52 protein-coding genes (2 of these 52 cut by a window edge) are annotated in these 57,318 nt (G+C 65.2%); 21 read left to right on the top strand and 31 right to left on the bottom strand.

Annotated elements, in window-relative coordinates; genetic code table 11:
* The 7 genes from nagA to U1H99_RS21980 all read left to right on the top strand — a co-directional run.
* Positions 1-757: the 3' portion of an N-acetylglucosamine-6-phosphate deacetylase gene (gene nagA / locus U1H99_RS22010; RefSeq protein ID WP_323144124.1), read on the top strand. The gene continues 344 nt to the left of window position 1, outside the view; the window shows 757 of its 1,101 coding nt (coding positions 345-1,101); its start codon lies off the left edge, out of view; it ends in the stop codon at positions 755-757.
* A 13-nt stretch (positions 758-770) separates the two neighbouring features.
* Complete coding sequence (locus tag U1H99_RS22005) at positions 771-1,781, top strand: SIS domain-containing protein (protein ID WP_323144123.1); 1,011 nt, start codon at positions 771-773, stop codon at positions 1,779-1,781.
* Complete coding sequence (locus U1H99_RS22000; RefSeq protein WP_323143854.1) at positions 1,782-3,260, top strand: glycoside hydrolase family 3 protein; 1,479 nt, start codon at positions 1,782-1,784, stop codon at positions 3,258-3,260.
* A gap of 158 nt (positions 3,261-3,418) precedes the next feature.
* Positions 3,419-4,738, top strand: coding sequence for a tetratricopeptide repeat protein (locus U1H99_RS21995; protein WP_323143853.1), 1,320 nt, complete (start codon positions 3,419-3,421; stop codon positions 4,736-4,738).
* A gap of 176 nt (positions 4,739-4,914) precedes the next feature.
* The gene (locus U1H99_RS21990; protein ID WP_323143852.1) at positions 4,915-5,982 is read left to right on the top strand and encodes a flavodoxin family protein; all 1,068 of its coding nucleotides are present in this window, start codon (positions 4,915-4,917) and stop codon (positions 5,980-5,982) included.
* Positions 5,983-6,016: 34 nt separating this feature from the next.
* Complete coding sequence (locus U1H99_RS21985) at positions 6,017-7,003, top strand: alpha/beta hydrolase (RefSeq protein ID WP_323143851.1); 987 nt, start codon at positions 6,017-6,019, stop codon at positions 7,001-7,003.
* 13 nt (positions 7,004-7,016) lie between these two features.
* Positions 7,017-7,280, top strand: a complete 264-nt coding sequence (locus U1H99_RS21980; protein ID WP_323143850.1) for a hypothetical protein — start codon at positions 7,017-7,019, stop codon at positions 7,278-7,280.
* A gap of 216 nt (positions 7,281-7,496) precedes the next feature.
* Here the strand turns inward: U1H99_RS21980 and U1H99_RS21975 are convergent, their stop codons facing one another.
* From U1H99_RS21975 to rpsP, 10 genes are all read right to left on the bottom strand, one after another.
* On the bottom strand, positions 7,497-8,279 hold the full coding sequence (locus U1H99_RS21975; protein WP_323143849.1) for an SDR family oxidoreductase: 783 nt from the start codon (positions 8,277-8,279) through the stop codon (positions 7,497-7,499).
* A 204-nt stretch (positions 8,280-8,483) separates the two neighbouring features.
* Entirely contained in the window at positions 8,484-11,210 is a 2,727-nt protein-coding gene (locus U1H99_RS21970; protein WP_323143848.1) for a M16 family metallopeptidase, read from the bottom strand.
* A gap of 108 nt (positions 11,211-11,318) precedes the next feature.
* Positions 11,319-11,768 (bottom strand): CBS domain-containing protein, encoded by a 450-nt coding sequence (locus U1H99_RS21965; RefSeq protein WP_323143847.1) that lies wholly within the window; start codon positions 11,766-11,768, stop codon positions 11,319-11,321.
* An 85-nt stretch (positions 11,769-11,853) separates the two neighbouring features.
* Positions 11,854-12,198 (bottom strand): DUF3579 domain-containing protein, encoded by a 345-nt coding sequence (locus tag U1H99_RS21960; protein WP_323143846.1) that lies wholly within the window; start codon positions 12,196-12,198, stop codon positions 11,854-11,856.
* A 120-nt stretch (positions 12,199-12,318) separates the two neighbouring features.
* The gene (locus U1H99_RS21955) at positions 12,319-13,278 is read right to left on the bottom strand and encodes a CobD/CbiB family protein (protein ID WP_323143845.1); all 960 of its coding nucleotides are present in this window, start codon (positions 13,276-13,278) and stop codon (positions 12,319-12,321) included.
* A gap of 190 nt (positions 13,279-13,468) precedes the next feature.
* Positions 13,469-14,134 carry a CoA pyrophosphatase gene (locus tag U1H99_RS21950; protein ID WP_323143844.1) on the bottom strand — a complete coding sequence of 222 codons (666 nt, stop codon included), beginning with the start codon at positions 14,132-14,134 and terminating at the stop codon, positions 13,469-13,471.
* A gap of 61 nt (positions 14,135-14,195) precedes the next feature.
* The gene (gene rplS / locus U1H99_RS21945) at positions 14,196-14,579 is read right to left on the bottom strand and encodes a 50S ribosomal protein L19 (RefSeq protein WP_141828499.1); all 384 of its coding nucleotides are present in this window, start codon (positions 14,577-14,579) and stop codon (positions 14,196-14,198) included.
* A gap of 124 nt (positions 14,580-14,703) precedes the next feature.
* On the bottom strand, positions 14,704-15,477 hold the full coding sequence (gene trmD / locus U1H99_RS21940; protein ID WP_323143843.1) for a tRNA (guanosine(37)-N1)-methyltransferase TrmD: 774 nt from the start codon (positions 15,475-15,477) through the stop codon (positions 14,704-14,706).
* 29 nt (positions 15,478-15,506) lie between these two features.
* Positions 15,507-16,082, bottom strand: a complete 576-nt coding sequence (rimM, locus tag U1H99_RS21935) for a ribosome maturation factor RimM (protein ID WP_323143842.1) — start codon at positions 16,080-16,082, stop codon at positions 15,507-15,509.
* Positions 16,083-16,108: 26 nt separating this feature from the next.
* Entirely contained in the window at positions 16,109-16,360 is a 252-nt protein-coding gene (gene rpsP, locus U1H99_RS21930; RefSeq protein WP_141830771.1) for a 30S ribosomal protein S16, read from the bottom strand.
* Positions 16,361-16,629: 269 nt separating this feature from the next.
* Here rpsP and U1H99_RS21925 point away from each other — a divergent pair, with 269 nt between their 5' ends.
* Complete coding sequence (locus tag U1H99_RS21925) at positions 16,630-17,049, top strand: NINE protein (RefSeq protein ID WP_323143841.1); 420 nt, start codon at positions 16,630-16,632, stop codon at positions 17,047-17,049.
* 14 nt (positions 17,050-17,063) lie between these two features.
* On the opposite strand, the gene U1H99_RS21920 is transcribed toward U1H99_RS21925, so the two are convergent.
* Complete coding sequence (locus U1H99_RS21920) at positions 17,064-17,780, bottom strand: hypothetical protein (RefSeq protein ID WP_323143840.1); 717 nt, start codon at positions 17,778-17,780, stop codon at positions 17,064-17,066.
* Positions 17,781-18,038: 258 nt separating this feature from the next.
* Positions 18,039-18,473: a hypothetical protein gene (locus U1H99_RS21915; protein WP_323143839.1), complete on the bottom strand. Its 435-nt coding sequence runs from the start codon at positions 18,471-18,473 to the stop codon at positions 18,039-18,041.
* Positions 18,474-18,919: 446 nt separating this feature from the next.
* Between U1H99_RS21915 and U1H99_RS21910 the strand changes: the two genes are divergently transcribed.
* The gene (locus tag U1H99_RS21910; protein ID WP_323143838.1) at positions 18,920-20,314 is read left to right on the top strand and encodes an SGNH/GDSL hydrolase family protein; all 1,395 of its coding nucleotides are present in this window, start codon (positions 18,920-18,922) and stop codon (positions 20,312-20,314) included.
* 82 nt (positions 20,315-20,396) lie between these two features.
* On the opposite strand, the gene U1H99_RS21905 is transcribed toward U1H99_RS21910, so the two are convergent.
* The 7 genes from U1H99_RS21905 to U1H99_RS21875 form a co-directional block, all read right to left on the bottom strand.
* Positions 20,397-22,187 carry an acyl-CoA dehydrogenase gene (locus U1H99_RS21905; RefSeq protein WP_323143837.1) on the bottom strand — a complete coding sequence of 597 codons (1,791 nt, stop codon included), beginning with the start codon at positions 22,185-22,187 and terminating at the stop codon, positions 20,397-20,399.
* Between the two features lie 191 nt (positions 22,188-22,378).
* Entirely contained in the window at positions 22,379-23,311 is a 933-nt protein-coding gene (locus U1H99_RS21900; protein WP_323143836.1) for an electron transfer flavoprotein subunit alpha/FixB family protein, read from the bottom strand.
* Positions 23,312-23,435: 124 nt separating this feature from the next.
* The gene (locus U1H99_RS21895) at positions 23,436-24,185 is read right to left on the bottom strand and encodes an electron transfer flavoprotein subunit beta/FixA family protein (protein WP_141828492.1); all 750 of its coding nucleotides are present in this window, start codon (positions 24,183-24,185) and stop codon (positions 23,436-23,438) included.
* A 214-nt stretch (positions 24,186-24,399) separates the two neighbouring features.
* Positions 24,400-24,657, bottom strand: a complete 258-nt coding sequence (locus tag U1H99_RS21890; protein ID WP_185748527.1) for a sulfurtransferase TusA family protein — start codon at positions 24,655-24,657, stop codon at positions 24,400-24,402.
* A 318-nt stretch (positions 24,658-24,975) separates the two neighbouring features.
* Complete coding sequence (gene alaS / locus U1H99_RS21885) at positions 24,976-27,591, bottom strand: alanine--tRNA ligase (protein WP_323143835.1); 2,616 nt, start codon at positions 27,589-27,591, stop codon at positions 24,976-24,978.
* A 190-nt stretch (positions 27,592-27,781) separates the two neighbouring features.
* A complete protein-coding gene (gene ugpQ / locus U1H99_RS21880) occupies positions 27,782-28,543 on the bottom strand; it encodes a glycerophosphodiester phosphodiesterase (RefSeq protein WP_323143834.1) in 762 nt (253 codons plus the stop codon).
* 24 nt (positions 28,544-28,567) lie between these two features.
* Entirely contained in the window at positions 28,568-28,918 is a 351-nt protein-coding gene (locus U1H99_RS21875) for a DUF1294 domain-containing protein (protein WP_323143833.1), read from the bottom strand.
* Between the two features lie 723 nt (positions 28,919-29,641).
* Between U1H99_RS21875 and U1H99_RS21870 the strand changes: the two genes are divergently transcribed.
* Positions 29,642-30,064 carry a DUF3597 domain-containing protein gene (locus tag U1H99_RS21870; RefSeq protein WP_323144122.1) on the top strand — a complete coding sequence of 141 codons (423 nt, stop codon included), beginning with the start codon at positions 29,642-29,644 and terminating at the stop codon, positions 30,062-30,064.
* Between the two features lie 275 nt (positions 30,065-30,339).
* Positions 30,340-33,522 carry a di-heme oxidoredictase family protein gene (locus U1H99_RS21865; protein WP_323143832.1) on the top strand — a complete coding sequence of 1,061 codons (3,183 nt, stop codon included), beginning with the start codon at positions 30,340-30,342 and terminating at the stop codon, positions 33,520-33,522.
* A 134-nt stretch (positions 33,523-33,656) separates the two neighbouring features.
* Here the strand turns inward: U1H99_RS21865 and U1H99_RS21860 are convergent, their stop codons facing one another.
* Both U1H99_RS21860 and trpS read right to left on the bottom strand, forming a co-directional pair.
* Positions 33,657-34,346: a hypothetical protein gene (locus U1H99_RS21860; RefSeq protein ID WP_323143831.1), complete on the bottom strand. Its 690-nt coding sequence runs from the start codon at positions 34,344-34,346 to the stop codon at positions 33,657-33,659.
* 138 nt (positions 34,347-34,484) lie between these two features.
* Positions 34,485-35,513, bottom strand: coding sequence for a tryptophan--tRNA ligase (gene trpS / locus U1H99_RS21855; RefSeq protein ID WP_323143830.1), 1,029 nt, complete (start codon positions 35,511-35,513; stop codon positions 34,485-34,487).
* 294 nt (positions 35,514-35,807) lie between these two features.
* Between trpS and U1H99_RS21850 the strand changes: the two genes are divergently transcribed.
* Positions 35,808-38,132 (top strand): SDR family oxidoreductase, encoded by a 2,325-nt coding sequence (locus U1H99_RS21850; protein WP_323143829.1) that lies wholly within the window; start codon positions 35,808-35,810, stop codon positions 38,130-38,132.
* A gap of 77 nt (positions 38,133-38,209) precedes the next feature.
* Here U1H99_RS21850 and U1H99_RS21845 read toward each other — a convergent pair whose 3' ends face one another.
* A complete protein-coding gene (locus U1H99_RS21845) occupies positions 38,210-38,812 on the bottom strand; it encodes an acyltransferase family protein (protein WP_323144121.1) in 603 nt (200 codons plus the stop codon).
* Complete coding sequence (locus U1H99_RS21840) at positions 38,812-39,096, bottom strand: acyltransferase family protein (RefSeq protein ID WP_323143828.1); 285 nt, start codon at positions 39,094-39,096, stop codon at positions 38,812-38,814. Before U1H99_RS21840 ends, U1H99_RS21845 begins: the two co-directional genes overlap by 1 nt.
* 323 nt (positions 39,097-39,419) lie before the next feature.
* On the opposite strand from U1H99_RS21840, the gene U1H99_RS21835 reads away from it, so the two are divergent.
* A complete protein-coding gene (locus tag U1H99_RS21835) occupies positions 39,420-40,655 on the top strand; it encodes a CaiB/BaiF CoA transferase family protein (RefSeq protein ID WP_323144120.1) in 1,236 nt (411 codons plus the stop codon).
* A gap of 22 nt (positions 40,656-40,677) precedes the next feature.
* The gene (locus U1H99_RS21830) at positions 40,678-41,757 is read left to right on the top strand and encodes a hypothetical protein (protein ID WP_323143827.1); all 1,080 of its coding nucleotides are present in this window, start codon (positions 40,678-40,680) and stop codon (positions 41,755-41,757) included.
* A 21-nt stretch (positions 41,758-41,778) separates the two neighbouring features.
* On the opposite strand, the gene U1H99_RS21825 is transcribed toward U1H99_RS21830, so the two are convergent.
* Positions 41,779-42,105, bottom strand: a complete 327-nt coding sequence (locus tag U1H99_RS21825) for a hypothetical protein (RefSeq protein WP_323143826.1) — start codon at positions 42,103-42,105, stop codon at positions 41,779-41,781.
* A gap of 244 nt (positions 42,106-42,349) precedes the next feature.
* On the opposite strand from U1H99_RS21825, the gene U1H99_RS21820 reads away from it, so the two are divergent.
* Positions 42,350-43,798, top strand: a complete 1,449-nt coding sequence (locus U1H99_RS21820) for a M28 family peptidase (RefSeq protein WP_323143825.1) — start codon at positions 42,350-42,352, stop codon at positions 43,796-43,798.
* 73 nt (positions 43,799-43,871) lie between these two features.
* Here U1H99_RS21820 and U1H99_RS21815 read toward each other — a convergent pair whose 3' ends face one another.
* The 6 genes from U1H99_RS21815 to U1H99_RS21790 all read right to left on the bottom strand — a co-directional run bounded on the left by U1H99_RS21815 (position 43,872) and on the right by U1H99_RS21790 (position 49,016).
* Entirely contained in the window at positions 43,872-45,086 is a 1,215-nt protein-coding gene (locus tag U1H99_RS21815; RefSeq protein WP_323143824.1) for an MFS transporter, read from the bottom strand.
* Positions 45,087-45,152: 66 nt separating this feature from the next.
* Positions 45,153-46,286, bottom strand: coding sequence for a patatin-like phospholipase family protein (locus U1H99_RS21810; RefSeq protein WP_323143823.1), 1,134 nt, complete (start codon positions 46,284-46,286; stop codon positions 45,153-45,155).
* Positions 46,287-46,496: 210 nt separating this feature from the next.
* Positions 46,497-47,381 carry a hypothetical protein gene (locus U1H99_RS21805; RefSeq protein WP_323143822.1) on the bottom strand — a complete coding sequence of 295 codons (885 nt, stop codon included), beginning with the start codon at positions 47,379-47,381 and terminating at the stop codon, positions 46,497-46,499.
* Between the two features lie 17 nt (positions 47,382-47,398).
* Positions 47,399-48,184: a hypothetical protein gene (locus U1H99_RS21800; RefSeq protein ID WP_323143821.1), complete on the bottom strand. Its 786-nt coding sequence runs from the start codon at positions 48,182-48,184 to the stop codon at positions 47,399-47,401.
* Complete coding sequence (locus U1H99_RS21795) at positions 48,181-48,708, bottom strand: hypothetical protein (protein WP_323143820.1); 528 nt, start codon at positions 48,706-48,708, stop codon at positions 48,181-48,183. The genes U1H99_RS21800 and U1H99_RS21795 overlap by 4 nt, the downstream gene beginning before the upstream one ends.
* 20 nt (positions 48,709-48,728) lie before the next feature.
* A complete protein-coding gene (locus tag U1H99_RS21790) occupies positions 48,729-49,016 on the bottom strand; it encodes a DnaJ domain-containing protein (RefSeq protein WP_323143819.1) in 288 nt (95 codons plus the stop codon).
* Positions 49,017-49,226: 210 nt separating this feature from the next.
* Here U1H99_RS21790 and U1H99_RS21785 point away from each other — a divergent pair, with 210 nt between their 5' ends.
* The 4 genes from U1H99_RS21785 (at position 49,227) to U1H99_RS21770 (ending at position 55,187) form a co-directional block, all read left to right on the top strand.
* The gene (locus U1H99_RS21785; RefSeq protein WP_323143818.1) at positions 49,227-50,975 is read left to right on the top strand and encodes a glutamine--tRNA ligase/YqeY domain fusion protein; all 1,749 of its coding nucleotides are present in this window, start codon (positions 49,227-49,229) and stop codon (positions 50,973-50,975) included.
* A 181-nt stretch (positions 50,976-51,156) separates the two neighbouring features.
* Positions 51,157-53,004 (top strand): sensor histidine kinase, encoded by a 1,848-nt coding sequence (locus tag U1H99_RS21780; protein ID WP_323143817.1) that lies wholly within the window; start codon positions 51,157-51,159, stop codon positions 53,002-53,004.
* Between the two features lie 323 nt (positions 53,005-53,327).
* Entirely contained in the window at positions 53,328-54,053 is a 726-nt protein-coding gene (locus U1H99_RS21775) for a glycine-rich domain-containing protein (RefSeq protein WP_323143816.1), read from the top strand.
* 369 nt (positions 54,054-54,422) lie between these two features.
* Positions 54,423-55,187 (top strand): glycine-rich domain-containing protein, encoded by a 765-nt coding sequence (locus U1H99_RS21770; RefSeq protein ID WP_323143815.1) that lies wholly within the window; start codon positions 54,423-54,425, stop codon positions 55,185-55,187.
* On the opposite strand, the gene U1H99_RS21765 is transcribed toward U1H99_RS21770, so the two are convergent.
* The gene (locus U1H99_RS21765) at positions 55,108-55,995 is read right to left on the bottom strand and encodes an NAD-dependent epimerase/dehydratase family protein (RefSeq protein ID WP_323143814.1); all 888 of its coding nucleotides are present in this window, start codon (positions 55,993-55,995) and stop codon (positions 55,108-55,110) included. The two genes, U1H99_RS21770 and U1H99_RS21765, sit on opposite strands and share 80 nt — an antisense overlap.
* A gap of 12 nt (positions 55,996-56,007) precedes the next feature.
* On the opposite strand from U1H99_RS21765, the gene U1H99_RS21760 reads away from it, so the two are divergent.
* Positions 56,008-57,036, top strand: coding sequence for a CDP-6-deoxy-delta-3,4-glucoseen reductase (locus tag U1H99_RS21760; RefSeq protein WP_323143813.1), 1,029 nt, complete (start codon positions 56,008-56,010; stop codon positions 57,034-57,036).
* A 133-nt stretch (positions 57,037-57,169) separates the two neighbouring features.
* A protein-coding gene (locus U1H99_RS21755; RefSeq protein ID WP_323143812.1) for a class I SAM-dependent methyltransferase crosses the window boundary here: on the top strand, positions 57,170-57,318 show its beginning. It continues 541 nt past the right edge of the window; 149 of the gene's 690 nt are visible here — the first part of the coding sequence; it begins with the start codon at positions 57,170-57,172; its stop codon lies beyond the right edge, outside the window.

Genomic DNA, 57,318 nt, shown 5'->3' with positions numbered 1-57,318 from the left:
CCTCGGCGTGCACCTGGAAGGGCCGTACATCAACTCGGGCAAGCTGGGCGCCCAGCCGCCGTTCGCGCGCGAAGCGTCGATGGCCGAAGTCGACCGCTTCAACGAGCAGGCCCCGATGCGCCTGATCACGGTGGCGCCCGAGATCGACGGCCACCTGGCGCTGGTGCGCCAGATCGCCGACGCCGGCATCCGCGTGCAGATCGGCCATACCACCGGCTCCTACGAGGACGGCGTGCGCGCGCTGGAACACGGCGCCGCCGGCTTCACCCACCTGTTCAACGCGATGCCTGGCCTGCACCACCGCGAACCCGGCATGACCGGCGCCGCGCTGGCGCATGCGCAATACGCCGAGATCATCCCCGACCTGCTGCACGTGCACCCGGGCGCGATCCAGGTGGCGCTGCGCTGCATCCCGAACCTGTACTGCGTGACCGATTCCACCGCCGCCGCCGGCATGCCGGACGGCGAATACATGCTGGGACGCCAGGTCGTGCACAAGTGCATGGGCGGCGTGCGCCTGGCCGACGGCACCCTGGCCGGCAGCACCCTCACCATGGACCAGGCGCTGCGCAACCTGGTCTCGATCGGACTCGACCTGGCCGATGCCTCGCGCCGCGTGTCCACCAACGCCGCCGACTACCTCGGTGAAACCCGGCGCGGACGCCTGGCACCGGGCTGCTTTGCCGACCTGGTGGTCCTCGACCGCAAACTCAACCTGAAAACCGTGTACATCGAAGGAGAAGCGTGTGAGTTCTGATCCAAGGTCGCTGATGCTCCAAGAGGCCCTTTCCGCCGCCGACTGCGTGGCCCGGCAACTGGCCGCCGACGGCGAACGCTACGCCGCGCTCGGCCGCCACCTGCGCGAAGCCCGCATCCACAATGCGGTGACCGTGGCGCGCGGCAGTTCCGACCACGCATCGAGCTATATCGCCTACCTGGTGATGGCGCGCCTTGGCAAGCTGGTGACCTCGCTGCCGATGTCGCTGCTGACGCTGTACAACGCCCCGCTGCAGGCGCAGGACCTGGTGGCGCTGTCGGTGTCGCAGTCGGGCCAGAGCCCGGACGTGGTCGAGCCGATGCGCTACTTCCGCGCCGGCGGCGCCACCACCATCGCGCTGGTCAACGAGATCGAGTCGCCGCTGGCCCAGGCCGCCGAATGGGCGCTGCCGCTGGGCGCCGGCAAGGAAACCAGCGTGGCCGCCACCAAGAGCTTCATCGCCAGCCTCACCGCGGGCGCGCGCCTGGTCGCCGAGTGGCAGCAGGATGCCGCACTCCAGTCCGCCCTGCAGGCGCTGCCGGACGCCCTGCGCCAGGCCGCGCAGGCCGACTGGTCGGCCGCGATCGAGGTGCTGGCGCCGGCCCGCAACATCATGGTGGTCGGGCGCGGGATCGGTTATCCGATCGCGCAAGAAGCGGCACTGAAATTCAAGGAAACCTCGGCGCTCCAGGCCGAAGCCTTTTCCGGCGCCGAGATCAAGCACGGCCCGATGGCACTGATCGACGACGGCTACCCGCTGCTGATCTTCGCCACCCGCGGCCCGGCCCAGGCGGGCCTGGTGGCGCTGGCCGACGAGATGCGCGGACGCGGCGCGCGCGTGCTGCTGGCCGCCCCGGCCGACGTGCCGGGCCGCGACCTCGACCTGCCCACGGCGCCCCACCCCGACCTCGACCCGATCGTCGCGATCCAGGCCTTCTATGTCATGGCGGCGCACCTCGCCAAGGCGCGCGGCCTCGATCCGGACCGGCCGCGCCACCTCAGCAAAGTCACCAGGACCAGCTAAATGGACGAACTCAGGCAACTCGCCGGCCGGCTGATCATGGTCCGCCTGTCCGGCACCGAACTGGACGACGACAGCGCCGCCTTCCTGCGCACCAACCGCATCCGCGCGGCCTGCCTGTTCCGCCAGAACATGACGGACGGCGCCCAGCTGACGCGCTTCACCGGCGCGCTGCGCGAGGCCTTCGGTGCCGGGGCGCTGATCGCGCTCGACCAGGAAGGCGGCGCCGTGGTGCGCGCGCTGTGGGTGCCGCCGCCGCCGGCCGCGATGGGAATCGGCGCCACCGGCGACCCGGCGCTCGCGCGCGACGTCGGCGCCGCCGTGGCGCGCGCCGTCAAGTCGATGGGATTCAACTGGAACTTCGCGCCGGTGCTGGACCTGAACAACAATCCGCTGAACCCGGTCATCGCCGAACGCTCCTTCGGCGCCGACCCGGAACGCGCCACCGAGCTCGCGCTGGCCTGGATGGCCGGCAGCGAGTCCGAGGGCGTGGCCTGCTGCGTCAAGCACTTCCCCGGCCACGGCGACACCCACGTCGATTCGCACCGCGACCTGCCGACGGTCGACAAGTCGCTGGAGGAACTCGAGCGCTTCGAGTTCGCCCCGTTCCGCCGCGCCGCGCCGCACGCGCCGGCGATGATGACCGCCCACATCGTCTACCCGGCGCTGGACCCGGTACTGCCGGCGACGATGTCGCGTCCCATCCTCACCGGCCTGCTGCGCGAGCGCATGCACTACCGCGGCGTGATCATCACCGACGGCATGGACATGCACGCGATCGCGCTGCGCTACGAAGCCGGCGACGCCGCCGTCAACGCGCTGCTGGCCGGCGCCGACATGGTGATGGCGCTCGGCAGCCGCGCGACGCAGGAAGCGACGCTGGACGCGATCGCGGCAGCCATCGCCGACGGCCGCCTGGCGCGCACCGAGGTCGAGGCCAAGCTGGCGCGCCTGGACCGGCTGGCCGGGCTGCACCCGGCCGGCGCGGTCCCCTACCCGACCGAGGACGCGGACCGCGCACTGATGGCCGAGGCCTGGCGCCGCGGCCTGTCCGCGCGCGGCAATCCGCAGCGCCCGGCGCCGGGCAGCCGGCTACGCCTGGTGGCGCGCCAGGACGTGGTCAGCGACGGCGTGTCCGAAGCCGGCGTGCCGGCCGAACGCATCGCCGCCTCGCTCGCGACCCTGTACGACGTCGACCTGGTCACCTTTGCCGACGCCGACGCCTTCGACTGGGACAGCCTGCCGCGCGACGGCCGCTTCACGGTGCTGGCCTCGACCTCGCGCCGGCGCTACGGCCCGCACCCGTGCGCGACCTGGAAGCCGGACCTGCACCTGGCGCTGTGGAATCCCTACCAGGCGCTCGACATCGACGCGCCGGCCCTGATGACCTATGGCTTCGCGGCGCCGGCGCTGGAGACGGTGAATGCCTGGCTGCGCGGCGAGATCGAGGCGACCGGCCGTTGCCCGGTGCCGGGTTTCTGAGCCGACGGGGTCCGGTAAATCATTGTAACGACGGCACCCGGCCCAGCCCGGGTGCCGCACAATTGCGCCCAAGCTGCCCCCGACCTGCACTTTGTGGGAGAATGCACGCTTTGTGCGAATTGGCAAATTCACCATTGTTCATTAAAGAAGGATTATTCATGTCCCAGTTCCGTTTTGCCCGTCTTGCCCTGATGCTGGCCGCCATCGGCCTGAATGCCGCCCCGGCCCTGATGCACAGCGCCTCCGCGCAAGACAAGAACGCGCCGGCCGCCGCCGCGCAGCCGCCGGCGGATTCGGTCCGTCCGGAATTGTTCAAGCTGCTCGATCCGGCCCAGATCAAGCCGCTGATGGACGCCAAGAATTACGCCGAAGTCAAGAACCGCATCACCCAGGCCGAAGCCGTGCAGAACCGCACGCCGTACGAGAACTACGTCCTGAACCGCATGAAGCTGTCGCTGGCCTCGGCCAGCAACGACGACCAGTCCGCCATGCAGGCCCTGGAAGCCATCATCGGCTCCGGCAAGCTGCAGGGCGCCGAACAGGCCAACTTCATCCAGGCGCTGGGCGGCTACTACTACAACGCCAAGAACTACCCGAAAGCGATCGAGTGGTACACCCGCTTCCAGAAGGAAAGCCCAACCCAGTCGGCCGCCGTCAACTCGGCCCTGCTGCGCTCCTACTACCTGAGCGGCGACTACGCAACCTCGGTCAAGTTGCAGCGCCCGGTGCTGGACGCCGCCATCAGTGCCGGCAAGGCGCCGTCGGCCGAAGACCTGCGCCTGTACGCCTCGGCCGCCAACAAGGTCAAGGATGACGCCGCCTACCTGTACGGCCTGGAACAGCTGGCCGCCTACTACCCGAGCGACGATTACTGGACCGACCTGATCAACCGCGGCGTGCTGCGCCGTCCGGGCTTCAACCAGGATGCCTACATCACCGACGCGCTGCGCCTCGAGTTCGCCGCCGTCAAGAAGATGGATGCGTCCGAGTACAGCGACCTGGCCGAACTGGCCCTGAAGGATGGCTTCCCGACCGAAGCCAAGAAGGTCGTGGATGCCGGCTTCGCCGCCGGCGCGCTGGGCACCGGCGCCAATGCCGCCCAACACCGCCAATTGCGCGACCGCGCCACCAAGGGTGCCGCCGACGATGCCAAGAACATCGCCACCGGCGAAGCGTCGGCCGCCAAGTCGAAGAACGGCGCCGGCCTGGTCAACCTGGGCTGGGCTTACGTCACCATGGACCAGTTCGACAAGGGCATCGGCTTCATCGAGCAGGGTATCGCCAAGGGCGGCCTGAAGTCGCCTGACGAAGCCAAGCTGCGCCTGGGCATGGCTTACGCACGCGCCGGCAAGAAAGACCAGGCGATCAAGACCTTCGAGACCGTCAAGGGCAACGGTGGCGCAGCCGACCTGGCCAAGTACTGGATCCTGCTGGTGAACCATCCGAACACCGGTACCGCGACCGCTTCGGCGCAGTAATCAGTCAAGCATCAGCAGTTAAATAAGCAATAAGCAATAAGCAATAAGCGTAAAAAGCGGTACGGGCCTGGCCCGTACCGCTTTTTTGTTTAATTGCTCAGTTTTCCGTTAGGTGGCGTACCGGCTGGCCCCGTTTTCCCTTCCATAATTGATGAAATCGATCTCGAAAGGCCACCATGACCACCGTCCGCAAGGGCCAAGCGCCCGCCAAACTGAACCGCGACGAATTCCACCTGCGCTTCATGCGCAAGTTCTACGACCCGGCGTTCGACGCCGTCAGCCAGGAACTGGCATCGGTGGAAGACATCGCCTGGAAAAACTACATCGACTCGCACAAGGCGCCGATCACGGTCAAGGCCGGTCCGGGCTTCGCCGATCCCGACTACGACCTCTCGGTCGAATGGAAGGAAGCGCACGACCGCCTGCTGGCGGCCGAAGCGCGCCAGAAGGATCCGGCCACGCGCAGCCGCGTGCTGGTCATCAACGCCTCCGCCCGCAACGACGGCAGTTGCCCGGGCGAGATCTCGAAGTCCTGGCGCCTGAGCAAGATGTGCGAAGACGTGCTGCACAGCGAAAACATCGAGACCGACCTGCTCGACCTGTCGCTGCTGACCTCGGACTACGAACGCCATATCCGCCCGTGCAAGGCGTGCGTGTCGACCGCCATGCCGCTGTGCCACTGGCCGTGCAGTTGCTACCCGAACCACTCGCTCGACCAGGACAACGACTGGATGAACGAGATCTACGAACGCTGGGTGGCGGCGCACGCGGTGATCATCATCACCCCGACCTACTGGTACCAGGCGCCGGCCGTGCTGAAGCTGATGATCGACCGCCTGGTGTGCGCCGACGGCGGCAATCCCGACCCCAGCTCGACCCACGGCAAGGAAGCCGAGGAAGCCAAGGCCCTCGAGCAGGATTGGGATTATCCGAAGCACCTGGCGGGCCGCGCCTACGGCGTGGTGGTCCACGGCGACGTCGCCGGCATCGAACCGCTGCGCCGTTCACTGACGGACTGGCTGGACTGGATGGGTTTCGTCGATGCCGGCTGGAATGCCAAGCTCGACCGGTATGTCGGCTACTACGAATCGTATGCGGACAGCCATGCCACGCTGGACAAGGACACCGCCTTCCTGGAAGAAGTGCGCAACGTGGCGCGCTCGGTCGCGTCCACGGTCAAGCTGATCCGCGACGGCAAGCTGGTGCAGCCGGACCGCAAGCTGAGCAAGCCGCGGCCGAAATGAGGCCGCCCCCAATCCGCTGAAGGGCAGAGTGCGCATGGACACCCTCGCCTTCGACGACGCCACCCTGGATGAGGTGCGCGGCTTCAACCGCAAGCTGGAGCGCATGCCGCGCTTCGGCATGCGCTACCGCCCACTGGTGCGTCCTCTACAGATGCTGATGCGCCTGTCGCAGGCCGGGGCCGGCCGCCGCCTGGCGCGCGCCGGCATCCATGCCGAGGAGCGGCGCGTGTCGGCTGGACAGGTGCGCGTGCGCATCCTGCGTCCGGCCGCCGGCCCCGTCCGTGCGCTGGTGCTCGACATCCACGGCGGCGGCTGGGTGTTCGGCAACGCGCGCATGAACGACAAACTGAACGCGGCGATGGTCAAGGCCTGCGACGTGGCCGTGGTCTCGGTCGACTACCGGCTGGCCCTCGATACGCCGCTGCAGGGCCTGATGGACGATTGCCTGGCCGCCGCCCGCTGGCTGCTCGAAGGAGGCCTGCCCGAGTATGCCGGCCTGCCGCTGTTCGTGGTGGGCGAATCGGCCGGCGCCCAGCTGGCGGCGGCGACGCTGCTGCGCCTGCAGGCCTGGCCGGCGCTGTCGCGGCGGATCGCGGGCACGGTGCTGTACTATGGCGTCTACGACTTCAGCGGCACCCCGAGCGTGCGCCAGGCCGGCCCCGATACACTCGTACTGGACGGGCCCGGCATGCTGCCGTCGCTGCACGCGCTGACGCCCGGCCTGATCGATGCCGAACGGCGCCGGGCGCCGCTGTCGCCGCTGTACGGCGACCTGCGAGGCATGCCGCCGGCCCTCCTGTTTGCCTGCCAACGCGATCCATTGCGCGACGATACGATTACAATGGCGGCGCGCTGGCGTGCGGCCATCGGTGACGATGGCGTAGAACTGCACCTGCTGCCGGAAGCGCCGCACGGGATCATCCATTTCCCATTGCGGATGGCGCAGCTGGTCACTGCACGCAGCCACGCCTGGATCCGCGCGCGCATCGATGCCGCGCAGGATGCAGCCCTTTTCTATTGATATTAAAGAAGCAATGAACTACCTGACATACGAAGCCTATCTCGACGAAGTCACCACCCTGCTCACCGAGCTCTACGACCTCGACGACGATGCGGCCATCAAGCTGGTCATGGACGCCCAGGAAGCCGAGTATTTCTCGCCACACGACGACCATGAGGAAATGCGGACGCTGGAGCGGGCGAAGGAGGATGCGGTGGCCCTGTACCAGGCCAAGCAGAACCGCAACCAGACGCAGCACAAGCAGCAGTTGCGGGTGAAGGGCAAGAAGCGGCCGTAAGAAGGCGAAAGCTGCCGGCCGTGGATCGGCGAGAAGCGGCTACCGACGTTTCCGCCCGCAATATGAGCACGTCGCCCCGCGCAGGCGGGGGTCCAAGTTGCACGCGCTGCCGCAATGCTTGCCAACTTGGCCCCTGCCTGCGCAGGGGCGACGTTTCAAGGCTAACGAAGTAACTCGGCCAAGCCGGCTCAGCCAAGCCGGCTCGGACACAGCCTGTCACATCGCCGTCAAACCACCATCGACCGCCAGCTGGTGCCCGGTCACGAACGACGCCTGGTCCGAGCACAGCCACAGCGCGGCATTCGCCACCTCGGCCGGATCGGCGATGCGGCCCATCGGATGCGCCGCCTTGATTTTCTTGTCGCGGCCCGGATCGCGCTCGAGCATGCGCGCCAGCATCGGCGTCTTGACCGCACCCGGGCACAGGCTGTTGATGCGCACGTCCGACTTGGCGTACTCGACGGCGGCAGTCTTGGTCAGGCCGATCACCGCGTGCTTGGAGGCGGCATACATGGCATGGTTGGGTACGGCCACCAGGCCGCCGGCGTCGGCGATGTTGAGGATCACGCCGCCGCCTTCCTGCTTCAGCATCTGGCGCAGCTCGCTGCGCATGCACAGCCAGACGCCCTTGACGTTGACGTTCATGATGCGGTCGAACTGGGCATCCTCGCCGTCGGCCAGGGGCAGATGTTCCTCTTCGATGGCGGCGCCGTTGACGGCCACGTCGACGCGGCCGTAGTGCGATACCGCCTTGTCGACCAGGGCTTCGACTTCCGTCGTGACCGTTACATTTGTTTTCACAAACAAGGCCTTGCCGCCGGCTTCGACGATGAGTGCCGCCGTCATGTGTCCGCCGTCGACCGCGGTATCGGCGATCACCACGCAGGCGCCGGCGCGCCCGAATGCCAGCGCCATCGCGCGGCCGATGCCGCTGGCGGCGCCCGTCACCAGCACAACCTTGCCGGCGTAAGAGATCCCGCTCGGGGGTTGTTTGGTCATGCCCTTCATGATGCTCCCTTTACAATATCCAAACGCAATGTTTGCTTCCCATGTGCAATACTTCCCACAGGCAACATGATAGCGCTGGATCGGGCAATGACCAAGCATCTCGGCAGTTTCGGCGATTTCTGAATGGCCGAGTGTTGCAATCGCGGCTCACTCAGGGCGCAGCTACGGCCCAGCAGGGGCTGAGCCGGGTCTCGTTCAGTGCTTTGCGCCGGCCTTGGATTGGTCGCCTGCCATCACCACCGACAGCTTCGATGGATCCACGGTCTTGCGGAAAGCCGCGTTCAGCTGCGGCAGCGTGACCGCCATCAGGCGCCGCTCGAATTCCGCCGACCATTCGAAGGTACGGCCGCGGTACAGATACGAGGTCCAGCCGGCCGCCAGTGCGCCGTCCTCGGCGCGGGTCTGGATGCGCTGCTGCATCAGCCCCGATTTGGCGCCGGCGAGTTCCGCATTGGTGAAGCCATCCTTGAGGGCGCGCGCCAGTTCCTCGCGCACCGCGACGTCGACCTTGGCCAGGTTCTGCGGGGCGGCGATGGCGCTGACCGCGAACATGCCGGCGCGGTCGAGGTCGCCGGCGACCAGCTGGGTGCCGCCGCCGTAGGACAAGCCCTCTTTCTGGCGGATGCGGTCCATCAGGCGCGACTTCAGCCCCCCGCCACCGCCGAAGATATAGTCCGCCAGCATCAGCGCCGGATAGTCGGGATCCTCGACGTTCAGGTCCAGGTTCATGCGCGCCGTATAGAAGCCGTTTTCCTTGTCCGGCGTATTCAGCGTCTGGTGGATGGGCGCGATGTCGGCATGCTTGCGCAGCACCGGCGCCACGTGCATCGGGGCTTTCCAGGCGCCGAACAATTGATCGATCAGCGGGGTGACGGTCTGCGGATCGAAATCGCCGACGATCGCCAATTCGGCCGGCACGGTGCCGTAGAAGTCGCGGTGGAAGGCCTTCAGGTCGTCCAGCTTGGCGGCCTTGATGTCGGCCACGTCTTCGTCGAGCGTCGTTTCATGGCGGATATCGCCTTTAGGATAGATATCGAAGTGTTCGTTCAGCGCGCGCGAGGCCACGTTCTGCGGCTCGCTGCGGCTGGCGTCCAGCGACACCAGCGACTGCCGGCGCAGTTGCTCGAACTCGGCCGCCGGGAAGCTCGGTTCGCGCAGCACGTGGGCCACCAGCTTCAGCGCTTCCGGCAGGTTCTCGCGCGTGGTCTGGAAATGGGTCGGGCCGCCGGCGATCTTGAGCTTGTCGAAGGCGTCGGCCAGTTGCACGCGGTCGTAGCGGCTGGTGCCGCGGGTCAGCATGGCGGCGGTCAGGCCGGGAATCGCGCCCTTGCCGAACAAATTCTGCTCGTCGCCGAAGTGCTGGTTGAGGTCGACGGTGACGGTCTGGCCGCGGTTCTTCTTCGGCAGCAGCGCCAGCTTGACCCCGCCCGCGGTGGTCAGGGTGGTGCGCTTCATGATGTTGGCCTGGGTCGGCTCGAAATCCTCGGCGCTCAAGGTGGACGCCTGCGGCTTGAAGTCCTTGAGCAGGCTGGCGACGCTGGGCGCCGGCGGAATCACGGCGCGCTGCGGGTTGTCGTCGGGGATGAAGCTGCCGGTCACGCGGTTGTCGCGCTTGAAGTAGCGTCCGGCCGCGGCCGCCACCTGCTCGGCGGTGATGGTCGGCACGCGGTCGCGTCCGACGAAGAACAAGCGCCAGTCGCCCAGCGCGATCACTTCCGACAGCGCCACGCCGACCTGCTGCGGATCGTTCAGGCTGCGCTCGATCTCGTTCAGGTAGCCACGCCGGGTGCGTTCCATCTCTTCCGGCGTCGGTGGATGTTTCGTGAAGTCCTCGATGGCCTGGGTCAGCGCCTGGCGCACCGGCTCGAGCGGTTCGCCCTTCTTGACCACCGCGCCGAAGTATTGCAGGCCCGGGGCGTAGCCGGTCTGCGGGAAGGCGAACACCTGGCTCGCCTTGCCGCTCTCGACCAGCAGCTTGTGCAGGCGGCCGCTGGGCGCCTCGCCGAGGATGGTGCTGGCAAAGTTCAGCACGTCGCTGTCGTCGTGCAGGCCGGACGGGATCTTGTAGCCGACCGCGACCATCTGCACATCGCCCTGGCGCCGCACCTCGAAGCTGCGCTCGCCGTCCTGGGTCGGCTCGACGGTCCAGAATTCCGGCAGCGTGCGCTTCGGTTTCGGGATCGCGCCGAACAGGCGGTTGATCGACAGGAGGGTCTGCGCGGGATCGAACTTGCCCGCCACCAGCAGCACGGCATTGTCCGGCTGATAATAGGTACGGTAGAAATTCTGCAGGTTGGCGATCTTGACGTTTTCGATGTCGCTCTTGTTGCCGATGGTCGAGCGGCCGTAGGAATGCCAGTCGTAGGCGATGTTCTGCATGCGCTTCATCAGCACGGCGCCGGGCGAGTTCTCGCCGTTTTCGTACTCGTTGCGCACCACCGTCATCTCGGAATCGAGGTCCTTCTTGGCGATGTTCGAGTGGGTCATGCGGTCGGCTTCCATCTGCAGCGCCCATTGCAGATTGTCATTGGAGGCCTGGAAGACCTCGTAGTAATTGGTGCGGTCGAGCGAGGTGGTGCCGTTGAACTGCATGCCGCGGTCGGCGAACTGGGCGGTGATGTCCGGGTGCTTCGGGCTGCCCTTGAACATCAGGTGCTCGAGCAGGTGGGCCATGCCGGTTTCGCCATAGTTCTCGTGGCGCGAGCCGACCAGGTAAGTCACGTTGACGGTGACGGTCGGGCGCGAGGAATCGGGAAACAGCAGGACTTTCAGGCCGTTCGGGAGGCGGTATTCGGTGATGCCTTCGACCGAGGGGCCCTGGACGACGCCCTTCGGCAGATCGAGTGCCCAGGCCGGGCCGTTCGCAACGAAAGAGAGGCCCACCAGGGCCAGGGACGCAGCGAGGCCGCGTGGGGAAAACATCGAGCGCATTTTGTTCCGTCTTTAAGTTGTCCGGCGCCGCCATGGGCATGGCTGGCGTTCAGGATGGTAACAGACGGTGACTTAGGGCAGGCTTACCGTGCTGGACGCTTATTGACGTGCCCTACGCTCGTGCTGCTGCTGGTAGGGGCTGATGCGCGACAGCTCTTCCATTTCCTCGGCCAGGAAGGCCAGCAGGTCGTCGGCGCTGACGATGCCGGCCAGGTTGCCGTTCTCGGTGACGACGGGCACGCGGCGGATACCGCGCAGGCGCATGTGTGCGATGGTCAGATAGGGATCGTCGTATTCGCCGGCGACCAGCAGGTCGTCGCTCATGATGTCGCCGACCTCGAGCCCGACCGGATCGAGGCCGAGCGCGATGACGGAGACCACGATATCGCGATCGGTGATGATGCCGACCGGGGTGCGTTCGCCGTCCGGATCGTCGACCACGACGACGTCGCCGACGTGGTGCTTGCGCATCAGCAGCGCCGCACCCTGCACGCTCTCGTAGCGGCCGCAACAGACCGCATCGGCGGTGCACAATGTCCTGACTTCCATGACCGTCCCCTCCTCGCGCAAGCTATCAGGCTAACCCGCGAAGGGTATCCAGCTTTGATGGCAATCAAAGCTGTCGGGGGAACAATCAGGATTTCTTTTCTTCCGGAGGCGGTACGTAGCAGGCTTCGGCGAGCTGCAGATCGTTGTCCTTGGCAAAGTTCACCACGAAGTGGTAAGCCAGCGGCTCGACGCTCTTGAGGGCATTGTTGACCACGACGGCCTTGACGCCGTTGACGACGGTCGGGTAGACGTAAGGCGAAAATTGCAGGTGGGCATTGCGTCCGCCACTGCCGGGCGGGCGAAAACACGACATCACGCCGCACAGGCGTTCGGCCCAATCACTCGGACGGAACTGCCGGCCCTTGCTTGTCACGCCGAGAATGAGGAACTCGTCGGCGCGTTCTTTCCCGGTTTGCGGTAAATCGGCCATAGTGCAGCTTACTGAAACATGAAGCGTGGATAAGAACAACGCCGGTATTATATCTTATAGAAGACTTGCCGACGAGTCCTCTTGGCCGAAGCGGGCAGCGGCCCGCTTCCGGCAAACTCGTCAACCCAGCAGGACGGCACCCGACAGCAGCAGCAGGAGCAGCATCCATAATAACAGTGCGCGCCAGACCAGGCCTACCGTGCTCTGGAGCGAACGCACGTTCGGCTCTTCGCCGGGCAGCATGTCGGCCTCGCTGTCGGACAGGTCGACGGTGGCCGCATCCGGCGTCACCACGCGCGCAGCGGTCTCGAGCGGCGTACCCAGGCGCACGCCCATGGCGCCGCCACCGGCGGCCAGGATGATGCCACGCGACTCGTCCGCCCAGCGGTGGGCAAAGTTGCGCCAGGCATAGATGGCGTCCTCGAAATTGCCGACCACGGCAAAGGCGATCGCGGTCAGGCGCACCGGGATCCAGTCGATCCAGTAAAACGCGCGCGCGGCGAATTCGCCGAAGGCTTCGTTACGCATGTGGTCCGGCTCGTTCCAGGCGCGCGCCAGATATTCGGCTACGCGGTACATGACGGCACAGGCCGGGCCGAGCGGCATCAGGAACCAGAAGAACACGCCGAACACGTTGCGGTGTGTCGTGATCAGGGATTTTTCGACGGCCAGGCGCGCGATCTCCGTGCTGTCCATGCCCGTGGTGTCGACGCGGGCCCACTCGGCCAGCAGGGTGCGCGCGGTGGCGTCGTCGCCTGCGTTCAGCGCGAACTGGATTGTGGTGAAATAGTGACTGTAGTGGCGGAAGCCGAGCGTCAGGTAGACGATCAGCACGTTCCAGGCAAAAGCTGCAAACACCCAGTTATAGTGCAGCAAGACCCAGTATACGATCACGGTCGGCAGCATCAGGCCACCGATCACCAGAAACCAGCCCAGCCGCCCGTGACTCACCTGGCCGGCATTGAACCAGCCTTCGATGCGCATGGCAAAGCGCTTGATCTCGGCGTAGATCTGGTTATCCGCGCGCAGGGGCTTCAGCTGCTCGATGAGCAGCGCGCACAGGATGGAAAAAAATGTCATGCACGGATCCTTGGTATTTGTTGCCAGACTTCATCTGCCGCTACGATAGCGCAGAGGACCGTTAGAAGCAATTGACGATCGTTCAGCCTACTGAACGGTCGTCATTCCTGGCATTGCCCGAAATGACTCCCCGCGCAGGCGAAATGCTGCCCGCTCCGGCACCATTTCCCAAGTTGGTTATTCGTCGGCTTCAGGCCCGCAGCAGGTGAAACAGATTGCGCAACATCCCCGCCGTGGCTCCCCAGATGAAGAAGCGCTCGTACGGCATCGCATAGAAACTGCGGCGCCCGCCCCCGTCGGGCAGGTCGAAGGACATGCGCTGGTGGTTCATGCCGTTCATCAGGAAGGCCAGCGGCACTTCGAAGATCTCGGCCACCTCGCCCGGATCGGCGCGCAGGTCGAACGGCGGCGTGACCAGGCCGATCACCGGCGTGACCAGGAACTTGGAGGCGGTGGCATGGTCGGGCAGCACGCCGATGATTTCGACATGGCGGCGCTGCAGGCCGATTTCCTCTTCGCTTTCGCGCAGCGCGGTCTCGATCGGCGACGAGTCCTCGGCTTCGGCACTGCCGCCGGGAAAACTGACCTGGCCGGGGTGGGCGGACAGGTGGGCAGTACGCTGGGTCAGCAGCACGGTCAAGCCTTCGGGACGTTGGACCAGCGGGATCAGGACCGAGGCGCGCTTGAGTTTGCCCAGGCGGAAGAGGATGTCTTCCGGCAGCTCGGGCTCCCAGGCCAGCGGGCGCGCCAGGCGCCGGCGCAGCCAGGCGGCGTCCAGGCGCTCGGACGGCAAGGCGGCTTCGCCGGCGATCGCATCGACCGGCAAGCGCTGGGGATCGATATGCTGTTTTGCCAAAACACTCTTTCAAAAGAAAAAAAGGCATCCATGGGATGCCTTTTCTTTACAACATAAGCGATTACTGAGCGGTAGTCGCAGCGACCTTGCGGTTCGGCAGTTTTTCTTTGATACGTGCCGACTTGCCCGAACGCTCGCGCAGGTAGTACAGCTTCGCACGACGCACGTCACCACGACGCTTCACTTCGATCGAAGCGATCAGCGGCGAGTACAGCTGGAACGTACGCTCGACGCCTTCGCCCGACGAGATCTTGCGAACGATGAAGTTCGAGTTCAGGCCGCGGTTACGACGCGAGATGACGACGCCTTCGTATGCCTGGGCGCGCTTGCGGTTGCCTTCGACGACGTTGACGCTGACGACAACGGTGTCGCCCGGTGCGAAATCAGGGATGTTGCGGCCGAGGCGCGCAATTTCTTCTTGCTCGAGTTGCTGGATCAGATCCATTTTTAACACTCCAAAAGCCATCTTGCCGGCGCTTGCACTCAGTGATGAGCCCGGTAGAGGATGGGGTTGAACACACGGGCAACTGCCCGCAGTTTTCGCACAGGCCGATGCCTGTGCAAATCTCTTACTTGGCAGGCTGGTCCGTTTCCGCGACCAGGCCAGCCAGGAATTTCTCGTCGGCCTTGTTCAGCTGACCGGCGCGGCGCGCCTTGTCCAGCAGATCCGGCCGTTTCTTCGCAGTCGCTTCCAGCATCCGCTGGCGGCGCCACTTGGTGATCTCGGCGTGGTTCCCGCCCATCAGCACCGGCGGCACGGCCACGCCCTCGTACACTTCCGGACGCGTGTAATGCGGCGAATCGAGCAGGCCGTTGACGAAACTGTCTTCGACCGCCGAGGCATCGTCGCCCAGCACACCGGGAATATGGCGTACCACGGCATCCATCAGTGCCATCGCCGGGATCTCCCCGCCGGACAGCACGAAGTCGCCAAGGGAGATTTCCTCATCGACCACCCGGTCCAGCAAGCGCTGGTCGACCGCTTCGTAGCGGCCGCACAACACGACCAGTCCAGGCTCGTCCTTCAATGCCATCACACGTTCATGCGTCAACGGCTTGCCTTGCGGCGACATGAACACCACGCGCGGCGCGGGCAAGCCGAGGTCGATCTGGCGCTGCTTTGCCGCATTGATGGTCGCTTCGAGCGGGCGGGCCAGCATCACCATGCCGGGACCGCCGCCGTAGGGGCGATCGTCGACGGTGCGGTGACGGTCCTGCGTGAAATCGCGTGGATTCCAGATCGACAGGTTCCACAGCCCTTGCTCGTGCGCGCGCCGGGTCACGCCCGACTGCGTCAACGCCGCAAACATTTCGGGAAACAAGCTCACGACGTCAAACTGCATCGGGACCTCGCTTCGTGATCGGGATCGGATTAATAATCCAGGCCCCAATCCAGGGTAATCATTTTTGCATTCTGGTCGACGGTCTTGACGAACTGGTCCACGAACGGCACCAGGCGCTCTTCCACCTTGGCATCGAGAGGCGCATCGGCCGCGGGCGCGGGCGTGATGCGCAGGATGGACTGTGCACCGTTGTGCATCATGTCGGTAACCTTGCCGAGGGCTTCGCCCTGCAGGTTCACCACGTCCATGCCGATCAGGTCGGTCCAGTAATATTCGTCTTCCGTGAGTGCCGGAAAATCGGCACGCGAGACTTGAACGGTAGCGCCTTTCAGCGCCTCGGCCAGGTCGCGCTCGCTCAAGTCGACCAAGGTGGCGGTGACGTCGCCGCTATGGAACTTTGCAGTCCGCACCTTGACGGCACGCAGCGACGGCTTGTCCAGCCACCAGGTTTTTACGTTCAGCAGCGCATCCGCATCCAGCGAATACGGCGTCACACGGATCGCGCCGCGCAGCCCGTAAGCGCCGGTCACGTGCCCGACCTGGATCAGGTCGTCGGGAACCGCCGCGATTCCCGGCTGTGGCGAGTTTGCTGCTGAATCGGTCAAACCAGTACTACCTTGCTGGGTGCTTATTAAGCAGCAACCGGCTTCTGGCCAGCGACCAGGCGAGCAACGGTCGGCGACAGTTGTGCGCCAACGCCTTGCCAGTAGGCCAGACGGTCAGCGGTGATGTTCAGGCCAACTTCCTGACCCGAAGCCATCGGGTTGTAGTAACCGATGCGCTCGATGAAACGGCCATCGCGACGATTACGCGAATCGGTTGCAACGATGTTGTAGAACGGGCGCTTTTTTGCACCACCACGAGCCAAACGAATAACGACCATAATATTTCCAAAAAATGTACTGGACGGAGAAAGCCGACGATTATAGCCCGCCACGCCGTGCAACAGCAAGCGTTTATCTAAAAAGTAACATTAGCTGGGGGCGCAGTCCCGGCCGAATCCGGCATTATCGCTTATTTTGTGCTAGAGCGCTACCTGCCTATGAAGATGCCGACAGACGCCGGCGGCTTCAGGCGCGCATGAAACAAGGTGCTTCGCCGGCAATTTTGAACGATACTAATGACTTTCCTTTTCACAACAACAAGCCGCCAGTGTCGACCCAGCCGCACAAGAACAAGACCCTCGCCACCGCCCTCGCCTTCCTGCTCGGCGGCGTGGGCGCGCACCGCTTCTACCTGCATGGCAGCGTCGACCGCATCGGCCTGCTGCACATATGCAGCATCCCGCTGGCCGGCATGGTCTATGGCCTGGGCCACGCCCCCAACCCCTTTTATGTGCTGCTGCCGCTGATCGTGTCCTGGCTCGCCGGCTTCCTCGAAGCGCTGGTGATCGGCCTGACGCCGGACGAGCGCTGGGATGCGCGCCACAACACCGGCAGCGGTCGTACCTCGCAATCGCGCTGGCCGCTGGCCCTGCTACTGGTACTGACCATGCTGGTCGGCGCCACCGCCCTGATCGCCACCATCGCACGCCTGTTCGACCTGCTCTACACGGGCGGCGCCTACGGCTGAATCACGGCTGAGTGCTACAGGCCGCTGCCGGCCCAGTCGTAGCGCGGCAAGGCCGCCGGGGGCGTGCCGAGGATGACGACGATTTCCGTATGCGCCGCCAGCGGGATCGCGGCCGGGTCTGTCGTGACCGGCACGATCTTCTCGTTGCTGATCAGATAGTAGCGGGCCGGCCCCGGCAGTCCGAGGACCGCGCCGCCGCCGATGCCCTGCCCCCACAGCGACAGGAACTGGCCCAGCGTGAAGGTACGCGGCACGTCGGTCTCGATGTGCAGCACGCCGGAGCCGTCATGGGTGTGCATTTCATAGTTGCAGCCGCTGCCGCGCCCGATCGAATCCGGCAGCGCCAGCCGCACGCCGTTGCGGTACACCGTCAGCAAGGCGTGCGTATGGTAGGTCTCGCTCTGGGCGCAGCCGACGCCGTCGACGCTGGCCGTGCCGCTGTGGCTCCAGGCCGGCCAGTTGGGCTGGCTGAAGCTGGTGGTGGACGAGATCGAGGTATAGCCGGGCTCGAGCGTGAGTTCGGGGGTACCGGGGGTGGGCGCCGGATCGACCGGCGGCGGCGGGGCCGGCTGGGTGGGTGGAGCCGGCGGGGCCGGCGCGGGTTGGGCCGGGGGCTGCGGATCGACCGCGACCGGGCTGGAATGGCTGCCGCCGCCACAGGCGGCCAGCGTGGACAGCGCCGCAAAGGCAATCGACAGCCGCAACGCCGTACTGGGCTTCATGGAAAACATGGACACTCCTTTGGTTGGCCATGCACCCAGGGACGCGTATGCGGGGTGCGTAGTCGGGAATTCTAGGAGGTCGTCTCATGCATTCCGGTTAAGAAAACTCAAGTGCGCCAGCAATGCCGTTCCCGGGTCGGAACGGCACAACAATTCGCCCAACCGCACTCGAATACAAAGACAGAACTGGCGCGTCGCTCATCGGACACCGTGCCGCCCGGAAGTTGCGGCGGCAAGGCGCGGCCCGCAAGGACCGCCGGCGCACGATCAGTCGTCGCCCTTGTCGTGGCTCTTGTCGTGGCCCTTGTCGCCACCCTTGTCATCGTCCTTGTCGTCGTCCTTGCCGATCTTCTTGCTGTCATCGACGAGGTCATCGAGCAGGTGATCCAGCTTGCGCACCGCGACGTCCAGGCGCTCCAGGGCAGCCCGCAGGAAACCCTTGTACTCGTCGCGCTCCTTCTTATACTTCCAGGCCACCTTCTTCCACTCGTCGCCCTCCTTCTTGTACTCGTCGCGCTCTTTCTTGTACTCGTCGCGCTCTTTCTTGTAGCCGTCGCGCTCCTTCTTGTACTCGTCGCGCTCCTTCCTGCACTTGCACAATTTATGGTGCTCGTGGCCCTTGTCGTCATCGTGGTCGTGGCCGTGGTCGTGGCCGCAATCCTTGTCGTCGTCGCGGTCGTCCTTGTATTGTTCGGTACCCATGATGCTTCTCCTCAATGAGCCGACTTGGAAGGTAGGCCGGGTTGGCTCATGCACGGCCTGGATTCCAAGTTATCCTCTTTGGATGAGCCCGCTTTGAGCCATACTAAATCTTCCCATACATGGCTACAGGCAAATTTCACACATAGAATATGTCTTATCATTAAATATTCTTTGATGAAATTGGCCATCCGCTTGTCAGGGCCTGCCCGGTAGTCACACGGCGGCTATCACCCGGCTACTAGACTGAGGTGCCTGCTTCGACAACCTGACTCATCAAGCATCTGCTGTTTTCGGTCGTTTCCGAACCCATTTTGAGTAGCTTCTGAACGCGTCTGCAGAACTTGTCCTACCACGCTCCGCCGTCCGCACAAGCCGCGTCTTTATACTGATCTTTCGTGTCAGCGCAGCGCATCCAGCAGACCATCTGTCGACCACAGGAGACGAAGATGAACAAGCACAGGAATACCAGCAACACGACCGCGCCGAACGGCAGACGCGGCTTCCTCAGGCTGGGCGCAGCGGCGCCCCTGGCGCTGGCGGCAGCCCCGTTCGCCGGACCGGCCGTGGCCCAGGACCGATCCGGCGATCTATGGGCCGCGGACCGCTGGGTCGGCACCTGGGGCGCCTCCCCTACCGGCGCCGCGATTTCCCCGCAGCCGGCGCCCAAGGAGCTCACCAACCAGACGCTGCGCCAGATCGTCCATACCAGCATCGGCGGCAACCGGGTACGCGTGTGCTTTTCCAACGAGTTCGGCACCACGCCGCTGACCATCGGGGCCGCCCATGTCGCGCGCCGTACGACCGGCAGCAGCATCGATCCCGCCAGCGGCCGCGTGCTGACCTTCGGGGGCCAGCCCTCGATCGTGATCCCGCCAGGGGCGCCGGCGCTCTCCGACCCGGTCGACCTCGATTTGCCGGCGCTGGTCGACCTGGCCATCAGCATCTACCTGCCGCAGCCGGCCACCGCGACCACCCTGCATGGCTCGGCGTTCCAGACCAACTACATCGTGGCCGGCAATGCGGCCGGCGCCCCCACCCTCGCCGGCGCGTCGACCACGACATCCTGGCATTTCCTGAGCGGGGTCAGCGTCTGGACGGGCCGCGCCGGCGCCATCGTCACCCTGGGCGACTCGATCACCGACGGCGCGGTCACGACCGTCGACGCGAACCGCCGCTGGCCCGACATCCTGTCGCTGCGCCTGCGCCAGTACGACCGCCTGTTCCGCCTGGGCGTGGTGAACGCCGGCATCGGCGGCAATCGCCTGCTGAATCCTGGAAATGCGACCATCGGCAGCTTCGAGGGAATCGGGCCGCTGTTCGGCCCGGCCGCGCTCGCGCGCTTCGACCGCGACGTGCTGGCCCAGCCGGGCGTGGAAGCCGTCATCGTCCTGCTGGGCGTGAACGACCTTGGGCAGCCGGTGTCGATCTCGCCGGCGTCCGAGGAAGTCAGCGAACCGGCGCTCCTGCAGGGCTATCGCCAGCTGATCGCGCGTGCGCGCGAGAAGTCGCTCAACATCTACGGCGCCACCATCACGCCGTTCGGCGACACCACGATCGCCGGCTATTTCACAACGGCACGCGAGGCGATCCGGCAGGCGGTCAACAACTGGATCCGCAGCAGCGGCGAGTGGGATGGCGTGATCGACTTCGATGCGGCCGTGCGCGACCCGGCCAACCCGGCGCGCATGCTGCCCGCCTACGATTCGGGCGACCACCTGCACCCGAACGACGCGGGCATGGTCGCGATGAGCCAGTCGATTCCGCTGCGGATGCTGACGGATATCCTCCGGTTGAGCGGCGCGCCGGACATGCCGAGGGCGGCGCTGGCGGCCTGGGGATAAGTCGTCAGCTGCCATGGTTTGAGCGGCCAATAAAAAGCGGCCCACATGGGGCCGCTTCTTAGCGCCTGCGAAGCCGCTCGGTTCAGAACTGGTCGACTTCCAGCGCCAGCACGCCGGCACTGCCTTCGACGATCGCATGGCGCATTCCGTCCGCCTGGGACAGCACATGATCGGCAAAGAAGCGCGCGGTGGCGATCTTGGCGCGGTAGAACGCCGCGTCGCCATCGCCGCCGTCGAGCTTCTGCTGCGCGGCCAGCGCCGCGCGCGCCATCTGCCAGCCGCCCAGCACGATGCCGGCCAGTTTCAGGTAAGTCACGCTGCCGGCGAACACGGCGCGCGGATCGGATTTGGTGTTGGCGACCACGAAGTCGACCACCGCCTCCAAAGCGGCGCTGCCGGCCGCCAGCTGGCCGCGGATGGCGGCAAAGTCGGCACCCTGCCGTTCGCCCAGCTGCGCTTCCGTGGCCCGCACCTGGGCGATGATAGCCTTCGCCACGGCGCCGCCGTCGCGCACGGTCTTGCGGCCGACCAGGTCGTTGGCCTGGATCGCGGTGGTGCCTTCGTAGATGGTCAGGATCTTGGCGTCGCGGTAGTGCTGGGCCGCGCCGGTCTCTTCGATAAAGCCCATGCCGCCATGCACCTGCACGCCGTCGCGCGCGACGTTTTCGCTCATCTCGGTCGACCAGCCCTTGATGACCGGCACCAGGTATTCGTAGACCGCCAGGTTGGCCTTGCGGGTCGCCTCGTCCGGATGGCTGTGCGCCAGGTCCGACAGGCCGGCGCCGACGTAGGCCAGCGCGCGCGCCGCCTCGGTCTGGGCGCGCATCGACATCAGCATGCGGCGCACGTCCGGGTGGTTGATGATGGCGACCGGGCCGCTCGAACCCTCGACGGCGCGCGACTGCACGCGCTCCTTGGCGAAGGCGGCGGCCTGCTGGTAGGCGCGCTCGGCCAGGCCGACGCCCTGCATGCCGACGCCGAAACGGGCCGCGTTCATCATGATGAACATGTATTCGAGGCCGCGGTTTTCCTCGCCGACCAGGGTGCCGATGGCGCCACCCGCGTCGCCGAACTGCAGCACCGCGGTCGGGCTGGCCTTGATGCCGAGCTTGTGCTCGATCGACACGCAGTGGGCATCGTTGCGCTCGCCCAGGGAGCCGTCGTCATTCACCAGGAACTTCGGCACGATGAACAGCGAGATCCCTTTTACCCCCGGGGGCGCGTCCGGGGTGCGCGCCAGCACCAGGTGGATGATGTTCTCGGCCATGTCGTGCTCGCCGTAGGTGATGTAGATCTTGGTGCCGTAGATCTTGTAGGTGCCGTCGCCCTGCGGCACGGCGCGGGTGCGCACCGCGGCCAGGTCCGAACCGGCCTGCGGCTCGGTCAGGTTCATGGTGCCGGTCCACTGGCCCGTGATCAGCGGCGCGATGTAGCGGGCTTTCTGCGCGTCGGTGCCGGCGGTCAGCAGCGCTTCGATGGCGCCGTCGGTCAGCAGCGCCACCAAAGCGAACGCCAGGTTGGCGCCGTGCAGCATCTCCATGCACGGGGTCGCGACCAGTTTCGGCAAGCCCTGGCCGCCGAACTCGGCCGGGTGCTGCACACCCTGCCAGCCGGCGTCGGCAAAGGCGCGGAAGGCTTCCTTGAAGCCCTTCGAGGTGGTGACCTGGCCGTCGTGCCAGAAACTCGGCTCCTTGTCGCCGGGATGATTCAGAGGGGCAACCACGCCGCCGCAGAATTTCGCGCTCTCTTCCAGCACCGCCTCGACGGTATCCGGGGTCGCGTCCTCGCAGCCGGGCAGCTGGTTGATCTCGGCCAGGTTGGCCAGTTCGTTGACGACGAACAGCATGTCTTTCAGAGGGGCGTTATAGCTCACCTTGGTCTCCTGAATGTTCTATTTAGACGTTACATATGACAACGTCGTTCCCGCGCAGGCGGGAACCCAAGTTTGCCTGCGCGCCCGCAGCGGCGAGCGCCAGTGGTATGCGTAGAACTTGGGTTCCCGCCTTCGCGGGAACGACGTTAATAGCTTGGTGGACATGCATGCCATCCACCTTCGGCAAATGATCAGCCCAGCTCGTTCACGAGCGCCGGCACCACCTCGAACAAGTCACCGACGATGCCGTAATCGGCCACCGAGAAGATCGGCGCTTCCGGATCCTTGTTGATGGCGACGATGGTCTTCGAATCCTTCATGCCGGCCAGGTGCTGGATCGCGCCCGAGATGCCGACGGCGATGTACAGCGTCGGGGCAACGATCTTGCCGGTCTGGCCGACCTGCCAGTCGTTCGGCACGTAGCCGGCGTCGACCGCGGCGCGCGAGGCGCCCATGGCCGCGCCCAGCTTGTCGGCCAGCGGTTCCAGGATCTTGAAGTTGTCGCCCGAGCCCATGCCGCGGCCGCCGGAAACGACGATCTTGGCGCCGGTCAGTTCCGGACGGTCCGACTTGGCCAGTTCGCGGCCGACGAAGGTCGACTTGCCGGAATCGGCCACCGAGGGCACGGTCTCGACGGCGGCCGAGCCACCCTCAAGCGCGGCGGCGTCGAAGCCGGTGCCGCGCACGGTGATGACCTTCACGCTGTCCGTCGACTGCACGGTGGCGATCGCGTTACCGGCGTAGATCGGGCGCTCGAAGGTGTCAGGGGAATCGACCTTGGTGATTTCCGAGATCTGGGCCACGTCCAGCTTGGCGGCGACGCGCGGCAGCACGTTCTTGCCGAAGGCCGATGCCGGCGCCAGGATGTGCGAATAAGCGCCGGCGACCGCCAGGATCTGCTCGGCGATGTTCTCGGCCAGGCCGTCGGCGAAGTGCGGCGCGTCGGCGACCAGCACTTTCGACACGCCGGCTACCTTGGCGGCCTGTTCGGCGACGGCGCCGCAGCCCGCGCCGGCGACCAGGATGTGGACCTCGCCGCCGCATTGCGACGCGGCGGTGACGGTGTTCAGGGTGACTGCCTTCAGCGCGGCGTTGTCGTGTTCTGCAATAACCAGTGCGACCATGATGTTCCTTTTCGCGCCTAACAAAATCCCCATGGCCGCGTTGCATCGTCTCGCCGTACTCACGTACTGTCTTCGACGATGCGCCTTGCCCTGGGGCTTTTGTTAGACGCTCATAATATTAAGATTAGATGACTTTGGCTTCGGTGCGCAGCTTGGCCACCAGGGTCGCCACGTCCGGCACCTTGATGCCTGCCGAGCGCTTGGCCGGCTCGGCCACTTTCAGGGTCTTCAGGCGCGGGGTCACGTCGACGCCCAGGTCTTCCGGCTTGATGGTCTCGAGCGGCTTTTTCTTTGCCTTCATGATGTTCGGCAGCGTTACGTAGCGCGGCTCGTTCAGGCGCAGGTCGGTGGTGACGATGGCCGGCAGGGTCAGGGCCACGGTTTCCAGGCCACCGTCGACTTCACGGGTCACGGTGACCTTGCCGTCTTCCAGCACCACTTTCGAGGCGAAGGTCGCTTGCGGCCAGCCCAGCAGCGCAGCCAGCATCTGGCCGGTCTGGTTCGAATCGTCGTCGATCGCCTGCTTACCGAGGATGATCAGCTGCGGCTGTTCCTTGTCGGCCAGTGCCTTCAGGACCTTGGCCACGCCCAAGGGCTCGATCTCGGCACCGGTCTCGACCAGGATGCCGCGGTCGGCGCCGATCGCCATGCCGGTACGCAGGGTTTCCTGGGCCTGGGTCACGCCGCAGGTCACCGCCACGATTTCGGTCACTTTGCCGCCTTCCTTGAGGCGGGTCGCTTCTTCCAGCGCGATCTCGTCGAACGGGTTCATCGACATTTTGACGTTGGCGATATCGACACCGCTGCCGTCGGACTTGACGCGGACCTTGACGTTATAGTCGACCACGCGTTTGACGGGTACCAGGACTTTCATAGTGGGCCTTTGGAAAATGAATAAGTGACTGACTAAAATGATCCGAATTATAAAAGCAAATTCCGTTCAGAGCAGAATTAAAGCACGATCGTGCGATTTTAGCTTAGAGGAATTCCCCTAATTTACACTGGGGTCATTTTTTCAGGGAAAGTTCAGAAGCTTGACGGGGCGCTTGCCCCGCCCTGCGGGACGTCGGAACAGCGTTGACGTTCGGTTACTTGCGACGCAACCAGAACGTGAATTCGCCGTTGAGATTGGTATGCGCCAGGAGCGCGTTGCCGGTCTGTTTGGCAAAGGCCTGGAAGTCGCGTACCGAGCCGGTGTCGGTGGCCACGATCCGCAGCACCTCACCGCTTGCCAGTTCGGCGAGCGCCTTCTTGGCCTTGAGGATCGGCAGCGGGCAGCTCAAGCCGCGCGCATCCAGATCCTTCCGATACTCGATGGTACCGGGGTCGATTATGGTTTCAGTCATCGATATTGCCTGCGTGTTGGTGGGCATATGCCCTGCACTGTGCATACTACTCCAATTGCAGGATTATGACGCGGCGCATCAAATTACGATACCCGTGTTGTGTTGCACCAACAACAAGACCTTGACAGCGGGGAAGAATTGACGGCTGGATAGAATTGGTGAGAAAGCTTGTAGTAGACGCAGGGTAGCCATGCAGACCGTAGGGTGGGCACCCTGTGCCCACGCGAAAGCTGGCGTGACGCGAACGTTCGCGTGGACACGGGGGTGCCCACCCTACTCGACACCGACTCCGCCACCGGAATGGCGGAGCGATCAGGCTCAGGCGCCGACGCGCTCGGTCACCCAGCCGGCCACGCCTGCGAGCGCTTGCGGCAGCGCAGCAGGATCGGTACCGCCAGCCTGGGCCATGTCCGGACGGCCGCCGCCCTTGCCGCCGACCTGCTTGGCGACGAAGTTGACCAGCTCGCCCGCCTTGACCTTGCCGGTGGCGTCGGCGGTGACGCCGGCGATCAGGCTGACCTTGCCGTCGGCCACCGAGGCCAGCACGATGGCGGCGGTCTTCAGCTTGTCCTTCAGCTTGTCCATCGTCTCGCGCAGGCCGGCCACGTCGGCGCCTTCCATCGTTGCCGCCAGCACCTTGATGCCGTTGACGTCGATGGCCTGGGTCACCAGCTCGTCGCCCTGCCCTGCAGCCAGCTTCGACTTCAGCGCGGCGATTTCCTTTTCCAGCGACTTCACCTGGTCCTGCACCTGAGCGATGCGCGACGGCAGTTCGTCCGGGCTGGTCTTCAGCGCGCCGGCGGCTTCGGTCAGCTTGCGGTTGATCGCCTGCACCAGTGCCAGTGCGCCTTCGCCGGTCACGGCTTCGACGCGACGGATGCCGGCGGCCACGCCCGATTCCGAGACGATCTTGAACAGGCCGATGTCGCCGGTGCGGGTCACGTGCACGCCGCCGCACAGCTCTTTCGACGAGCCGATATCCAGCACGCGCACGGTGTCGCCGTACTTTTCGCCGAACAGCGCCATGGCGCCGTGCTTGATGGCGTCGTCCATCGACATGTGCTGGGCTTGGGTCGCGTGGTTTTCCAGGATCTCGCGGTTGACGATCTGCTCGACCTTGGCGATTTCTTCCGCGGTGAGCGGCGCGTTGTGCGAGAAGTCGAAGCGGGTCTTGTCCGGATCGACCAGCGAACCCTTCTGCTGCACGTGGGAACCGAGCACCTCGCGCAGGGCCTTGTGCATCAGGTGGGTCGCCGAGTGGTTGCGGATGGTGCGCGCGCGCTTGGCCTCGTCGACTTGCGCGTCGACGGTGTCGCCGACCTTCAGCGAGCCCGACTGCAGCACGCCGTGGTGGCCGAACACTTCGGCCTGGATCTTCAGCGTGTCCTCGACTTCGAAAACGCCGCCGCCGGCCTTGATGACGCCCTTGTCGCCGACCTGGCCGCCCGACTCGGCGTAGAACGGGGTGGTGTCCAGCACCACGATGCCGTCCTGGCCGGCCTGCAGTTCCTGCACCGACACGCCGCCCGCATACAGGGCCAGCACGTGGGTGTTGTGGACCAGCGACTCGTAGCCCACGAACTTGGTCTTCTCGCCCGCGTATTCGACGCCGGCCGCCATCTTGAACTTGCCGGCGGCGCGCGCGGTCTTCTTCTGCTGCTCCATGGCGGCGGCGAAGCCGGCCTCGTCCAGCGTGACGTTGCGTTCGCGGCAGATGTCCGCGGTCAGGTCGAGCGGGAAGCCGTAGGTGTCGTACAGCGTGAAGGCGGTGGCGCCATCCAGGTTCTGCGGATCCTTGGCCAGCTGGGCTTCCAGGATCTTCATGCCGTTTTCCAGGGTCTCGCCAAAGCGCTCTTCCTCGGCCTTCAGGGTCTGCATCACGCGCTGTTTCGCTTCGCGCAGTTCCGGATAGGCGTCGCCCATCTCGATGTCGAGGTCTTCGACCAGCTTGTAGAAGAACGGCTTCGTCTGGCCCAGCTTGTGGCCGTGGCGCAGCGCGCGGCGGATGATGCGGCGCAGGACGTAGCCGTGGCCTTCGCTGCTCGGAATGATCCCGTCGACGATCAGGAAGGAGGCGGCGCGGATGTGGTCGGCGATCACGCGCAGCGACTTCGACTCGAGATCGGTCGTGCCGGTTTCGCGGGCGGCCGCGCGGATCAGCGCCTGGAACAGGTCGATTTCATAGTTCGAGTGCACGTGCTGCAGCACCGCGGCCAGGCGCTCCAGGCCCATGCCGGTGTCGATCGACGGCTTCGGCAGCGGGGTCAGGACGCCCTGCTCGTCGCGGTTGAACTGCATGAACACCAGGTTCCAGATCTCGATGAAGCGGTCGCCGTCTTCTTCCGGCGAGCCCGGAGGACCGCCCCAGATGTCGGCGCCGTGGTCGTAGAACACTTCGGTGCACGGACCGCAGGGGCCGGTGTCGGCCATCTGCCAGAAGTTGTCGGAGGCGTAGCGCGCACCCTTGTTGTCGCCGATGCGGATGATGCGCTCTTTCGGCACGCCGATTTCGTTGGCCCAGATGTCGTAGGCTTCGTCGTCTTCGAAGTAGACGGTGACGGTCAGCTTCTCGCTCGGGAGCGCGTAGACCTTGGTCAGCAGTTCCCAGGCAAAGTGGATGGCGTCGCGCTTGAAGTAGTCGCCGAAGCTGAAGTTGCCCAGCATTTCGAAGAAGGTGTGGTGACGCGCGGTGTAGCCGACGTTTTCCAGGTCGTTGTGCTTGCCGCCGGCGCGCACGCAGCGCTGCACGGTGGTGGCGCGCTTGTACGGACGCGTATCCAGGCCCAGGAACACGTCCTTGAACTGCACCATGCCGCTGTTGGTCAACAACATCGTCGGGTCGTTGCCCGGCACGAGCGGGCTGGAGCGGACGATCGTGTGGCCTTTGGACTCAAAGAACTTGAGAAACTTTTCGCGTATTTCGGTGGATTTCATGTCGTAGGGGCGGATGAAGGCAGCATGCTATATAGAGAAGATCGATTATAGCGTAGGTGTTGCAAGGAATCGGCGTACCGATTAGCCATGCCTGATTATTGTTGCGTATTCGACAAGCGTATGGTGGGCACCCGTGCCCACGCGAACGTTTGCGTTACGCCGGCATCCGCGCGGGCTCGGGGAGCCCATCCTACCCGCCGCTGGCGAAATCGGGGCCGATCAGGTCGATGCGGTCGGTGCAGAACGCCTCCACGCCCCAGCCCAGCAACTCGCGCGCCCGCGCCGGCTCGTTGACCGTATAGCAGAACAGGCCGAAACCGGCCGTTTTCACGGCGGCGGCCCCCTGCGGCGTCAGGTGGCGGTGGTTGGTGTGGATGGCCACCGCCGCCACCTCGCGCGCGCGGCGCTCCCAGTCGGGCGCCAGTTCGCTCATCAGGCAGGCGCGTGGCAGCTGCGGCGCCACGTCGCGCGCGGCTTCCAGCGCCAGGTGGCTGAAGGACGACAGCAGCGGCACCCGCGCCGAGTCGCCGGCCGCGATCTCGTCGGCGAACAGCGCGGAGGCGATGCGCGCGACCGTGCCGCCGGTCTCGATCTCGTAGCCGGGCGCCGGCTTGATCTCGATGTTCATCCACACGCCGTGCGCCTTGCAATACTGCGCGAACTCGACGAACAGCGGCACCGGCTCCCCCTCGAAGGCGCGCGCGAACCAGCCGCCGGCATCCATCGCGGCCAGCTCATGCGCATCGTAGTCGTAGACGTGGCCGGAACCGGGCACGGTGCGGCCGAGGAAAGGATCGTGCAGCACCACCGGCACGCCGTCGCGCGCCAGCATCACGTCGAATTCGATCGCGCGGTAGCCCGCTTCCATGCCGTGGCGCAGGCCGGCCAACGTGTTTTCAGGCGCCAGGGTGCCGCCGCCGCGATGGGCGAGAACCTTGGGGTAAGGCCACATGCGCATGCCTCCAGTCGTGTCCGTTCAGTCGATGGGCGCCAGCAGCCGGCGCGCCATCCAGACGAAGGCGCCGGCATTCACCGCCACCGTGATCCAGAACAGGCGGCGGAACGGCTGCTTGACCGTCTTGTGGCGCAGCCATTGCTGGGCCAGCAGGCCGCCCGGCCAGCCGCCGGCCAGGCCCAGCAGCAAAAGCGTGCGCTCCGGCGTACGCCGCTCCTTGCGGCGCGCAGCCGACTTGTCGAGCGCGTAGGCGGCGAAGCAGAGCGCGCTGACGGCCAGGTAAAGCAGCCCGACCACGGCCGGTACGCCCCAGGCCCAGGTGGTCCAGGCATACAGGATCAGGAACAGCAGCAGCGGTGCATAGGGCGTCATGGACACCAGCTTACGTGGGCAGCGCCCGGCTGTCCATGAGCTGTCTGGCCGGCAAGACGAATCGACGAGCAACGTTAGTCTGCGTACGGAGCGATACAGGCTGGCTGTCTATTCTGAACACCGACTGTTACACGAATGGAGAATGCAATGTCATTTAATTTGGGCAACCTGCTGAACCAATACCTGGGCGGTGGCGCCAACGCCAACCCGGCGCAGGCCGAGAACGATTTCGACCACGTGGCGCAGAACTCGCCGTTTGCCGCGCTGGCCCAGGGCGTCACCCAGGCCCTGCGCTCGGACCAGACGCCGCCGTTCAGCCAGATGGTTGGCCAGATGTTCAGCAACGGCAATCCCGAGCAGCGCGCCGGCATGCTGAACCAGCTGCTGTCCAACATCAACCCGGGTGTGCTGTCCTCGGTCGCCGGCGGCCTGTTCGGCAACCTGGCGGGCGGCGACCAGGCCAGGGTATCGCCTGAGCAGGCGGCACAACTGTCGCCGGAGCAAGTGCAGGAACTGGCCGCCAAGGCCGAACAGCAGAATCCGGGCATCGTCGAGCGCATGGGCGACTTCTATGCCCAGCACCCGACCCTGATCAAGACCATCGGCGGTGCCGCCCTCGCCGTGGCGCTCGGCGCGATGGCAAAAGGCATCCAGAACCGTTCCGACGCCGGTACGCCGGCCAACACCAACGCTAACCCTAACACCAATCAAGGAGGCAACAACATGGGCATTCTCGGCGATATCTTCCACAAGATCTTCCCTTCGCGTCACCCGGCTAACGGGGGCGCCACCCCGGCCCCGGCAGGCGCTGCACCAGCCGCCGCACCGGCCGCGCCGCAGGCTGCGCCGCAATCGGCCCCGGCCGCCAGCGCACCAGCCGCCGTCCAGCAAGTGGACGTGGAACAAATCCTGACCAATATGCAGGCGCAATCGGGCCAGCAACTGAACTGGCGCAGCTCGATCGTCGACCTGCTGAAACTGCTGGGCCTGGACAGCAGCCTGCAGGCGCGCAAGGAGCTGGCAGCCGAGCTGAACTATTCGGGCGATACCAATGACTCGGCCAGCATGAACATCTGGCTGCATCGCCAGGTGATGAACAAGCTGGCGGCAAATGGCGGCAAAGTGCCGGCCGACCTCAAAGACTGACGCAGCGGCCGGCGCAGCCGGCCTTCGTTCAGCAAGCTGCCGGGCACCTGCTGCCCGGCAGTCCCTTGTTTAATCAACCACAGCTATAGCCATTCCTCCAATACCCGATACAGTATTGGCAAGCCTTTTACGTGTATTTCACTTGCACGGTTGACATTCCCCTCGGTGTTCACTATCTTTGTATTAAGTTGCCTTATAGCAACTTGATCGATCTCCCATGCCGCCCGGAGCACGGACGGCGTTCTCACATTCAGGCGCTCCACAGGGGAACATCCATGACTTCATCATCTTGGCAGACAGCGCTGCCCGCCACGCTCGCGCTTGGGCTCACGCTAGCGCTGGCCGGTTGCGGCAGCGGCGACGCCGGCCAGCCGGCCCAGGCCAGCGGCACCCGGCTGCTGGCCGGCAGCGCGGCCAGCACCGCCAGCACCGAAATGCCGTTGACGCCGGTCGCCGCCAGCGCCAGCGCATCGGAACGCGGCGATCTCGGCCCGCAAGCCGCCATCGACCACGACGGCGCCACGCGCTGGGGCAGCGGTTTCAGCGACGACCAGTGGCTGGTGCTCGATTTCGGCAGCCCGCAGACGATCACGCGCGTGCATATCGATTGGGAAAATGCCCACGCCACCGAGTACGCGCTGCAGGTGTCGAACGACAACAGCAGCTGGACCACGATCAAGTCGGTGACCAATAGCCAAGGCGGCGCCGAAGACTGGACCGGCCTGCAGGCGCAAGGCCGCTACCTGCGCCTGCAGGGCGTCAAGCGCTCGACCCAGTACGGCTACTCGGTGTTCGAGATCCAGGCCTTCACCGGCACCCCGGCAGCGGCGCCGGCACCGGCACCGCTGCCGGCCGACCTCAGTCAGCCGGGTGTCGTCGTCAAGCCGGCCGGCGCCACCTCGTCCACAGTGGAAAACAACGGCATGGCGGCGCCGATGGCGATCGACGGCAACCCGGCCACGCGCTGGTCCAGCGCGCGCGAGGATGGCGCCTGGATCCAGTTCGATTTCGGGGTGCCCACGCCGCTCGGCTACGCCAAGCTGGTCTGGGAAGGCGCCTACGGCAAGGCCTACAAGCTGCTGTCATCCGACGATGGCCGCACCTGGACCGAAGTGCGCAACGTCACCAACGGCCATGGCGGCACCGAGGAGTTCTTCAACCTCGGCGTGCAGGCGCGCTACCTGCGCCTGCAGGGCGTCGCCCGCGCCACCGCCTACGGCTACTCGCTGTTCGAGGCCGAATTCAAATCGCCGGGCAGCGACAACACCCTGTCGGCCAACGCGACGTCAAGCCTGCCCTTCCCCGCCAACGGCAGCGCGATGCAGCCGCTGCCGGGTGCCGACCAGCCGCTCGAGACCCTGCAGTTCACGCTGGCCGACGGCACCCTGGTCACCCGCTTCGGCGCGCGCGGGCTGGCGCGCCACGGGCGCGAGCGCGGCGAGGAATGGAACGAGGCCGGCTACGGTCCCAACGACACCGTCGATCCCGCCACCGGCCTGCCGCTCGACAAAGGGCCGGGCAACTACCTGACCTTCGTGCCGCAGTACTTCCAGAACCGCACCTGGGGTGTCGAAATCATCGACAACAGCCGCGTCGCCGGCGTCACCAAGCCGACCCTGGTCGTGAACCAGTACACCACGGTCGACTTCCTGCCCGGCGGCGTCGCCTTCTTCCGCGGCTTCGACCGTCCCGGCGTGACCGGCTACGGCTGGATGTCGCCGGGCGAACTGGTCGACCGCAACGTCACCGTCTGCAAGCCGGCGGTCTATCCGAACGGCCCGCACCTGAGCAGCCCGGGCGGCATCAACGGCGCCTGCACCCTGCGTATCAAGGACTACCCGGGGCACGACGGCCTGGGCGCCGACGGCCTGCCGAACGGCAGCTACGTGCCCGGCCGGGCACTGGTGGCCGGCGACGTGGTCGAGGTCTCGCCCTCGATGTTCAGCACCCGCGAAGCGATGAACGCCGCCGGCGACAGCGGGGGCATCCGCTACTACTCGTATGAATGGGCCTACGTGGTCGGCCAGGGCCTGCGCCCGTGGTACGGGGTGCAGCCGCGCCTGAACACGCAGCCGCTGCCGGAGTCGACGCTGTCGGGCGGTATCGGCTCGGTGTCGTACAACTATTCGGACAACGCCCTGTTCATGTTCCAGCAGCCGCACACCCACATCGGCATGCGCAACATGCAGCGCTTCGTCGAGGGCCGGCGCCTGGTGCACAGCAATTTCACCAGCGGCGCCCACAACGAACCGGGCAACGATCCGCACCAGGCCATCGCCGGCCTGCAGGGCGCGCGCTTCAACCAGTCGGCCTGTATCGGCTGCCACGTCAACAACGGCCGCAGTCCGGCCCCGGGCGCGATCGGCCAGCGCCTGGACAGCATGTCGGTGCGCACCGCGGCCTTCGACGCCAACGGGCGCCAGGTCGTGCACCCGGTCTACGGCACCACAGCGCAGATGAATGCGGCATCCGCCAACGGCACCCCGCAGGACTGGGGCATGGCGGTGCGCGTGGCCGGCTTCGACAGCCGCAGCATCACGCTGGCCGACGGCAGCAGCGTCGAGCTGCGCAAGCCGAAACTCGCGTTCGACGGCCCGGTGCCGGCGGCCTGGTCGCTGCGCGCGGCCCAGCCGATGATCGGCGTCGGCCTGCTGGAAGCGGTGCCGGAAGCCGACATCCTGGCACGCGTGCGCACGGCCCCGGACGCCGACGGCGTCAAGGGCACGGCCAACTTCGTGTTCGATCCGGAATCCGGCGCCGTGCGCCTGGGCCGCTTCGGCTGGAAAGCCGCCAAGGCGACCCTGCGCGACCAGGCCGCGGCCGCCCTGCTGACCGACATGAGCGTGACCTCGCCGGTCTACCCCAACCGCGGCTGCCATTTCGATCCGGCCGGCTGCGCCAAGAGTGGCACCCAGCGCGGCATCGCGGAAGCCGACCTGCAGCTGATCTCGCACTACCTGTCGCTGCTGGCGGTGCCGGCCCAGCGCAGCCTGGCAAGCGGCTTCCCGAAAGGCGTGGCACCGCTGGACGAACTGAAGGTCGAACCGCAGCAGGTCGCGGCCGGCGCCCGGCTGTTCACCGACATGCGCTGTGCCGCCTGCCACACGGTCGAGATGAAGACCGGCCCGGGCCACCTGTTCGCCGAACTGCGCAACCAGACCATCCGCCCCTACACCGACCTGCTGCTGCACGACATGGGCACCGGGCTGGCCGACAACTACACCGAAGGCCAGGCCACGGGCAGCATGTGGCGCACCGCGCCGCTGTGGGGCATCGGCTATACCGAGAAAGTGATGGGCAACGGCGGCCAGGCCGGCTACCTGCATGACGGCCGGGCGCGCAGCCTGACCGAGGCGATCCTGTGGCACGACGGCGAAGGCCGCGCGGCGCGCCAGCGCTTCGCCAACCTGCCGAAGGCGGAGCGGGATGCGCTGCTGGCGTTCCTGCGTTCGCTGTAGTCATCAAGTAAAGCAGCTTGCATCATGATCGCATGATGCAAGCTGCTCGCTGCCTGTCTGCCTGTCTGCCTGTCTGCCTGTCTGCCTGGTCGGCGCCGGCTGGACAGCGGCAGCAAGCGATACTGCCGCGCCGCTTATCGCCAGACCGGCGGAAAGGCCGTACGGAGTTGCCTGACCGCCTCGGGATCGGCAATCTCGCCTCCAGCGAATGCGAGTTCGTGCGACGCCCCGGGTTCGTTCAACAGCACCAGCACGCCGGTGACCGCGGCGGCGGCGAGCCCGGCATGCAACGGCGAGATGACCTTCAAGGTACCGGGAATGGTTGCCGGTATATAGATGAGACCGGGTTGGCCATTCACGACCGGCTGGTGGCGGAATTCCGCCAGGTCCGCCACGCGCATCTTGTCGGGAACGGGCGCGCCGTCGGGCAACTGCTTGTAGTAGTCCGGCACGATGAACAGCTTCGGCGCCAGCGCCGGATCGGACGGGATCCAGATACCGCCGATACGCAGGACCGTGCCGGCCGCACCCGGGGCCGCCGGCTTGCGTTCGACGACGGCAGGCTGCTCGCCCAGGTAAAACGTGCCCGACTGGTTGTATTTGTAGGGACGATAGGTGCCGGCAACCAGATGGAACTGCCGGCCGTTGCCGGCGTGTCCGGCAGGCGGGACGGTGTAATGCAGCGGTGCCGGCAGGCGAATCGCCTGGGACGTCCCGACCGGCAGTTCGATGAGGCCGGTCAGCTGGGCTTCGGGCGCCCGCGGGGTGGACGCGCAACCTGCGAGCGCAAGCGTGAGAGCAAGAAAAATCGGCAGGGAGCGCATGACGGGCGGACTCAAGTAATCAACACGAAGGTTGATCTTACACTATTACTATTAAGAAATATTAATTTCTGGTAGCAGCCGTGGTGCGCAATCAACACTTCATCCAGCAATGTACCTAATGCGCCTATCGGCCACGGCTCAGAAGTAGGACAGGCCCAGCGCCTTGCGCACTTCGTCCATGGTCTGCGCCGCGACTTCGCGCGCCTTGAACGTCCCCTCCTTCAGGATCTGCAGCACCTGGCCCTTGTCCTTGGCCAGCTCCTCGCGGCGCTCACGGATCGGGGCGATCAGTTCCTGCAGGATGCCTTCCAGGCGCTTCTTGACCACCGAGTCGCCGAGGCCGCCGCGCTGGTAGTGCGCCTTCATCTCGGCCAGGCCTTCCTTGTCCGTATCGAAGGCGTCCAGGTACAGGAAGGCGACGTTGCCCTCGATGTGGCCGGGGTCGGACACCTTCAGGTGCAGCGGGTCGGTGTAGACCATCTTGACGGCGGCGCGGATCTCGTCGGCGGAGGCACCCAGGTTGATGGTGTTGCCGAGCGACTTGCTCATCTTGGCCTTGCCGTCGATGCCCGGCAGGCGGCCGACTTCCGGCACGATAGCCTTGCACTCGACCAGGATGTCCTTGTCGCCGCCATAGGTGCGGTTGAACTTGCGCACGATCTCGTTGGCCTGCTCGATCATCGGGATCTGGTCCTCACCCACCGGCACGATGGCGGCCTTGAAGGCGGTGATGTCGGCGGCCTGGCTGGCCGGGTAGGTCAGGAAGCCGGCCGGGATGTCGCGCTCGAAGCCGCGCAGGATGATTTCCTGCTTGACGGTCGGATTGCGCTCCAGGCGCGCCACGGTAACCAAGTTCAGGTAATAAAAGGTCAACTCCGCCAGTTCCGGAATCTGCGACTGGATCAGGATGGTCGACTTGGCAGGATCGATCCCTACGGCAAGGTAATCGAGCGCCACCTCGACCACGTTCCGGTGTACCTTACCTATGTCATCCATATTGTCCGTGAGCGCCTGGGCGTCCGCGAGCATGATGAATTGGCGGTATTGATCCTGGTACGTGACGCGATTGCGCAGGCTGCCCACGAAGTGGCCGAGGTGCAGCGGGCCGGTGGGACGATCGCCGGTCAGGATGACGGACGTGGAAGGATTGGCGGTTTGCAGACTCATCGAGGTTCCTTGGGTTGCTTGCCTCGATCCTGCGCGTCAAAGACAACGCCACCTTGAATCGAGGCGGCGTTTGAACGAAATCACATCTCTCTCTGGCCGCGCGCTGTCAACGGCGCCACCAGGTACGGAGAACAGGATGTGGATACGAAAAATTCATGGACCGCATGGTTGCAGGTTGACGCAGCGCTGTCAACCGCCGCCGCACGAAGCACTCTCCCGCCCGCGCCGATATATTGTCCGATCGGGGTGGTTCCGGATTTTTTGTTGCAACAAAATTAATACTTTTGGTGATTTATGAATTCTACGAAGAGCACGAACAGCCACAACCGCCCCCTGGAACTATGGGGCGGCCTCGAATGCACCGTCAACCGCGTCCAGGACACCTACCACCGGCAGCTCGACCGCAATGGCCATGACGGCCGGGCGGACGACATCGCCCGCTTCGCCGCCACCGGCATCCGCGCGATCCGCTATCCGGTGCTGTGGGAACGCACCGCCCCCGAGGGGCTCGACAAGGCCGACTGGACCTGGCCGGACGAGCGCCTGGCGGCACTGCGTGACGCGGGCGTCAACCCGATCGCCGGCCTGATCCACCACGGCAGCGGCCCGCGCCACACGAGCCTGGTCGACCCTGCATTTGCCGAGCAGCTGGCCGCGTATGCCGGTGCCGTGGCGGCGCGCTATCCCTGGCTCGAGTACTACACCCCGGTCAATGAAATCTGCACCACCGCCCGCTTTGCCGGCCTGTACGGCGTCTGGTACCCGCACGGGCGCGACGACCGCACCTTCATCCAGGCGCTGCTGAACCAGTGCCGCGCCACCGTGCTGTGCATGCGCGCGATCCGCGCCGTCAACCCGGACGCCAAGCTGGTGCAGACCGACGACCTGGGCAAGACCTACAGCACGCCCGAGATGGCGCAGATCGCCGAGTTCTACAACGACCGCCGCTGGCTCGGCTGGGACCTGCTGTGCGGCATGGTCGGCCCCGAACACGCGCTGTGGGACTACCTCGTCAAGACCGGCATCGACCCCGCCGAGATCCTGTGGTTCCGCGACAATCCCTGCCCGCCCGACATCATCGGCGTCAATTACTACGTCACCAGCGAGCGCTGGCTGGATCACCGTCCGGAACGCTTCCCTGCGCATACGCACGGCATCCTGGGCGGGATCGCCAGCGCCGACGTCGAAGCCGTGCGTGTACTCGCCACGCCGAGCGCCGGCATTGCCCCGCTGCTGGCCGAAGCGTGGGAGCGCTATGGCATCCCGCTGGCGATCACCGAGGCCCACATCGACGCCAACCGCGAAGACCAGTTGCGCTGGCTGCTGGAAATCTGGGAAGCGGCGAAGGAAGTGCGTGGCAACGGCGTCGATCTGCGCGCCGTCACCGTGTGGTCGCTGCTCGGCGCCTTCGACTGGAACAGCCTGGTGACGGAGAACCGCGGCTACTACGAATCAGGCGCCTTCGACGTGCGTTCGACGCCGCCGCGCCCGACCGCGGTGGCGCGCATGATGCGCGAGCTGTCGTCGGGTGCCCAACTGTCGCATCCGGTGCTGCGCGGCCAGGGCTGGTGGCGCCGTCCGGGACGCTGGCTGTGCCAGCCGGTGGCGACGCCGGACGCGGTCGGCTCGATCACGGCCGACGGCCACACGCTGGTCGGCACCGACGCCGCGCCGCTGCTCATCACGGGTGCCAGCGGCACCCTGGGCCGCGCCTTCGCGCATATCTGCCGCAAGCGCAACATCGCCTACCGCCTGCTGTCGCGCCATGACATGGATATCGGCGACGCCGCCTCGGTGGCGCGCGCACTCGACCTGCACAAACCCTGGGCCGTCATCAACACCGCCGGCTACGTGCGCGTGGACGACGCCGAGAACGACGTCGCGCGCTGCATGCGCGAGAATGCCGAGGGGCCGGCGCTCCTGGCCGCCGCCTGCGCCGCGCGCAACATCCACCTGACCACCTTCTCGAGCGACCTGGTGTTCGACGGCGCGCAGGACACGCCCTACGTCGAGAGCAGCCCGGCCGCGCCGCTCGGCGTCTACGGGCGCAGCAAGCTTGAGGCCGAACGGCGCGTGCTGGACGCCCACCCCGGCGCGCTGGTGGTGCGCACCAGCGCCTTCTTCGGCCCGTGGGACAAGCACAACTTCGTGACGCAGGCGCTGCAGGCGCTGGAACGCGGCGACGCGTTCACGGCAACCAGCGACCTGGTGGTCTCGGCAACCTACGTGCCGGACCTGGTGCATGCCTGCCTCGACCTCGCGATCGACGGCGAAGCCGGCATCTGGCACCTGGCCAACGGCGGCGCGGTAAGCTGGGCCGAACTGGCCAGGCTGGCCGCCGACAAGGCGGGGATCGACGCCGGCCGCCTGGAAGCCAAGCCGGCGGCCGACTGCGGCTACGTGGCGGCGCGCCCGGCCTACGCTGCCCTGAGCAGCGAGCGCGGCATCCTGCTGCCGGCGCTGGACAACGCGCTGGCACGCTACCTCGAGCTGCGCAACCAGCACGACCCGGAGATGGAAGAACTGATCCGCACGATGGAAACCCGCCAGCCGCAGGCCGGCAGCCAACGCCAGATGGAAGAGACGCCGCCGGAAGTCTTCCAGGCCAATCAGCACTGAACGGCGCCCTGCCGCATTCGTTAAAGATACGTCGATAAAAGTACGTTGATAAAAACCCGGGCCTGGTCCGGGTTTTTTTATGCCCTGGCCAGCATCCCGCCTGCGGTTTCCTGCGCACTCGCGGACTTCGCTGCCTTGACACGGCCACCGATCATGAAACTGAAGGTGCCCGGCATGACGTACAGCGCCGCATGGTAGGCGAACGGCACGAAAGCGACCAAGAACAGGAAGGTCGGGATCGTGTATGCGCTCGCATCGAGCCGATTGTGCGCATAGAACATGTCGAACACGTGGATGAGCGGTGCATGGGCGAGGAACAGGAAGAAACTGTATTTGCTGTACTTCTCGGCCCAGCGGCCCGGCTGCGTATTCAGCAAGAGGGAAGATGCCGGCCACACCGCAATGGGCGCAGTGAGATAAATGTAGACATAGTCCTCGATCCGGTAGTAGATCGTCGCGATGCATACGGCGACCAGCAGTCCCAGCGCAGGAATCGCCAGGCGATCCAAGCGTTTCAGGTTCCAGTTGCCGGCTGCCGCCATGCCGCCGATATAAAACAGCACGGCCATGGTGTTGCGGTTGACCAGGTGGCCGTCCGCATCGCTCATGAATACAAGCGCGACCAGCATCAGGCCCAGCCAGGGCCGGCGCCGTATGGCGTAACCGAAAAGCGGCGCCATCAATACCAGGATGAACAGGTCATGCAAGAAGTGCAGCGCAAAGTTGCCGGCGCCAGATCGAGCTTGCTTGAAAAAAGCAGGTAGCCGGAAATCGCCGTCAGGGTCGGAACGGAAAGCCGTCCCAGTTCATCCTGGAAGAAAAACCGGATCAGCTCATAGGGATTTCCGTAGTCGAGCTGACCGAGTCCCGGCGTCCCGATGTGGAGCAGCACGACCAGCATGATGAGGATAGTACGCAGCATGGAAATGCGTTTGGCGATGGAAGCATCAAAAGCGGCTGTCATTATCTGGTAAGTAATTTATGTCTCGAACCGGTTTCGTTCCGGCAGGAAATTTGCCAAAATGTAATCGTTCCGAAATAGCAAAAAAACATGCCAAAATATAATTTTTGTTAGATAACAAACACATAGGCATGTTTACAGCAAATTTCCGTGTATGCACTGTAAATAATGTCGACACCTTTCAGCTGCGGCATGCTGCCGCTGCCGGCCCGGGTCATGATCCCGGTTCGCAAGCCGGATCCGCTCCCAAGGCGGCTGGCGGCCCGGGCGACCCGGCTATAATCTGCCGACAATAACTGAACGATAACGGGGACCGCATGCCATCCATGAACAACGCAGCGCCCAAGGCGCTCGGCCATATCCGCGTGCTCGACCTGTCGCGCGTGCTGGCCGGCCCGTGGTGCGCGCAGAACCTGGCCGACCTCGGCGCCGACGTGATCAAGATCGAGCGTCCCGGCATAGGGGACGACACCCGCGCCTGGGGTCCGCCCTATGCGCCCGATGCCGACGGCAGGCCGACGTCCGAGGCCGCCTACTATTTGTCGGCGAATCGCGGCAAGCGCTCGGTGACCGTCGATATCGCCAGCGCGGCCGGCCAGGCGCTGCTGCACGAACTGGTGCGCCACTGCGACGTGGTGCTGGAAAACTTCAAGGTCGGGCACCTGGCGCGCTACGGCCTCGATTACGCCTCGCTGAAGGCGATCAAGCCGGACCTGGTCTACTGCTCGATCACCGGTTTCGGCCAGGATGGTCCCTACGCCCACCGCGCCGGCTACGACTTCCTGGTCCAGGGCATGGGCGGGCTGATGTCGATCACCGGCGAGCGCGACGGCCTGCCGGGCGGCGGGCCGCAAAAGGCCGGCGTGGCGCTGACGGACATCATGACCGGCATGTACGCGACCGTCGCCGTGCTGGCGGCGCTGACCCACCGCGACCGTAGCGGCGAAGGCCAGCACATCGACATGTCGCTGCTCGATACCCAGGTCGCGATGCTGGCCAACGTCGGCAGCAATTACCTGAACAGCGGCCAGCGGCCTCAGCGCTGGGGCAATGCCCACGCCAACATCGTGCCCTACCAGACCTTTGCCTGCAGCGACGGCCACATCATCGTCACCGCCGGCAACGACAGCCAGTACCGCAAGTTCGTCGAGGCCGGCGGCCGTCCCGAACTGGCGCAGGACGCGCGCTTCGCCACCAATCCGCTGCGCGTGCAGCACCGCGCCGTGCTGGTGCCGTTGCTGGACGCCATGGTAGCGACCAAGACCCGCGCCGAATGGATCGCCCTGCTGGAAGCGGCCGGCGTACCGTGCGGGCCGATCAACAACCTGGACGAAGTGTTCGCCGACCCGCAGGTGCAGGCGCGCGGCATGGCCATCGCACTGGAGCACCCGCTGGCCGGCAGCGTGAAGCTGGTGCGCAGCCCGATGAAGCTGTCCGGCACGCCGGCCACCAGCGACGCCGCCCCGCCCGTGCTCGGACAGCATACCGACGAGGTGCTGGCCGGCTTGCTCGGCAAGAGTGGCGAAGAGATCGCCGCCCTGCGCGCGCAGGGCATCCTGTAAGCCAACTTTTCGAGGAATACACATGTCATCCGTGAAGCTGTTGCTCGTCGTTCTCCTCGGCTGCGCCGCCTGCCGCCCCGCCCTGGCCCAGGAGGCGCAGCCCCTCGCCGGCGCGTCCGATTGCCGTTTCGCCGCGATCCACCCGGCGCCGATGGGGGCGCCGGTCTGGGACGGCGCGTGCAAGGCCGGCTTTGCCGACGGCCAGGGCACGCTGTCGTGGCGCGACCCTGCCGGCAAGGCGTACAAGCTGGAAGCCACCCTCGCGGCCGGCCAGGTAGCGGGCGAGGCCAAGCTGCAGCTGCCGAACGGCGCCGTCTACATCGGACCGTTCAGGGATGGCGTGCCCGACGGTCGTGGCTACTTCCGCTTCGCCAACGGCACCCGCTACGAAGGCGATGTGCGGATGGGCCAGCGCACCGGCACCGGCGAAGCGCTGTACGCCAACGGCGACAGCTACAAGGGTGAATGGAAGAACGGCAAGCGCGACGGCACGGGCGTGCACACCTACATCCTCGGCGGCCGCTACGAGGGCGGCTGGGCGCACGACAAACCGAGCGGACCGGGCAAGATGGTGTTCGCCGGCAGTCCGGGACGCGAGATGGCCGTGATCGATGGCCGCGTGCCCGACCGGCCGGCAACGCCGATTGCCAAGGCAAGCTACACGCTCAAGGAAGACCAGCTGCGCACCTCGAGCATGATCCTGCGCGACGTTGCGCGCGAAATCCCGGTTCCGCCCAACCTTCCCTACGACAAGCTGTCGGCGGAGCAGCAGGCCACGGTCAAGCGCTGGTTCCCCGCGCTCGCCCCCGGCGACGAACCGCCCTACCCGCTGCATGGACCGGCGCCGTTTTACCAGACTGTGCAGCGCATCGTCAGCGCGACGGGGCAGCAGGGCAGCATCTCGGTGTACGTGCTGGTCGACAAGGATGGCAAGCCCGCCAGCGTAACTACCGTGGGCCAGGACAAGGAGGGCCTGCCGCCGGAAGTCAACAAGGCGGTGGGGATGGCGGCCGGTTTGATCGCGTACAAGCCGGCCATGTGCGATGGCCAGCCGTGCGAGATGATGTATCCGTACCGGCTGGCGCTGACGCTGGAACGCTGACCCGCCCGAGGGCGGGTGCGATCAGTGCAGCTTGTGCTTCAGGTCCGACAGCTCCGCGTGCACGCGGCTGACGGCGGCTTCCAGGTGGGCCGGCATCTGCGGCAGGCTGCGGCTGATGCGCTTGGCTTCGTCGCCCATATCTTCCAGGCGGTCGACGCATTCGATCACGCGCTGCTGGTCGTTCGACTGCATCACGCTCTGGGCCTGCTGGGCTTCCTGCTGCAGCTTGTGGATGCAGTCGCGGATTTCGTTCGGTGCATCCTGCGAGGACTGACAAGCTTGTTCGGCTTCGCCGATGGTTTGCTGAATATGAGTGAATCGCTGCTGGATTTCGTTTGCTTGCAACATGACGTTCTCCTGTGCGTTGGGTTGGACTCATTCGCATCCGTGCGGAGCGGGTTGGCGAAGAAATATGGTAGTCCGGTCGACCACTGGATGGCGCACGGTCCGACCGCCGGATGAGGCAACTCTGCAGTCAATTAACCGAAATTCGCCGAAATTGACAGCAAAATCATCACCTTGCAGACTGCATGTTGACCAGGATTACCCGTCATGCAATAGTGCCTTTCTTTTTCGATCACGAAAGTCACGCATGCGTTTTCGCGCCGCTTCCCTTCCCGCTGCCGTCGCAGTGTCCCTCGCCTTGCTGGCCTCCAACGGCGCCGGCGCCCAGTCCACCGACCCGGTGGGCGCGCGCATCAGCGCCCAGTCGCTGCGCGGCCATTTGTCCTTCCTCGCCTCCGACCTGCTCGAAGGCCGCGCCACGCCCTCGCGCGGCCAGGACCTGGCGGCCGAGTACATCGCGGCCCAGTTCCGCCGCGCCGGCCTGGAACCGGCCGGCAACGACGGCTATTTCCAGGTCTCGGACTGGAAGTACGCCGAGCGCGACATGAGCCAGTTCGCCTTCACCGTCCAGGCCGGCGGCAAGACCTTGAGCGTGCCGGCCAGCGCGGTCGACCTGCGCGTGCGCGAAGCCGTCAGCCTCAAGGATGCCGCGGTGGTGACGATGCCCTGGCTTGAGGCGATGAAGGATGCGGCGCGCGCCGACGGCAAGCTGCTGGTGCTCACGATGCCGGCCGACCGCCGCGCCGCTTATGGCGACCTGCAGAAGTTCACCGGCAAGCCGGCGCTGCTGGTGCTGGTCGACGGCAGCCGCACCCAGGGCAGCGCCGCCAACGGCTGGCTGGTGGAAGAAGGTCCGCCGCGTCCGCGCGACGCCATGCGCAGCGTGGTGCTGTACGATGCCCAGGCCGCGGCGGCCCTCACCGCAGGAAACGCCACGGTGACGCTGAACGTGCCCGGCCCGGTCGAGCGCGCGGTCAAGCTGCGCAACGTGGTCGGCGTGCTGCGCGGCTCGGATACGAAGCTGAAGGACACCTACGTCATGCTGACCTCGCACTACGACCACCTCGGCATCCGCAACGGCGACATCTACAACGGCGCCAACGACGACGGCAGCGGCACCGTGTCGGTGATCGAGATCGCGTCCAGCCTGGCGGCGCAGAAGACGCGGCCCAAGCGCAGCATCGTGTTCATGACCTTCTTCGGCGAAGAGCTGGGCCTGGTCGGTTCGCGCTACTACGGCAAACATCCGTTGTTCCCGATCAAGGACACGGTGGCCGACATCAACCTGGAACAGATCGGCCGTACCGACGACAGCGAAGGCGCGCGCGTGAATGCCGCCAACCTGACCGGTTTCGACTACACCAGCATCTCGGACACGCTGCAGCGCGCCGGCAAGAAAGTGGGCGTCAAGCTGGTCAAGCACCCGGTGAACAGCGACCGTTATTTTGCCCAGAGCGACAACCAGTCGCTGGCCGACGCCGGCGTCCCGGCGCACACGCTGTCGGTCGCCTACGAGTTCCCGGACTACCACGGCAAGGACGACGACTGGGACAAGATCGACTACGAGAACATGGCGCGCATCGACCGCATGGTGGCGATCGGCCTGCTGGACATCGCCAACAGCCGCAAGGCGCCGGCGTGGACCGCGGTGCCGAACGCGGCGAAATATCTGGAAGCCGCGAAAAAGCTGAAATAACGTAGGGTGGGCGCGGCCGGCGTTATGCTGGCGTACGCGTGGGCACGTGGTGCCTACGCCGGCCGCGCCCACCCTACGGCACTGCGGCCGTTGCGGCCGCCAATGGCGCCAGCCCGCGCAGGCGCAGCGCCACGGCCACCGCGCCGGCCAGCACGGCGCCCAGCAGCGCCACCACCCCGCCCCAGCCGGCATGGCCCCAGACCACGCCGGCCAGCCAGCCGACCACGCTCGATCCCAGGTAATAGAAGAACAGGTACAGGGCCGAGGCCAACGCCTGCGGCGGCCGCGCGCGCCGTCCGACCCAGCTGCTGGCCACCGAGTGCGAGGCGAAGAAGCCGAAGGTGAACAGGCCCATGCCGGCCACGATCGCCACCAGCGCATTCGACAGCGTCAGCAGCAGGCCGGCCAGCATCGCCAGCATCACCATCCACAGCACGTTGCGCCGGCCCAGGCGGTCGGCCAGCTTGCCGGCCCAGACCGAGCTGAAGATGCCCAGCAGGTAGAGCACCGACAGCGCCCCGACCGCGCTCTGGCGCAGGCCGAAGTCAGGCCCCAGCAGGCGGTAGCCGATGTAGTTGTACATGCTGACGAAGGTCCCCATCAGCAAAAAGGACAGCGCGAACAGCCAGGGCAAACCCTGGTCCCCGAGATGCTTGCGGGTGCCGCCCACTAGCGCGTGCCAGCTGCCCTGCCCCGGCTTCCAATTGGTCGAGGCCGGCAGGCTGCGGTTGAACTCCCAGGCCGCGTACAGCCCGGCCACGCCCATGGTGCCGATCGCGATGCGCCAGTCCCAGAAATCGCTGATGAAGGAGGACAGCACCCGCCCCGCCATGCCGCCGAAGGCGCTGCCGCCGATGTACAGGCCCATCGAGTGGCCGAGCGACGGCCCGTCGATCTCTTCGCTCAGGTAAGCCATGGCCAGCGCCGGCATCCCGCCCAGCAGCAGGCCGAGCAGGCCGCGCAGGACCAGCAATTGGCCATAGCTGTGGGTAAAGGCCGCCAGCAGGGTCAGGATGCCGCCGGCGAACATCGAGGCCGCCATCAGCGGCTTCCTGCCGTAGCGTTCGGACAGTACGCTCGAGGCCAGCAGCGACACCGCCAGCGCGCCGGTGGCGAGCGACAGCACCAGGCTGCTCTGGGCGGCGCTGAGGGCGAAATCATGGGCCAGCAGCGGCATCAGCGGCTGCACGCAGTACAGCAGGGCAAACGTGGAAAACCCGCCGAAGACCATGGCGCGGTTGATGCGTTTGAACGCCGCGCTGCCGGCGGCGATGCGAGTGGAAGACATGGAGGATCCTGATTCTTTACAGCCAGATCATAGCTGACAATCAGGACCCCCATGTCCATACAGGATTTACGCCACGACGCGCAGGCGCTCCTCCTGCTCCCGGTCGAGACCGTGATCGATCAGCACGTGATGGCGCGCGGCCGTGCGGCCCGCGTTGTAGGCCGCCTCCACCGCATAGGCCGAAAAGTCGTGGTCGCCGCCCGAAGGGGCAGGTGCGCCCTGGATGACACGCAGGTTCTTCAGCGCCCTCAATCTTTGCAGCCAGTCCCATGCCGCGGCTTCGGGATTGTCGGCGGCATCCTTGCGCAGGATGCTATCTTTCGGCACCAGCGCCTCGAGCGTCTTCAGCATCCCCAAGAAGCCTTTCAGGCCGGCACTCCCGCCAAACTCGGCCCAGAAGCGGTTTTCGTACTGCATTGCCAACGCGCGTGTCTGGACTTCGATCAGGTTCTTCGGTATCGGCAGGTTGCCGGTGGCGAACAGGTCGATCGTGAAGATGGGCAGCGTGTCGTACTCCTCCTCGGTCAGGATGTTCAACAGGGCGTCGATCGGCGTATTGCTGAACAGCCCGCCGTCCCAGTAAGCGCAATCGTCGATCACCACCGGCGGGAAGCCCGGCGGCAAGGCACCACTGGCCATGATGTGCTCCGGCCTGATCGTTTGCTTCACTGCATTCAGCTTCTCCATGCACGTGCCTGCGTCGGCACCGGTGCCATGGCTGTGCAGGTAATTCGAGAACGTCATCGGCCCGCCGGTTTCCAGGCTGGTGGCCGTCACTGCCAGGCGCACCGCCGGCATTCCATCCTCGGCGACCCGGTTGATCCGGTCGAAGTCGAGATGCTGCCCCAGCGTCCTGTACATCGGCTTGGTGTCGCAAAGACTGTTCCAGCTTCCCATCTGCAGGTAATCGGTACGCGACTGCCAGAAATTCGGATTGCCCAACAGTGAAAAATTTCCCTGCATGTTGGCCGGCAGGAATGGGAAGGTCTTCATCGTGATCTGGTCCCAGACCGCCTTCAGGCTGGCGGCAATATCGCCGTCCTTCGCGCCGGCAATGGCCGCCGCGTTCACGGCACCGATCGATACGCCGCTGACCGCCACCGGCTCCCAGCCCATCTCGACCAGCTTGGTCACGACCCCATACTCATAGGCGCCGAGCGCGCCGCCCCCTTGCAGCACCAATGCCATCTTCTTGCCCATGTATGACTCCTTGATATGTCCTGTGGAAAATGCACAAACCGCTTGTCAGCAAACGGTGTCGGTGTCAACCGAGCTGGACAACTTTAAAAGGAATAGCGCTCAGGACATTTGAGCTAGGTCAAATAGAAATATGTGCTGGGGATTGACGAAAGGGGTAGCGCCCCCTGTCGTTTCCGATGCTGCCGGATAAGACGGGGGGGCGCCGGGGTGTTACGGATACTCGGCGTCGATCTCGGAACCGGCGTAGTTTTCCAGCTCGACGAACAGCTGCTTCAGCGGCGTGTTGTCGCCGATGTGCTTGAGCAGCAGGCTGTTGCGATAACTGTCGATGCGCTCGGCAATGATGCGCTGGTGCGGGGCCGGGATGTTTTCCAGCATCCTGGCCCAGCCGGCCTCGTGGTCGTGCTTGCCGGTGCGGACCGATTGCACGAAGCGCTCGAATTCCTTCTGGCCGGTACGCGCGACGATGCGGCCGCCGCCTTCGATGCCGAAGATCACCGCCAGCGCGATCACGCCTTCGGCATTCAGGTCCGGATCCTTGACCGCGCCTTCCCAATGGTGGCGGCGCAGCCATTCGGCCGCGCGCACGATCGCCTGCACGCTTTTGCGCTGCTGCAGCTGGCCGAGGTAGCGCTCGTAGCCGGACCAGGTCTCGCCCGGATCGGCGGTGCACAGGTCGACGAACAGTTCCTTCAGGCGGCGCTGCGAATACACCGGGTCCTTGTCGTACTCCCCGACCAGGGTGTCCTCGGGCAGCGCCGACAGTTCGCGCACCAGCCGGAAGCCCTGCTGGAACACGACTTCGGCACCTTCCGAGAGCAGCAGGCCGAGCCCGGCCTGGTCGCCGACGGCTTCGTCTTCCTCGTCCTCGAGCAGGTGCTCCAGGCCGAGCGAGACGCCGCCGATGGTCAAGAGCTGGGCGCGCTGGATGCCCTCGGCGGTACGGTCGTTGGTGAATTTTTCCGCCACCATCGCCGTGATGCCGGACAGCTCGTCGGCCAGCGCCGCGGCCTCTTCGTTACCGGCGCGGCTCGGGAGCAGTTTGATGGCGCGGATCAGGCGCGGCAGTCTTTCGATGACGATCGCAGGCAACATAAAGGTGTCTGCTCCGCTCACGAGAAAATGTCCGTGCCCATGCTCCGGCGCGGGCTGCGGCGCGGCTGGGTGCGTACCGACGGCACCTGCTTGCGCAGGCGGTACAGCAGTTCGCGGGTGCCACGCTGCTGGAATTCCGATTCCTCGTCCGGATCGTCCGGCAGTTCGACGTCGGCCAGGTCCTGGGTGTTGCGGTATTCCGGGAAAAGCTCGAGCAGCGAACGCTGCCAGCCGTCCTCGCTGGCGCGGGCCAGGTCGATCGCCAGCGGCACGATGTCGCTGTCGGAGGTGGTGTGGATATTGCTGTGCGGGCCGCGCACGTTGATCTCGCCCGCCACTTCCAGGATCTCGCGCGGCGCCAGCGACCACAGGATCGCGAACGCGGTGGCGCCGTGGTCGGTGCTCGATGCGGCTTCCAGCAGCTCGTTGCGGCGGTCCTCGTCGTCGGTGGCATACACCACGCCGTGGATATGGTTGAACAGGCCTTCGGCCAGGCGCTCGGGATCGTCCTCGATCATGTCGTCAGGCCAGGTGGCGGCCAGGAAAGCCAGGCTCTCGGCCCAGGCCTTGGGCGGCACCAGCATGGTCGCCAGCGAGGTCTTGGCGCCGTCGAAGCCGGCCAGGTGCAGCGCGGTGACCTGCGGCGGCAGGGTCGACAGCACCTCGGCCACGGCGTAGTCGCCGTGCTCGTCGGCCGCCTGCGAGAACGCTTCCTCGGCGTGCTGCAGCGATCCCGACAGCACCAGGTCGGTGACCTGCTGGGTCAAGGCTGGCAGCTTGGCTTGGGTGTTGTCGTCGCTCATTCGCGATCGCCTCCATCCTGGTCGAAGAGCTGGGTGAAGTCGTCGCCGACCGCGGTTTCTTCCAGTTCGTCGTCGTCGCCTTCGTCGTCGCGGGCCAGCTGGTCGAGCGACTGGTCGTCGTCTTCCCAGCGCGCCTGGTTCTTGTACAGGAAGGCGGTGATGATGGCCTGGCGCGCCAGCTCAGGATGGTTCTCGCAGATGGCTTCGTACATGGCCTTGCCCTCATCCTCGCCCTGAGCGGCGTCGCAGTTGGCCATCGCGAACACGCGCGCCGGATCGCCGCTGCCTTCATAGTCCATGGCTTCGCGCACCAGGCCCTTGGGGTCGGTGAAGCGGATGCGGTCGACCAGCGCGAAGGCCATCATGTTGACGTCGTCCAGACCGTTGCCGTCGGCGTACTCGGACACCAGCGCCTGGACCATCATGTCGTAGTTCTTGCGGTTGGGCGGATCGCCCAGGGTGCCTTCGATCTGGCCTTCCAGTTCGCGCGACTGGAAAGCAAATTCCGGATGTACTTTTTTCATGTTTGGATTCGCAATCTTGATTAATGCAGGGTCACGCCATTGAGCGCGAACAGGGAACGCCAGAGTTCGAACGCTTCTCCTTCGGCGTCGAGCACGATACGGTGATTGACGCTCTGGTCGTATTCGTCGCGCTTGGCGCGGTCGGACAGGGTTTCGTAGGCCTTGGTGACGGCCTTGAAGCGCGCCTCCGCGCCCGGCGCCTGGTTGCGGTCCGGGTGGTAGCGCATCGCCAGGGAGCGGTACACCTTCTTGATCTCGTCGTCGGTGGCGTTCGGCGCGACGCCGAGAATCGCGTATAAATTTTCCACTTGAAACTCTCCGGCAGTGCCCAGATAAAAACGTTAAACCGGGATTATCCTATAGAAAGCGCCGGCTTGACAGGCTGGCCATTGATCCCGATTCTTCCTAGTATCGGGCGCACGATTTGGGCGAACCGTGCGCTTAACCACATAAGGCGGCCAGTGGCTACCCTTCTACGGTAAAATGCCCGGAATATTACCTATTCAAAACACCTTTTCATGAGCAACGACAAGAATTCCCCGGCGCCGTCGCCGTCGCCCAATTTTGTGCGCTCCATCGTCGACTCCGACATCGCCGCCGGCACCCATGACCGTCCCGGAATGCCGTCGGTGATCACCCGCTTCCCGCCGGAGCCGAACGGCTACCTGCACGTGGGCCACGCCAAATCGATCTGCCTGAACTTCGGCCTGGCGCGCGACTACCAGGGCCGCTGCCACCTGCGCTTCGACGACACCAATCCGGAAAAGGAAGACCAGGAATACGTCGACACCATCATGGACAGCGTCAAGTGGCTCGGCTTCACCTGGGAGCAAGGCGGCCAGGCGTACCTGCACTACGCCAGCGACTACTTCGACCAGCTGTACGCGATGGCCGAGTACCTGATCCAGAACGGCAAGGCTTACGTCGACAGCCAGAGCGCCGAAGACATGGCGAAAAACCGCGGCAACTTCGGTACGCCGGGCACCAACTCGCCGTTCCGCGACCGCCCGGCCGAGGAATCGCTGCAGTTGTTCCGCGACATGAAGGCCGGCAAGTACAAGGACGGCGAACACATCCTGCGCGCCAAGATGAGCGAAGACGCGATGGCCTCGCCGATCATGACCAACCGCGACCCGGCCCTGTACCGCATCCGCCATGCGCATCACCACCGCACCGGCGACGCCTGGTGCATCTACCCGATGTACGACTACACGCACCCGATCTCGGATGCGATCGAAAACATCACGCACTCGCTGTGCACGCTGGAATTCACCGACCACCGCCCGTTCTATGACTGGCTGGTCGAGACCCTGGCCGACGGCGGTTTCTTCCCGCGTCCGGTGCCGCGCCAGTACGAATTCTCGCGCCTGAACCTGACGTATGTCGTCACCTCCAAGCGCAAGCTGCGCCAGCTGGTGGACAGCGGCGTCGTGAACGGCTGGGACGACCCGCGCATGCCGACCATCGTCGGCCTGCGCCGCCGCGGCTACACGCCGGAAGCCATCCAGCTGTTCTGCGAACGCATCGGCGTCACCAAGGTCGACAGCTGGATCGACATGAGCACGCTGGAAGGCGCGCTGCGCGACGACCTGGATCCGAAGGCACCGCGCGCGATCGCCGTGCTGCGTCCGCTGAAGCTGATCGTCGACAATTTCCCGGAAGGCCAGACGGTCGAGTGCAACGCGCCGGTCCACCCGCACCACCCCGAGATGGGCCAGCGCTCCTTCCCGTTCACGAAGGAACTGTGGATCGAGCAGGAAGACTTCATGGAAGTGCCGACCAAGGGCTACCACCGCTTCACCCCGCCGACCGCCGACAAGCCGGGCGCGCGCGTGCGCCTGAAGTACGGCTTCGTGGCCGAGTGCACCGGCTTCGACAAGGACGAGAATGGCAACGTGATCGCGGTCCACGTGAACTATTTCGAGGATTCGAAATCGGGCACCCCGGGCGCCGACAACTACAAGGTCAAGGGCAACATCACCTGGGTCAGCGCCTCGCACGCCCTGGAAGCCGAAGTGCGCCTGTACGACCGCCTGTTCCTCGATCCGCAGCCGGACGGCGGCGGCAAGGACTTCATGAGCGTGCTGAACCCGAACGCGCTGGAAACCGTCAAAGCGTACCTGGAACCGGGACTGAAGGCGGCTGCGCCCGACCAGCGCTTCCAGTTCGAGCGCCACGGCTATTTCGTGGCCGACCGCGTCGACTCGCAGCCGGGCAAGCCGGTGTTCAACCGCGTGACCACGCTGAAGGACAGCTGGGGCAAGTAATCTCCGCATGCGCCGCCACGCGCGGCAGCACGGCACAAAACCCGGGTCGGTCCACGAACCGGGTTTTTTTCCATACAAGCTCTTTAATCTGCTAGGTCCACTTCGGACCCAACTTACGTAAGTTGCAACGCATAAAGACCGCAAGGACAGCGCCGCCTGTCCTGCCTGCGAGGAGTATGCGATGTCGCTGCTGCAAGAGGCGTTTTCCGTCACCCGCCTGTCGTTCTGGGCAGGCACCCTGCTATCCTCGCTGATCGGCTGCAGCCTGTACGTCAACACGCATCGCTCGATCGAAAGCGATGCACGCCAGCGCTTCCTGAATCATGCCGCGTATGCGCAAAGCGTGATCAGTGTCCGGGTCAAATCGTACACGGACTTGTTGCGTTCGGCGGGCAGCATGGTCCAGAGTTCGCAAGGCGTCACCCAACAGCAATTCCACGAGTTTGCGCGTGGGCTGCATCTTGAGCAAAACTATCCCGCCATTGATTACATCAACCTGGCACTGTTTTTCCATGAAGACCAGCGTGCAGCCTTCGTCACCAAACTGCGTGCCGAGAAAAAGTTCCTGGGCCCGCTGGCCGCCAAACTGGACATCTGGCCATCCGGCGTGCGTCCGGCCTACCTCGCGGTCGGCTACATCGAGCCGGAACAAAAACAGGCCGAGCTCTACGGCTACGACCTGCTGTCCAACCACTTTTTCGGCAACCTGTTGCAGCGCGAGCGCGACGAAGGTACCTTCCAGGCTGCAGGCACGCCGATTCCCGCGCTGTCCCATCCGAACGATACCTACCTGGGCATGCGCATGCCCATCTACCGGCTGGGCCTGCCGCTCGACAGCGTCGCGGGCCGCCGCGCCGCCTACATGGGCTCGATCGGCATCGCATTCAGCGTGCCGAAGCTGCTGAAAGGCGTGATCGACAAGATCCCGGTGAACGGCGTGCGCATGACGCTGTTCGACACCGGCCGGTACATGGATGCGCTTGGCCGCGACCGCACCGGGATACCGCTCACGCTGTTCGACAGCCAAGGAACGACGGCGCTGCCCAAGCCGCCACTGGCAGGCGGCGACGATGTGTTCTCGACCACGCTGCAGATGAATTTCAATAACCGTCCGTGGAGGACGGTGTACAGCGCACCCAAGTCTGCCCTGTACACCGAGTTCGACGTGTACTACCCGAAGCTGATGATGTCGCTTGGCTTCTTCGGCTCGATCATGCTGTACGCGGTGATCTTCATCCTCACCTCCTCGCGCCGCGCGGCCCTGGCGCTGGCCCAGGAAATGACGAGCGAGCTGCGCGAGAGCCAGAGCAAGCTGCAACTGTCGCACCAGAAACTGCGCCGGCTGGCCGACAATGCCTACCAGGTCAAGGAACTGGAGCGCAAGCGGATTGCGCGCGAGGTACACGACGATCTCGGCCAGAACCTGCTGGCCTTGCGCATCGACGCGGAAATGCTGACCACCCGCTCGCGGACCCACAGCCACCTGCACAAGCGCGCCAGCGCCACGCTGCAGCAGATCGATACCACCATCAAGAGCGTGCGCCAGATCATCAACGACCTGCGCCCCACCGTACTCGACCTCGGCCTCTCCGCCGCCGTCGAGTGGCAGGTGCATCAGTTCCAGCGCCGTACCGGCATCCAGTGCGATCTCCATGAAGATCACCTGGAAATCGCCATGCCCGACTATTGCGCGACCGCTTTCTTCCGCATCCTGCAGGAGTCGCTGACCAACATCGTGCGCCATGCCCACGCCAGCCGCGTCATCGTCGAGCTGCGGCTGAACGGCAGCTGGCTGTCGCTGATCGTCCGCGACAATGGCTGCGGCCTGCCGCCGGGCGGACGCAACAAGCATGGCTCATTCGGCCTGGTCGGTATCGAGGAACGTATCCTCATCCTCGGCGGCACCTGCGCCATCTTCAGCGAACCCGATGGCGGCACGACGATCATGGTCTCGGCACCGGTGATCGACCTGCCCGCCGACGAACCGCGCCTGCTGAGCGAACACGAAACCGGTTCCGCCGTCATTTGAGGCACCACGCGGGCCGTCCCGGTCCGCTTCTTCCCTTCTTCCCTTCCGTGCTCCAGCTTGTCGCGCTATTTGTAGCATCGCGGCAACGTCATTCCACTTTTGACCAAACGCAATTACGTGCCCAATGGCCTCAATTACATTGAGTACAGGCAACGCAAATCAAGAACGGTTTGTAGCGAGCCCCTCAACAATACCAAGGGAGGTCAGCACTTTTTGAGCGATATCGAAATAGAGAAAAATTTTGATGCCGACACATGAATTACATGATGTCTGCCAATACTAGGGAAGCAGTTCACATAATTACATTATCAATAAGGACAATCATGAATCTCAACGACCTGTTCAAGGCAGTCATGGCACTCGATCTGAACCCCATCAAAGTCAAGTTGATGCACGTCGAATCGGGAGAAGGTTGGAGCCTTGATAAAGCCACGGCCGTCGAAAAGGAATACCGGCGTTTCCTTTGTCTGATGAAAATGTTCCCGAATGAAGCTGCAGCACCTTTGCAAGATGTCGACACTTTCTGGCACTACCATATCCTCGATACCATGAAGTATGCGGCCGACTGCGAACAGGCATTCGGCTACTTCCTGCACCATTACCCCTATGTCGGGCTGGGCGGCGAAGACGACCAGCAATTCCGCCTCGACAGCGGCGAGCGCATGCGCGTCCTGTACGAAGCCACTTTCAGCGATGCCTATCCGGGCGCCACGGCGATCCGCGCCAGCACTGCCTTCTGCGCCGGACCCGGCATCGACAAGGTCGAAGCGCGTAGCACGGATACCGCATTCTGTGCAGGGCCGGGTGCCAAGCCCGCCTTCTGCGCCGGACCGGGCGCCAAGGCCGCTTTCTGCGCTGGTCCCGGTGCCAAGGCCGCCTTCTGTGCCGGTCCCGGTGCCAAGGCCGCCTTCTGTGCCGGTCCCGGTGCCAAGGCCGCCTTCTGCGCCGGGCCCGGTGCCAAGGCCGTTGCCACTGCCGGCACGCCAAACCAGCCGGTCGCCGCCTTGCGTGTTGCCAGCATCGAACCGATGCGCGCACAAGCGAGCTGACAGGAGTCAGCCATACTGGCCGGCCTGCCCCTTCCAGGCCCGCATCCCGATCCGCCTCCTTCCTGGAGGCGGATTTTTTTTTATCGTCACCCGCGTTGCCAACCCCTTGTTGCACTCCGTCCTTTTCCACTGCGAAACATCAGAATCGATTCCGGTTTGGCCCGCAATATTCAACATGCGACAACCCGTTCATTGGCTAGGAACTTCGCACAAGTGAACAATTATTGATGCAAATCAAATTTGCCTGTGATCCGTTGTTACCAAGCTAAACGACGGACAATAATTTGTTCCATATCAAAAACGTGTGACCGAGTTGATTCTCTGACGTTTCCTAAAACCACTTCTCACTTCCTCGCGATAAGGACGATCATGGATACCAAGACAAATGACCAGTTCCGGGCAATCATGGAACTCGATCTCGAACCCATCAAGATCAAGTTGATGCATGTCGAATCGGGTGAGGCATGGAGTGTGGAAAAGGCGAACGCGGTAGAGAAGGAATACCGGCGTTTTTTATGCCTGATGAAAATGTTCCCTGAAGAGGATACGGCACCCCTGGTCGATGTCGACACCTTCTGGCACTACCATATCCTCGACACGATGAAATATGCGCGGGATTGCGAACGCGCCTTCGGCTATTTCCTGCACCATTATCCTTACGTGGGGCTGCGCGGCGAAGACGACGAGCAGTTCCGCCTCGACAGCGGCGAACGCATGCGTACCCTGTACGAAGCGACGTTCGGTGAAGACTACCCGGTATCGATCGGCGCGGACGCCGCCTATTGTGCCGGTCCCGGCGCAAAGATGGCCTACTGCGCCGGCCCTGGCGCCAAGATCGCCTACTGTGCCGGACCCGGCGCCAAGCCCATCTACTGCGATGCCCCCGTTATGAAAGTTGCGTATTGCGCCGGCCCCGGCATCAAGCCGGCCTACTGCGCCGGCCCGGGGCGCGAAAGCGGCCTACCTTGCCGGCCCGGCACTGGACCACGCGACGCGTGCCTTCAGCTGATTGCCCGCCTGAGCTGGCCAGCCGTCTTCCCGGTGCAGGAACGCCTTATGCCTTCCCTGCACCCGCTTGATCAAGAAAGTCCTGCACCCGCGGGTAGCGCAAGCGCACCCGCAGTTCGCGCTTGATGCGCGTATTCACCAGCTGGCGCGACTCCGACATGAAGGAGAGCCGCAGCGGCGGCACCGTCCGCTCCAGCTCGGCACGCGACAACCTCGGCGGCCGCGCCAGGCCGTGGGCATCGGCGACCAGGTCGAAATACTCGGCCATCTTCATGCGCGTATCGTCCGAGGCGTTGTAGGCACGCCCCGGCAAGGCCCGGAACAGCGCCAGGCACGCCAGTTGGGCCAGATCGTCGGCGTGGATGTGGTTGGTGTACACGTCGTCCTCCGGCCGCAACGCCGGCGTGGCCTGGCGCAGGCGCTCGAGCGGCAGCCTGTCTCCCGCATAGATGCCGGGCGCGCGCAGGATCGCCACCGACCCGCGCGCCGCCAGTGCCCAGGCCCGCAGCACCTGCTCGGCGTCGACGCGGCGCCGCGCGCGGGCGTTGCGCGGCTTGCGCGGCGCGCTCTCTTCGGTCAGTGCCCCGCCGCGGTCGCCATAGACACCGGTCGTGCTGACATAAACCACACGCGCGCCCTCGGGTAGAATGGCGGTCAAATTGCGTGTGCGCAAATCCAGATCCCCCTGCTGCTGCGGCGGCGCCAGGTGCAGCACGTGCTGCGCCAGGCCGCGCAGCCGGCGCAGCGTGTGCGGCCGGTCGAGGTCGGCCACGATGGGCACCGCCCCGGCCGCGCGCAGCGCGGCCCGGCGTTCCGGTTGACTGGTCAGGGCAAACACACGAAAACGCCGGGTGACCCACGGCAGCAAGCGCATGCCGACATCGCCGCAGCCCACGATCAGGAGGCGCGGCCGTTTGAAATTAATCGTATTCATTCCGAGGATTGTATGACGTTCCAGATCACTGTCCAGCCCAGTGGCCACCAATATGCCTGCGAACAGGACGAAACCGTGCTCGCCGCCGCGATCCGCGCCGGCATCGGCCTGCCCTACGGCTGCAAGAACGGCGCCTGCGGTTCGTGCAAGGGCAAGGTCGTCGAAGGCACGATCCACCACAAGCCGCACCAGCAGCGCGCCCTGTCCGAGCAGGAAAAGCTGCAGGGCTACGCCTTGTTCTGCTGCGCCGTGGCCGAGGGCGACCTCACCATCGAGGCGCGCGAAGTCGGCGGCAGCAGCGAGTACCCGCTGCGCAAGATGCCGACCCGCGTGGTGTCGATCCGCCGCGCGGCGCCCGACGTCGCCATCGTCACGCTGCAGCTGCCGGCCAACGAGGCGCTGGCCTACCGCGCCGGCCAGTACATCGAATTTCTGCTCAAGGACGGCAAGCGCCGCGCCTACAGCATCGCCAACGCGCCCTCGTTCAGCGGCCCGCTCGAGCTGCACATCCGGCACCTGCCGGGCGGCGTGTTCACCGACCACGTGTTCTCCACCATGAAGGAGCGCGACATCCTGCGCTTCGAGGCGCCTCTCGGCACCTTCTTCCTGCGCGAAGACTCGAACAAGCCGATCGTGCTGCTGGCCTCGGGCACCGGCTTCGCGCCGGTGAAGGCGCTGGTCGAGCACATGATCCACCTGAAGTCCGAGCGTCCGGTCAGCCTGTACTGGGGCGGCCGCCGCCCGCAAGACCTGTACATGGCGGAACTCTGCGAAGGGTGGGCGCGCGAACTGCCGCACTTCCGCTACGTGCCGGTGATTTCGGATGCGCTGCCGGAAGACGGCTGGCTTGGGCGCACCGGCTACGTGCACGCGGCCGTGATGCAGGACCTCCCGGATTTGTCGAATTACCAGGTGTACGCCTGCGGCGCACCCGTGATGGTCGATTCGGCGCGCCAGGACTATGTGGCGCAGTGCGGGCTGCCGGCCGAGGAATTCTACGCCGACGCCTTTACCACCGAAGCCGACCTGGCGCAGTCCTGAAGCGGCGCACGATGTAGCATTTTTTGCATGTTGCATTGCGATTTGGGGTAAGGTTTCCTTGCCTCCCAACCCGACAATGAGCGCCACCATGCCAACTTCGCTTCGTGTTGTTCCCCTTCTTGCAGCATTGAGTATGTCCCTGCTGGCCGCCGGCGTACCAGCCTACGCCGCCGGCCAGGCCCAGACCGTGCAGGAGTGGCAGGCCGCCATCGCCAGCCCCCTGCGCACCGACGACGACCGCAAGGCCGACGACAAGCGCAAGCCCGCCGAATTCCTCTCGTT

The sequence above is a fragment of the Massilia phyllosphaerae genome (assembly GCF_034659755.1).
Lineage (GTDB): Bacteria > Pseudomonadota > Gammaproteobacteria > Burkholderiales > Burkholderiaceae_D > Telluria > Telluria phyllosphaerae.
Note: the sequence above shows the minus strand (reverse complement) of the source record. Positions and strands in the feature narration are given on the sequence as shown.

Coding starts and splice junctions, on each gene's coding strand:
- U1H99_RS21870 (WP_323144122.1), top strand. CDS start 29,642: ATGGGCATTCTCGGCGATATCTTCCACAAGATCTTCCCTTCGCGTCAC.
- U1H99_RS21840 (WP_323143828.1), bottom strand. CDS start 39,096: ATGACAGCCGCTTTTGATGCTTCCATCGCCAAACGCATTTCCATGCTG.
- U1H99_RS22000 (WP_323143854.1), top strand. CDS start 1,782: ATGGACGAACTCAGGCAACTCGCCGGCCGGCTGATCATGGTCCGCCTG.
- U1H99_RS21960 (WP_323143846.1), bottom strand. CDS start 12,198: ATGGCCGATTTACCGCAAACCGGGAAAGAACGCGCCGACGAGTTCCTC.
- U1H99_RS21995 (WP_323143853.1), top strand. CDS start 3,419: ATGTCCCAGTTCCGTTTTGCCCGTCTTGCCCTGATGCTGGCCGCCATC.
- U1H99_RS21990 (WP_323143852.1), top strand. CDS start 4,915: ATGACCACCGTCCGCAAGGGCCAAGCGCCCGCCAAACTGAACCGCGAC.
- U1H99_RS21815 (WP_323143824.1), bottom strand. CDS start 45,086: ATGTCTTCCACTCGCATCGCCGCCGGCAGCGCGGCGTTCAAACGCATC.
- U1H99_RS21780 (WP_323143817.1), top strand. CDS start 51,157: ATGTCGCTGCTGCAAGAGGCGTTTTCCGTCACCCGCCTGTCGTTCTGG.
- U1H99_RS21890 (WP_185748527.1), bottom strand. CDS start 24,657: ATGACTGAAACCATAATCGACCCCGGTACCATCGAGTATCGGAAGGAT.
- U1H99_RS21810 (WP_323143823.1), bottom strand. CDS start 46,286: ATGGGCAAGAAGATGGCATTGGTGCTGCAAGGGGGCGGCGCGCTCGGC.
- U1H99_RS21820 (WP_323143825.1), top strand. CDS start 42,350: ATGCGTTTTCGCGCCGCTTCCCTTCCCGCTGCCGTCGCAGTGTCCCTC.
- U1H99_RS21975 (WP_323143849.1), bottom strand. CDS start 8,279: ATGACCAAACAACCCCCGAGCGGGATCTCTTACGCCGGCAAGGTTGTG.
- U1H99_RS21980 (WP_323143850.1), top strand. CDS start 7,017: ATGAACTACCTGACATACGAAGCCTATCTCGACGAAGTCACCACCCTG.
- U1H99_RS21835 (WP_323144120.1), top strand. CDS start 39,420: ATGAACAACGCAGCGCCCAAGGCGCTCGGCCATATCCGCGTGCTCGAC.
- U1H99_RS21915 (WP_323143839.1), bottom strand. CDS start 18,473: ATGGGTACCGAACAATACAAGGACGACCGCGACGACGACAAGGATTGC.
- alaS (WP_323143835.1), bottom strand. CDS start 27,591: ATGAAATCCACCGAAATACGCGAAAAGTTTCTCAAGTTCTTTGAGTCC.
- U1H99_RS21775 (WP_323143816.1), top strand. CDS start 53,328: ATGAATCTCAACGACCTGTTCAAGGCAGTCATGGCACTCGATCTGAAC.
- U1H99_RS21965 (WP_323143847.1), bottom strand. CDS start 11,768: ATGGAAGTCAGGACATTGTGCACCGCCGATGCGGTCTGTTGCGGCCGC.
- U1H99_RS21795 (WP_323143820.1), bottom strand. CDS start 48,708: ATGAAAAAAGTACATCCGGAATTTGCTTTCCAGTCGCGCGAACTGGAA.
- U1H99_RS21760 (WP_323143813.1), top strand. CDS start 56,008: ATGACGTTCCAGATCACTGTCCAGCCCAGTGGCCACCAATATGCCTGC.
- U1H99_RS21875 (WP_323143833.1), bottom strand. CDS start 28,918: ATGACGCCCTATGCACCGCTGCTGCTGTTCCTGATCCTGTATGCCTGG.
- U1H99_RS21865 (WP_323143832.1), top strand. CDS start 30,340: ATGACTTCATCATCTTGGCAGACAGCGCTGCCCGCCACGCTCGCGCTT.
- U1H99_RS21985 (WP_323143851.1), top strand. CDS start 6,017: ATGGACACCCTCGCCTTCGACGACGCCACCCTGGATGAGGTGCGCGGC.
- U1H99_RS21770 (WP_323143815.1), top strand. CDS start 54,423: ATGGATACCAAGACAAATGACCAGTTCCGGGCAATCATGGAACTCGAT.
- rplS (WP_141828499.1), bottom strand. CDS start 14,579: ATGGATCTGATCCAGCAACTCGAGCAAGAAGAAATTGCGCGCCTCGGC.
- U1H99_RS21860 (WP_323143831.1), bottom strand. CDS start 34,346: ATGCGCTCCCTGCCGATTTTTCTTGCTCTCACGCTTGCGCTCGCAGGT.
- U1H99_RS21970 (WP_323143848.1), bottom strand. CDS start 11,210: ATGTTTTCCCCACGCGGCCTCGCTGCGTCCCTGGCCCTGGTGGGCCTC.
- U1H99_RS21900 (WP_323143836.1), bottom strand. CDS start 23,311: ATGGTCGCACTGGTTATTGCAGAACACGACAACGCCGCGCTGAAGGCA.
- U1H99_RS21910 (WP_323143838.1), top strand. CDS start 18,920: ATGAACAAGCACAGGAATACCAGCAACACGACCGCGCCGAACGGCAGA.
- trmD (WP_323143843.1), bottom strand. CDS start 15,477: ATGCAGTTTGACGTCGTGAGCTTGTTTCCCGAAATGTTTGCGGCGTTG.
- U1H99_RS21800 (WP_323143821.1), bottom strand. CDS start 48,184: ATGAGCGACGACAACACCCAAGCCAAGCTGCCAGCCTTGACCCAGCAG.
- U1H99_RS21955 (WP_323143845.1), bottom strand. CDS start 13,278: ATGACATTTTTTTCCATCCTGTGCGCGCTGCTCATCGAGCAGCTGAAG.
- U1H99_RS21920 (WP_323143840.1), bottom strand. CDS start 17,780: ATGTTTTCCATGAAGCCCAGTACGGCGTTGCGGCTGTCGATTGCCTTT.
- U1H99_RS22005 (WP_323144123.1), top strand. CDS start 771: ATGCTCCAAGAGGCCCTTTCCGCCGCCGACTGCGTGGCCCGGCAACTG.
- trpS (WP_323143830.1), bottom strand. CDS start 35,513: ATGAGTCTGCAAACCGCCAATCCTTCCACGTCCGTCATCCTGACCGGC.
- U1H99_RS21845 (WP_323144121.1), bottom strand. CDS start 38,812: ATGGCGCCGCTTTTCGGTTACGCCATACGGCGCCGGCCCTGGCTGGGC.
- U1H99_RS21895 (WP_141828492.1), bottom strand. CDS start 24,185: ATGAAAGTCCTGGTACCCGTCAAACGCGTGGTCGACTATAACGTCAAG.
- ugpQ (WP_323143834.1), bottom strand. CDS start 28,543: ATGTGGCCTTACCCCAAGGTTCTCGCCCATCGCGGCGGCGGCACCCTG.
- U1H99_RS21805 (WP_323143822.1), bottom strand. CDS start 47,381: ATGTTGCCTGCGATCGTCATCGAAAGACTGCCGCGCCTGATCCGCGCC.
- U1H99_RS21765 (WP_323143814.1), bottom strand. CDS start 55,995: ATGAATACGATTAATTTCAAACGGCCGCGCCTCCTGATCGTGGGCTGC.
- U1H99_RS21830 (WP_323143827.1), top strand. CDS start 40,678: ATGTCATCCGTGAAGCTGTTGCTCGTCGTTCTCCTCGGCTGCGCCGCC.
- U1H99_RS21825 (WP_323143826.1), bottom strand. CDS start 42,105: ATGTTGCAAGCAAACGAAATCCAGCAGCGATTCACTCATATTCAGCAA.
- U1H99_RS21785 (WP_323143818.1), top strand. CDS start 49,227: ATGAGCAACGACAAGAATTCCCCGGCGCCGTCGCCGTCGCCCAATTTT.
- U1H99_RS21850 (WP_323143829.1), top strand. CDS start 35,808: ATGAATTCTACGAAGAGCACGAACAGCCACAACCGCCCCCTGGAACTA.
- rpsP (WP_141830771.1), bottom strand. CDS start 16,360: ATGGTCGTTATTCGTTTGGCTCGTGGTGGTGCAAAAAAGCGCCCGTTC.